Genomic DNA, 43,947 nt, shown 5'->3' with positions numbered 1-43,947 from the left:
ACGTAGGCCTCGGGCTGGTAGTAGTCGTAGTAGGAGACGAAGAACTCCACCGCGTTCTCGGGGAAGAAGTTCTTGAACTCCGCATAGAGCTGGGCCGCGAGCGTCTTGTTCGGCGCGAGGATCAGCGCCGGCCGCTGGGTCTCCTCGATCACCTTCGCCATGGTGAAGGTCTTGCCCGAGCCCGTGACGCCCAGCAGCACCTGGTCGTGCTCGCTCGCGTTGACGCCCGCCACGAGCTCCTTGATGGCGGTGGGCTGGTCGCCGGCCGGCTGGTAGTCGGAGACGAGCTTGAACTTCCGCCCGCCCTCGGACTTCTCCGGGCGCGCGGGCCTGTGGGGCTTCCACAGGAGCGGCATGGTGTTTTCGTCGTAGTCGAACGTCGCGGTCATGTCGGCGACGCCGCCGGCGGTGGCAGTGGGCATCCGCGGAAGATAGGATTCCGGCCGGTGTTATTCCAGCCGGCCTGCTGCCAACATGCCGTCAGCAATCCGCAGGAGGAAGCATGTCCGCCGAAGCCATCGCCGCCGCCGAGAAGGTCCTCGACGACTTCATGGCCGCCTTCAACGCCCGCGACGTGGAGGCGTGGGACCGGACGTTCAACTTCCCCTCGGTGCGGCTCGCCTCGGGCAGGCTGGTGATCCTCCAGCCGGGGGACCACAGGCCGGGCATGTTCGGTGAGGGCGCGCTCGCCGAATGGGACCACTCGGCCTGGGAGCGGCGCGAGGTGATCCACGCCGGCCCGGACAAGGTCCACTTCGACACCCGCTTCACCCGATACCGCAAGGATGGCTCGGTGATCGGCGGCTTCGACAGCGTCTATGTGGTCACCCTCGAGGACGGCCACTGGGGCGTGAAGATCCGCTCCAGCTACGCCCCCTGATCAGATCACCTGCAGGGGTCGTCGGCCGGATCGCCGACGCCGCCTGTCCTGAACGGGCGCCATCGGAGCGCCGGCCGTCCTTCCACGCATCGAGCCGCCACCGGTAGACATCCGCGTATTCCGGATCGCGGGCCTCATCGTGGAGGTTCAACAGCGTCTGGCGTATCGCCGCCATGACATTGCCTCCGCCGTACCGGACGACCTCTCCCGCTTCCTCGACGGTCTCATCCGGGAAATCCGCCTCGAACCCGGCATCGGTTCGCGGCAGGTCGGCAAGACCAAAAAGAGGACATAGCTCCGCGCCGGGCCGGAGCTAAGGACGTCAGGAGGGCGCGGCTAGGGCCGCGCCTTCAGCCAGTCGACGACGGTGCGGTTGACCTGCTCCCGAGCCTCCCACTGCACGAAGTGGCCGGCCTGGGGGAACATGGCCAGCGTGGTGTCCGCCTCCACGTGGTCCCAGGTTCCGGAGTGGCCGGCGGCGTTGAGGGCGGTGTCCTTCATGCCGTGGATGACCAGGGTGGGGGCCCTCACCTTAAGGGCCGTGGCCATGGCGGCCGGCGCGGCGGTCTGCGCGCCCGCGCCGCGCGGGTAGTTGGCCCGGTAATAGTTAAGCATGGCCGCGAAGTCGGAGCGCTTCAGCGCCTCGAGGTAGGGCCCGCGCTCGGCGGGGTCCTTCTGCCAGCCCGCGAGCCCCTCGGCCGTGAGGTTCTTCTCGAAGCCGGGCTGCTGGAAGTTGCGGGCGTACTGGCTGTTCTTCTGCTGCTCGGCGTTGGTGGCCATCTCGCGGGCGAAGCCGGCGGGGTGCGGAACGCTGAGGATGACCAGCCGCCGCACGAGGTCCGGTCGGTTCATGGCCACCTGCCAGGCGATCGCCGCGCCCCAGTCGTGGCCGACCACCACGGCGTCCTTCTGCCCCTCGGCGGCGACCACGGCGGCGACGTCGCCGATCAGGTTCGGCATGGCGTAGGCTTCGACGCCCGCCGGCTTGTCGGAGAGGTTGTAGCCCCGCAGGTCCAGCGCGGCGGTGCGGTAGCCGGCCTTGTTCAGCTCGGCCATCAGGGGCTTCCAGGTGCCCCAGTAGTCGGGGAAGCCGTGCAGGAGGATGACCAGCGGGCCCTTGCCGTCCACGGCGTAGTGGATCTTCACCGTCCCGTTCTGGGCGTATCGATCCTGCGGCGCGGCCTGCGCGGCCGTCGCGAGCGCCAGGGCGGCCAGCGCCGCCGTCACCATCCTGAGCATCGCCACCTCCCGTCCATCGTTTCGGCGGAGGCTAGCACGCCGGCCAGGGCAGGGAAGGCGGCGGGCTCAGACGTGGCCGCGCGCCCGGCGCGAGGATCGGGCCGGGCGCGGGTGATCGGTGGGGTCAGTTCTTGCCGTCGGTGGCCTTGCCGACCGCCGTGCCGGCCGCGCCGCCCACCGCAGCGCCGACCGGACCGCCGACCACGGCGCCGGCGACGGCCCCGGTCGCGGCCTTCTGTTCGGTGTTGTGGCCGCAGGCGGTGAGGGTGGTCAGAAGGCCGGCGGCGGCGAGCAGGCTGAGCGTCTTGCGCATGGGGTTCTCCGGTTCCCAGGATGTCGGCCAGCAAACGTAGGTTGCGCGGCTAAGGTTCCTGGGTGGAGCAAGTTGGCGCGGGTCTTGCGGCGAAGTTGATCGAGTGGATCAAAACGGGATTTAACCAAGCTCCGCCCTAAATCTCATGCTGCATTGCAAAATCGGCTTGCCAAGCGGCCGACTTGCATTCATAAACCCTTCACCATTTGCCGTCGCCTGCCCCAGACGTGACCCGGGCAGGCCTGCCGGCGGATCGCTGCCAGCATGAGCAGGGGCGACCGCGGCGACAATTGTCGGGGGGCGATGTCGCCCTCGCCGTGCAGGACACGAAATCCTTGAGTATTGGAACGCAGGCAGGCGCCGAATGGCGCGTGCTGTTGAGCGCCGCTTTGATCGGTTCGGGCGTGGGCCTGGCGCTGGGCGCCGGCTACATGGCCGGCGGGATGGCCGAGGCCGCCGCCGACCACGCGCGGGCCGAACGCATCGCCCAGGCCGCCTCCGGCGACCTCTCCGAAACCGTGCTGCAGCGCAACGCCGCCGGCATGGACCCCGGCGTGCTGGCCGTCGCCCGTAACCATGATCCCTTCGCGCTGGGCGGCGGCGACCGTCGCGCCGCGCAACTCGCGCAGGGCCTGGAGGCCAAGCAGGCCGACAGCCTGGCGCTGCGCGCCAACCTTACCGCCCTGGGCGCTCAGCCGCGCTCGGGCCAGGACGCCAGCCGCGAGCTCGACTGCCTGACCCAGGCCGTCTACTTCGAAGCCCGCGGTGAGACCCCGCGCGGCCAGGCCGCCGTGGCCCAGGTGGTGCTCAACCGCGTCAAGCACCCAGCCTTCCCCAAGACCGTCTGCGGCGTCGTCTTCCAGGGCTCGAACCGCCGCACGGGCTGCCAGTTCAGCTTCGCCTGCGACGGCTCCATGCGCAGCCGCAAGGAGCGCAGTGCGTGGGAGCGGGCCCGCAAGGTCGCCGCCCGCGCGCTGTCCGGCCGCGTGCTGGGCGACGTGGGCTCCGCCACTCACTTCCACACCACAGCGGTCTCGCCGGCCTGGGGGCCGCAGATGCGCCGCGTGGCCCAGGTGGGCATGCACGTCTTCTATCGGTTCAATCCCCGCGGCATGAAGCCGGCGGCGCCTGCCCCGAGCCTGTCGGACCACGTGATGCTGGCGGCCCACACGAGCCCGGCGGGCGCCGAGCTGCGCCTGGCCACGGCCGTGGCGGAGAAGGCGGCAGACGCCGCGGTGAACGCGGTCGCGCCCGCCGTCGAGGCGCCCGCGGTGGCCGACAAGGCCGCCGCACCCGCGCCGGCCGAGGTGAGCCGGGCGGCGGACACCGGAGCGACGGCGGCGGACGCCTCCGCCCGGGCCGCGTCCTGAACGGAGGCTAGAGCGCGGCGGGCAGCGGCCGGCGCGCCAGCACCGCCGCCACCGCGCGGCTCAGCTCCGGAAGCTGGTAGGGCTTGGTGAGGATGGGGAACTCGTCCCCCATGGCCTCGGCGGCCTGGCTGTAGCCGGTCGCCAGCAGGATCGGCAGGTCGGGCTGCTCCGAGCGCAGTTGGCGGGCCAGCGCCAGGCCGTCCATCTCGCCGGCCATGACGATGTCGCTGAACACCAGGTCCGGCCTCTCGCCGGCGGCCAGCACCCGGAGCGCGGCGTCCGCGCTGTTGACCACCCGCGTGCGGTTGCCGAGCTGCTCGAGCAGGCCGGCGACCACCTCGGCGACCTCGGGATTGTCCTCGACCACCAGGATGTTCGCGCCTTCCGGGGCGCTGGCCGGTTCGTCGGCGAGGCCGCTGCCGGGCGTGCCCCGGGTGCGCGGCAGGAACAGGGTGATCGTCGTCCCGACGCCCAGCTTGCTGTCGACGCTGACCCGGCCGCCGGACTGCTGGATGAAGCCGTAGACCTGGCTGAGCCCGAGGCCGGTGCCCTTGTTCACCTCCTTGGTGGTGAAGAACGGCTCGAACACGCGGGGCAGGATGTCGGTGGGGATGCCCACGCCGTTGTCGCGGACGGTGAGCGCCACGAAGTCGCCGGCGAGCTCGGTGTCGATCTCGCCGGCCTTCACGGTGCGGTTCTCGGCGGTGACCGTGAGCACGCCGCCCGACGGCATGGCGTCGCGAGCGTTCACCGCCAGGTTCAGCAGCGCCAGCTCGAGCTCGCTGGGGTCGGCTTCCACCGGCCAGAGGTCGCCCGGCAGGTCGAGCTTCAGGGCGACCGCCGACCCGAGGCTGGTGGAGAGCAGCTCGCGCAAACCGGACGCCCGCTCGGCGAGCGAGAGCGGGATCGGTTGCAGCCGCTGCCGCCGTGCGAAGGTCAGCAGGTGGCGGGTGAGGTCCTGGCCTCGCCGCGCCGCCGCCTCGATGGCGTCGACGGCCCGCACCGCCCGAGGATCGTCCCCGAGCCGTCGGCGCAGCAACTGCGCCTGGCCGCTCACCACCATCAGCAGGTTGTTGAAGTCGTGGGCCACCCCGCCGGTGAGCTGGCCCATGGCCTCCATCTTCTGGGCCTGGCCCAGGCGCTCGTGGGCGCGCTGCAGCTCGAGCTGGGCGTTGCGCCGTTCGGTGATGTCGCGGGTGATCTTGGCGAAGCCCATCAGCTCGCCCGTCTCGTCCTTGATGGCGTCGATGACGACGCTCGCCCAGAACAGGGTGCCATCCTTGCGCACCCGCCAACCCTCGGCCTCGTATCGGCCCTGGGACCGCGCCGTTTCCAACGCGCGGGTCGGCACCCCCGCCGCGCGGTCGGGCTCGGTGTAGAAGTGGGAGAAGTGCTGGCCGACGATCTCCTCGCGCCGGTAGCCCTTGATGTGCTCGGCGCCGGCATTCCAGTTCGTGATGATGCCGTTGGGATCGATCATGTAGAGGGCGTAGTCGACCACGCCGGCCACCAGCAGGCGGAACTCCCGCTCGCTCTGCGCCAGCGCCTCCTCGGCGGCCTTCCGGTCGGAGATGTCCCGGGTGATCTTCGCGAAGCCCAGGTGCCGGCCCTCGTCGTCGCGGATCGGGTCCACGACGACCGACGCCCAGAAGCGGGTGCCGTCCTTCCGCACGCGCCAGCCTTCTGCCTCGAACCGACCCTCGCGGAGCGCCGTCTCCAGCGCGCGGGCCGGCATGCCGGCGGCGCGGTCCTCGCGGGTGTAGAAGGTGGAGAAGTGACGCCCGACGATCTCACTGGCGGTGTAGCCCTTGATCCGCGCCGCGCCCGGGTTCCAGTTGGTCACGACGCCGTTCACGTCGAGCATGTAGATCGCGTAGTCGACGACCGCCTCGACGAGGTAGCGGAACCGGCGTTCGCTCTCCAGCAGGGCCTGCTGCGCCGCATGGCGTTCGGTCATGTCCCGGGTGATCTTGGCGTAGCCGATCAGCTCGCCGTCCTCGCCTCGGATCGCGTGCACCGTGGCCAGCGCCCAGAAGCGCGTGCCGTCGCGCCGGACACGCCAGGCTTCGCTCTCCACCCGGCCCACCTCGCGCGCCTGGGCGAGGATGCGCTCGGGCAGGCGGGCGCGGCGATCCTCGGGGGTGAAGAAGCAGCGGAAGTGCTGTCCCTCGATTTGCGCGCGCGTGTAGCCCTTGATCCGCTCGGCGGCCGGATTCCAGCTCACCACGCGCCCTTCCGGGTCGAGCATGTAGATGGCGTAGTCGCTGACCGAGTCGATCAGGAGCTGGAAGCGCCGCTCGTCTTGAGGGATGTCTGAACTCACCGAGCGCACTATCCGGACCTCGCCCGGTGGTTCAACCCCGCAGGCGCCACCGAACACAGATAGGTTCGCAAAGTCGTTCCCCCGACGCAGCGCTCGACTCTGCTAAACAGTTCTGGGGCGAATGGGTTCCCTCCAGACCGGGAGGCGGCCGCCGCCTCGCCGCAGCGGGCAGGGGAGAACGGGATGGCCAACCAGCAGCGGCAGCAACTCGCCCAGGAACTCCTCAACTGCTCGTACGAGGAGCTCACCGACATCCAGCGCAGCGTGATCGACCTGATCGCCACGGAGGCGCCCACGGGTGTCGACCGGCGGCTGATCATCGACGACCGCACGCCCGGCGAGCGGCTGGCCGACCGGGTGGCGGCGATCGGCGGCTCCTGGGGCTTCATCCTCGGTTTCGCGCTGGCCCTCGCGCTGTGGATGGGCTGGAACGTGCTCGGCAAGGGTGGCGGGCTGGCCTTCGATCCCTACCCCTTCATCTTCCTCAATTTGGTGCTGTCGACGCTCGCCGCGGTGCAGGCGCCGATCATCATGATGAGCCAGAACCGCGCCGCCGCCCGGGACCGCGAGGCGGCCGAGCACGACTATGTGGTGAACCTGCGAGCCGAGCTCGAGATCATGCACCTGCACGACAAGCTCGACCGGATCCGGCAGCGCGAGCTGCTGCAGATGATCCGGCGCCAGAACGAGGCGCTGCGCATCCTGCGGGCCGAGCTCAGCGAGGCGTTCAAGCCCGGGCCGCCCGACGCAGCGCCTGCGGCGGCTGGCCGTAAGCGCGCAGGAAAGCGCGCCGCATCCGCTCGGGGTCGCTGAAGCCGGCCGCCTCCGCCACCCGCTCGATCGGCTCGCGGCCGCCCTCGACGCGCATCCGCGCCGCCTCCAGGCGCAGCCGCTCGACCGCCTTGGCCGGGGTCATGCCGGTCTCCGCCCGGAAGGCGCGGGCGAAGTTTCGCGGGCTCATCGCCGCCTGCTCGGCCAGGCGTTCCACCGGCAGCGGCTCGCACAGATGGCCGCGGACCCAGTCCAGCAGTTCGGCGAAACGGCCGCTCACACCGCCGCTGTCCAGCAGGGCCGAGAACTGCGATTGGCCGCCGGGCCGGCGCTGGTGGACCACGAGCTGCTGCGCCGTACGCTTGGCGACCGCGGCGCCCAGGTCGTCCTCGATCAGGGCCAGGGCCAGGTCGATGCCGGCGGTGATGCCCCCCGAGGTCCACACCTCGCCGTCGCGAACGAAAATCCGGTCCGGGTCGAGCCGCACCTTCGGGTAGCGGCGGGCGAAGTCGTCGGAGCGGCTCCAGTGCGTGGTCGCCCGGCGGCCCTCCAGGAGGCCCGCCTCGGCCAGGAGATAGGCGCCGGAACAGACGCTGGTCATGCGGCGCACCTCGTCCGACCGCCGGCGAAGCCAAGTCACGATGTCGCTCAGCGACCGCAGGGAGCGGGTGCCGTCGCCGCCCGCCACCATCACCGTGTCGTAGTCGCGATCGTCGAGCGGGTCGGCCGCCAGGCTCACCCCCGACGAGCTCTCCACGTCGCCGCCGCTCGCGGAGACGACCCACAGCTCGTAAGCGCCCGGGCAGTAGCGCTCGGCGATCTCGAACGCGCCGATGGGGCCGGCCGCATCGAGCAACTGGAACCCCGGGTATATCACCACGGCGATGCGGCGGGTCATGGCAGGAACATAGGGATCAATGTCGTTTCAGCCTTGCGAGAAGCTTGGCAGGATTTAGCGGAAACAACAAGGAGAGCCAGATGAGCGCGTTCCACGTCGTCTTCCCGCTGTATCCGGGGGTCACCCACCTCGACTTCACCGGGCCTCACCAGGTGCTGAGCCGCCTGCCGCGCGCCAAGGTGCACGTGGCTTCCATGGGCGGAGCGGACATCGAGGCCGAGGGGCTGGTGTTCACTAGGCTCGAGGACCTGCGGTCCGTGCAGGACTGCGACCTGATCTGTGTGCCCGGCGGGCTCGGGACGACCGACGCCATGCTGGACGAGGCCTTCGTCGCAGAGATCCGGCGTCTGGCCGGTCGGGCGACCTACGTGACCTCGGTCTGCACCGGTTCGCTGCTCCTCGCGGCGGCGGGGCTGCTCGCCGGCCGCCGCGCGGCCACCCACTGGGCCTGGCGCGAACTCCTGAAGCCGTTCGGCGCGGTCGTCGACGAGGCGCGCGTCGTCCGCTGCGGGAACGTGATCACCGGCGGCGGGGTGACGGCGGGGATCGACCTGGCGCTCACGGTCGCCGCCGAGGTGGCCGGGCGCGAGGTGGCCGAGAGCATTCAGCTCGGCATCGAGTACGCGCCGGCTCCGCCGTTCGACAGCGGCCGGCCCGATACGGCGCCCGAGGCGGTGCTCGACCGGGTGCTGGAGCGGATGGGCCCGCTCGCCAAGGGTCGGATGGCCGCCGCCGAGCAGGCGGCCGCGCGGCTGCAGTCGGCCTAGCGGCGGGTCTGCGGGACGTAGGCGATCATCTGGATCTCGACCACGCCGGCCGGATTGAGCAGCCCCGTGGTGCCCACCGCCGTCCAGGCCGGATGCGGCGCGGCCATGAATTCGTCCTTCACGGCGCTCAGCGCGGCGAATTGCTCTTCCCGCGTGCCCTTGAAGCCAGGTCCGTCCCAGACGTGGAAGCTGTTGATCATCACCACGTCGGCGAAGCTCGCGCCCCCGGCCTCCAAGGCGCGCTTGAGGTGGGCGAAGGCGCGGCGGGCCTGGACCTTGAACGCCTCGGCGTCACGGGCCTCGTCGGCGGCCGGCCCGGCGATCACGCCCGACACATAGAGGAAGTCGCCGGCACGCCGCGCCGGGGCGTAGTGGTATTGGTCGTAGGCGCGCTGGGAGCCGGGCGTGGGGATCACCGCCGCGCCGCCGGGCGCGGGGATGATCCGGGGATAGGCCGGGGCCGCCGGCTGGGCGGCCGCCGGCGCTGCGAAGGCGAGCGCGGCGAGGGCGGTGGCGAGGCTGAGCTTCATGCCGCCGGTCTAAGGCCGACGCGGCGGCGCGGCACGTGAACTTTCGCACAGGAACGGCCAGGGTCAGGGACCCTGGCCGTCGTCGGGCGCGGTTAGTCTCGCAAGGCTCCTACGCCCGGCAGGCGCGCCTCAGGGCTTCGCCCGCTGGTCACTGTTCTCCTGGTGGTCACGCTTGGCGCCGGCGTCGTGGGCGTGGCGGCGGTCGCGTTCGCCGCCGCCGCCAGACTGGTGGCTGTAGGCGGTGTTGGTCGCCTCCCCGGGGGCGCGCGGGTCGCCCTTCTCGGGATGAGGTTTGCTGCGGTCCTCGTGGCTCGCGCCGGGACCGCCCCACCGTTCGGTGTTGGGGTGCTTGTCCGGCATGGGTCAGCGGTCCTGCTGGTAGCCCTGGTGGTGGGTGTTCTGGTTGACGTTGCCGTGCCGCCCCTGCTCGGAGAGGTTCACGTCGTCATCACCGGGCTGGCTGGACTGCAGGTCGGTGACCTCGTCACGGCGGCCCTGGGTGTCGCCGGCCACGTCGGGCTTGTCGCCGGGGTGCGAGCGCTGTTCCGGCGGGATCGGGGGAGCTTTCGAAGCCATGGGTTCGTCTCCTTCGGTTGGTGGAGTGAACCCGGCGGGCAGGGGAGGGTTCCGAACTCAGGCGGCGTCGAGGCCGATATCCAGCACGCTCACCGAGTGGGTCAGGGCGCCGACGCTGATCACGTCCACCCCGGTCTCGGCGATGGCGCGGACCGTCTGCAGGTTCACGCCGCCCGAAGCTTCGAGCACCACCCGGCCGTCCACCCGCCGCACCGCCTCGCGCAGGTCGTCCAGGCTGAAGTTGTCCAGCATCACCACGTCGGGCGCGTGCGGCAGGGCCTCGTCGAGCTGTGCCAGGGTGTCGACCTCCACCTCGACCTTCATGAGGTGGCCCGCGAAGGCCTTCGCGCGACGCACGGCCTCGCCCACCGAGCCGCAGGCGGCGACGTGGTTGTCCTTGATCAGGATCGCGTCATCCAGGCCGAAGCGGTGGTTGACGCCGCCGCCGCAGCGCACCGCGTACTTCTCCAGCGCCCGAAGCCCGGGCGTGGTCTTGCGGGTGTCGACGATGCGCGCCTTCGTCCCGGCCACGGCGTCCACATAGGCCCTCGTCAGGGTGGCGATGCCCGAGAGCCGGCCGAGCAGGTTGAGTCCGGTCCGCTCCGCCGAGAGCAGGGCGCGCGCGTTGGCCTCCACGCGCGCGAGCTCGGCGCCCGCAGCCACGGCGTCGCCGTCCGCCGCGAGGGCCTCGAAGGTGGCGCCGGGGTCCAGCTCGGCGACGGCGAGCCGGGCGCAGGCCAGGCCGGCCGCAACCCCCGGCTTGCGGGTCGCGAACACCGCGCTCAGCCGCGCCTCGGCCGGGATGCAGGCCTGGGCGGTGACGTCGCCGGCGCGGCCTAGGTCTTCCGCCAATGCGCCGCGGACCACCGGGGCGATGAGCAGGTCGGGCAGCGGCTCGATCATTCGGCGGCGTACTTCAGGGCCGGCTCCAGGTCGGCGAGGGTGAGGAAGGTGCGGCGGGGCTCCGCCTGCTGGGTGGCGTCGGCCCGCCAGTGGCCGCCGCGGCTCTCGGCGCGGGCGAGCGCGCAGGTGGCGACCAGCCGGGCGGCGACCAGGGCTGCGGCCTGGCCGTGCTCGTTCTCCAGCGCCGCGATCGTCGCGAGCAGGCGGGCGAGGCCGGCGGCGTCGCGGACCACGCCCGCGTCCCGGCTCATAGCCTTGCGGAGCGACTGCAGCGCCATATGGGGCAGGCGCGGCGGGGCCACAGCGGGCAGGGGGGCGGTCGCCGTGTCGGCCGCCTTGCCGGCCGCCCGGCCCGCCCGGGCGCCGAATACCGCCGCCTCCAGCAGGGAGTTGGAGGCTAGCCGGTTCGCCCCGTGGACGCCGGTGGACGCGCATTCGCCGGCGGCGAACAGGCCGGGCAGCGAGGTGCGGCCCTCCGCGTCGGTGACGATGCCGCCCATGTGGTAGTGGCAGGCCGGCGCGACCGGGATCGGCTCCTTTCGCGGGTCGACCCCGCCGCCCATGCAGGCGGCGAAGACGGCTGGAAATTCTTCGGGGAAGTGCGACCCCACCGCCTCGCGGGCGTCCAGGAAGGCGCCGCGGCCCGCCTCGCGCTCGGCGTGAATGGCGCGGGCCACCACGTCGCGCGGCGCGAGCTCGGCGTCCGGATGGTAGTGCGCCATGAACCGCTCGCCGGCGGCGTTGATCAGCACCGCGCCCTCGCCCCGCAGGGCCTCGGTGGCGAGCGGCGCCGGATCGCGGCCGATTTCGATTGCGGTCGGGTGGAACTGGACGAACTCCGGATCGGCGATCGCCGCCCCGGCCAGGGCCGCCAGGCCCAGGCCGTCGCCGGTGAGCTCGGCTGGCGTCGTGGTGACCGCGTAGAGGCCGCCGATCCCGCCCGTGGCCAGGACGGTTGCGCGGGCGGTGATCTCCGCGAGGGCGCCGTCCTGCTCGACCACGACGCCGCGCACACGGCCGTCGGCGTCCTGCAGCAGGCCGCGGAGCAGGGCCCCGGTGCGGACCTCCACGTGCCGGGCGGCGAGGACGGCGACGGTCACAGCCTCCATGATCGCGCGGCCGGCCTGGTCGCCCTTCACGCGGGCGACGCGCGCCCGCGAATGGGCCGCCTCGAGGCTCTGGGCGAAGTCGCCGTCGCCGGCGCGGTCGAAGGGCGCGCCCAGCGCCGCCAGCGCCCGCACGGCGGCGGGACCTTCCTCGGCCAGCAGCCGGGCCAGGTCCGGGTCGACCAGGCCGGCGCCGGCCGCCACCGTGTCGGCCGCGTGCAGCTCGGGCGTGTCGTCCGCAGCGAGCGCCGCGGCCATGCCGCCCTGCGCCCAGGCCGACGAGCAGCCCTGATTCAGCGGCGCGCCGCTCAGCAGCAGGACCTTGGCGGGCTCGGCGGCGAGGGCGGCGGTCAGGCCCGCCAGGCCTGCGCCGACCACGACCACGCCGTCGTGGCGGATGCGCTTCATCAGATCAGCTCCACGTCGACGTGGTGGCGAGCCTTAACGAGGTCGTAGCGGGCGGGGACGGCCGGGGGCGGCAGGTCCACCATCCGCTGGACGGCGAGGCGGGCCCGCTCGGCGACCGCCGGGTCCACGGTGACCTCGTAGCGGTCGTGCAGCAGGGCCTCGTAGATGTTCTGCAGGCTGATCCGCTTCATGTGCGGGCACAGGTTGCAGGGGCGCACGAACTCGGTGCTCACCGCGTCGGCGGCGACGTTGTCGGCCATGGAGCACTCGGTGATCAGCACCACGCGCTTCGGCTTCTTCGTCAGCACATAGTCGTTCATCGCCGCGGTGGAGCCGGCGAAGTCGGAGACCTCGAGGATCTCGGCCGGGCACTCTGGGTGGGCCAGGACCTCGGCGTCGGGATAGGCTTCGCGCAGGTCCAGGATGTCCTGGCGGTTGAACCGCACGTGGACCTCGCAGTGGCCCTTCCAGGCGATGATGCCGACCTTCGTCTGGCGCGCCACGTTGCGGGCCAGGAACTCGTCCGGGATCAGGATCACCTGGTCGACGCCCCACTGGCGCGCGGCCTCCTCGACCACCTGCACCGCGTTGGCGCTGGTGCAGCAGATGTCGGTCTCGGCCTTCACGTCGGCGGTGGTGTTCACGTAGGTGATCACCGGCAGACCGGGATAGCGTTGCTTGATGAGGCGCACGTCCGCGCCGGTGATCGAGCTCGCCAGCGAGCAGCCGGCCAGCGGATCCGGGATCAGCACCTTTTTCTCGGGGCTGAGCACCTTCGAGGTCTCGGCCATGAAGTGCACGCCGGCCTGGACGATGACCTTGGCCTCCGAACGCGCCGCTTCCTTGGCTAGCGCCAGGCTGTCGCCCACGAAGTCGCCGACGCCGTGGAAGATCTCCGGCGTCATGTAGTTGTGAGCCAGGATGACGGCGTCCTTCTCCCGCTTCAGCCGGTTGATCTCGGCGATCAGCGGCGCGTGGAGGCGCCATTCCATGGGGGTGACGTGGCCTTTGACCTTCTCCCAGGCGGGGAGCGTCTGGGCTTCGATCTCGGGGGTGAAGTCGAAGGTGAACCCGTCCGCGGCCATCTCGTCCTCCCTTATGCTCGATGTGAGCATATCTAGGGCCCAAAAACACGCCTCGGGCGGGGAGCCCTCGGCGTTAGTTATGCTCAATCCGAGCAAAACTGCATGAAATATAGCGCCGCCGAATCCCGGCGCAAGGCGCTTTCGCCGAACGGAGGTCAGATTCTTCGCGGCCAAGCTGGCGTGGCGGAGGGCGGGCCCCTAAGTACCCGGGCCGCCCGGATGGCCGACCTTTCGCCGAATTAAGGACCCATCTCCCTGCGTTGATGCGACAACCCCGTCGCCACGAACCGAGAGCTGATCCCCTGACCCGCGCCTTCCAGATCCTCAGCCGCGCCCTCCCGGCGGCGGCCGCTGCGGTTCTCGGGCTCGCCGCCTGCGCGCCGCAACCGGACCAGGCGTTGAGCCACGAGCAGCGGCGCTGGGCGGCCGCGGGCATGTCGCCCGAGGCCCTGAAGCTGCTCGCCAGCAGCATGGATCCGTCGGCACGCGCCATCGCCGTGCGCCACGACCCCTTCCTGCGCCAGGCGGATACCTGGAACCGGCCGGAGGGCTGGGAAAGCCTCGACATCGACCAGGCGCCGGACCTCGGCCTGCCGCAGACCGGCCAGACCGCGCAGGAGATCAACGAACTCCGCCCCTTCGCCGACCTGCCGATCCGCCCGATGAAGCCCTTCGTGCTCACGGCGGCGGGCAAGGACCGGGAGCGAGCGCTCGAGTGCCTGACGCAGGCCGTCTACTACGAGGCCGCGCGCGAGCCCGGCCTCGGCCAGGAGGCGGTCGCCCAGGTCGTGCTGAACCGGGTGCGCCATCCGGCCTACCCGAAGTCGATCTGCGCTGTGGTCTATCAGGGCGCCGCCCGCGCCACCGGCTGCCAGTTCACCTTCACCTGCGACGGGTCCCTGCGGTGGGCGCCCGAGCCGGCCCTGTGGAGCCGCGCCCGGCGCGTGGCCGAACGGGCGCTGAACGGTCACGTGGCCAAGCACGTGGGCTCTGCCACGCACTACCACGCGAGCTATGTGGCCCCGTACTGGGCGCCGACCCTGGTGAAGATGACCCAGGTGGGCGCGCACATCTTCTATCGCTGGACGGGCCCCTGGGGTGAGCCGCCGGCCTTCACCGGCCGCTACGCCGGTCACGAGGCCGACCTGACGCCGGCGGTCCTGAACGGCTTCGACGCTCGGACCCAGGGCCTGCTCTCGCCGGAAACGCAGGGCGTGCCGCCGTCTAGGACGGTGAAGCTGGACGTGGCCGGCGAGGTCAGGACCTACACCGTCGCCGACGCCACGGCGGCGGGCGGCGAGCGTACGCGGGTGAAGGGCACGCTCTACGCCGCGCGCCGCCAGCCCACGGCCGACGAGGTCCGGCAGATCAACGAGCGTCTCGCCGCGGTGGAGCGCGACCTGGAGGCGCCGAGGGCGGCCGACGTAGCCCAGGCCGCGAGGCCCGCCAGCGAGCCGGCCGCGCGCGCCACCGACTGATCAGCCGGCGAAGGCGTCCGGGTAGGCCACGGTCAGCGGACCGTCGAAGGCGCCAGTCTCCAGCGCGAGCGCCATGAAGGCGGGGGAGCCGGCGTAGGGTGCGCTCACGCCCGCCGCGGCTTCGGCGGAGAAGCCGAACCGCGGGTAGTAGGCCGGGTGACCGAGCACCAGCACCCCGTGCGCTCCGAAGTCCCTGGCGCTCTCGAGGCCGGCGCGGATCAGGGCGGAGCCCAGGCCGCCGTTCTGCCGATCCGGCCGCACCGCCACCGGCGCAAGGGCTGCGAAGAGTTCGTAGCGGTCGGCCCAGAGGCGGCTGAACAGGATGTGCCCGACGAGGTCCTGATCCTCCACGGACACCAGCTCGAACAGCACGTCGCCGTCCGCGCGCAGCCGCTCCACCAGCCGGGCCTCGTCGGCCTGGCCGAACGCGGCCTCGACCACCGCGGCGATGGCGGCGTGGTCTTCCGGACGGGCGTGGCGGATCATCGCCCCAGCCTATCCTGATCCGCGCCCTCAAAACTGAAGTCTGGACTTCATCGTCGCAATGGATAAACTGAAGCGCGGACTTCAGAATGGAGCGTCGGATGAGGGCACAGTTCACGACACCTTCGTCCTCGAGCGGCGCTACCCGGCGGCCCCGGTTCAGGTGTTTGCCGCCTTCTCCGATCCCGACCTCAAGCGGGTCTGGTACGCGGAAGGGGCGCACGAGCTGCTCGCCTTCGAGTCCGACCTTTGTGTCGGTGGTATCGAGCGGGTGCGCTATCGCCTCACCGACGGGCCCATGGCGGGCGAGGTGGTGGAAAGCGAGGGCCGGCACGAGGTGATCGTCTCCAACCGCCGGGTGGTGATCGCCGCCACCATGAGCCTCGGGGGGCGGCCGATCTCCACGGCCGTCGCGACATTCGAGCTGTTGCCGGACGGCGCGGGCACGCGGCTGGTGTTTACGCACCAGGCCGTCTTCTACGAAGGCGCAGACGGACCGCAGATGCGCCGCACCGGCTGGGAAACGCTGCTGGATCGGCTCGGCGGCATCTTCGTGCCCGCATGACCGCCGCTGCGGCACGCGTCTTCCATGCCCTCGGCGAGCCCACGCGCCGCGCGATCGTCGAGCGGCTCGCTCACGGCCCTCTGCCTGCGTCGCAACTGGCAGCGCCCCTCGGCGTCACCGTCACGGCGGTCGGCCAGCACCTGAAGGTGCTGGAGGCCAGCAGGCTGGTGCTGACCGAAAAGGTGGGGCGCACGCGCACCTGCCGGATCGATCCTGCGGGATTTGCGGTGCTGGACGACTGGATCGCCTCGCAGCGCTCGCTGTGGGAGCGCCGCCTGGACAGGCTGGGCGAGCTGCTCGCCGAGCAACAGGAACGGGGCTCCTAGTCCTCGGCCTGGAAGCTGCGCGGCTCCTCGGGGCGGCCCGTGTCCTGACGCTCGTTGCGGAACGCCTCCGTCGCCAGCTTTCGCCAGCCTTCGGCGATGCTCAGGTAGACCTCGCGCTCGGCCGGGCTGGCCGCCCGGGCCGCGAGGCGGGCGACGGCCTCCGCCTGCGCAAGGTATCGTTCACTGTCTCGCATCATCAGCACGCACTACGCGAAACCAACCTCGCCAATGACGAGCGGGTTGCGTGCTGACCTGTGGATCAGGCGAAAATTTGGCGCGGACGGCGAAAGCGCCTCACCAGACGCCGATCTTCTCCGCCTCGGCGTGGCTGATCGGCTTGTGGGCCCGCGCGTGGTCCTCCTCGGCGAGGAAGCGGACCGCCTCCAGGGCCGCCATGCAGCCCATCCCCGCGGCCGTGACCGCCTGGCGGTACACGTCGTCGGTGACGTCGCCGGCGGCGTAGACGCCCGCGATGGCCGTGGAGGCCGTGCCGGGCTTCACCTTCAGATAGCCGCTGGCGTCCATCTCGAGCTGCCCCTGGAAGAGCTGCGAGGCCGGCGCGTGGCCGATCGCGATGAACACGCCGTCGCACGGGAGGGTGCGGGTCTCGCCGGTCTTGACGTTCTTCAGACGCACGCCGGTGACGCCCATGGGATCGGCCTCGCCGACCACCTCGTCGATGGCGTTGTCCCACACCACCTCGATCTTTTCGTGGGCGAACAGCCGCTCCTGCAGGATGCGTTCGGCCCGGAGTTCGTCGCGCCGGTGGACCAGGGTCACCTTGGCCGCGAAGTTGGTGAGGAACAGGGCCTCCTCCACGGCGGTGTTGCCGCCGCCGACCACCACCACGTTCTTGCCGCGGTAGAAGAAGCCGTCGCAGGTGGCGCAGGCGGAGACCCCGAAGCCCTGGAATTTCTGCTCGCTCTCGATGCCGAGCCACTTGGCCTGGGCGCCGGTGGCGATGATCAGGGTCTCGGCAAGCCAGACCTGGCCGCTGTCGGTCTCCAGCCGAAACGGGCGCTTGGAGAGGTCGGCCTTCACGACGATGTCGTTGACGATCTCCGTCCCCACGTGCTCGGCCTGGGCCTGCATCTGCTCCATCAGCCAGGGGCCTTGGATGACGTCCTTGAAGCCCGGATAGTTCTCCACGTCGGTGGTGATGGTGAGCTGGCCGCCGGGCTGGATGCCCTGGATCAGCACGGGCTTCAGGAGCGCGCGGGCGGCGTAGATGGCCGCGGTGTAGCCGGCGGGGCCGGAGCCGACGATCAGGCAGCGGACGGAGCGGGGTTCGGACATGTCCCCTATGTAGTGGGGATTCCCGGCCCGTGCGACCCGGCAGGCGGGGCTGCGGCGCTTTGGGCGCTCAGGGTCCGCGGGCGGCAATCAGCTTCAGGAAGGCCTCTGCGGTGCGGCTGGCGCCCTGACCGTCGCAGATCTCCGCGCTGGCCTCGGCCAGCCGCCGGCGCAGGTCGGCATCCTTCAGCAGCCGCAGGATCGCCCGGTCGAACTGGGCGTCGAAGTCGTCCGCTCCGGCGTCGACCACCAGGGCCGCGCCTCGCGCCGCCATGGCCGCGGCCGCCGCCTTCTGGTTCTCGGCCAGCACCAGGATCACCGAGGGCAGGCCGAGCGTGCAGCGCTCCCAGGTGGCCGAGCCGGCGGCTCCGACGCCCACGTCCGCCTCGGCCGTGAGGCGCGCCATGTGCGGCGTGTCCACGTGGAGCGCGAGCCGCGTGTCGCGCCGCGCGATCTTGGCCAGGCCCGGCAGGCTGGGCGCGGCCGAGCCCACCACCACGTCGATGCCCGCCTCGCCCACCCGCAGGCGCAGCCGTTCGACGACGCGCGCGGTGATCCCGTCCACATCGGTCAGGCCCATGGACACCAGGAAGCGCTGCACCGGCTCGCCGCGCCAGGCGAGGGCGGTCTGGCGAAGGGCGGCGAACTCCGGCCGGACCGGGGCGTAGTTGGGTCCCAGCAACAGGCGGGCGTGCTCCGGGATCAGGCCGTCGTAGTCCTGCGCGCGGCGCTCGGGTCCGGAATCCAGGATCAGGTCCGCGCCCAGCGGCCGGTTGGCCAGGTCGTCCACCACCAGCACGGGCCGGCCTTGCCCCATGGCGCGGTGGTCACGCTCAGTCAGGCCGTAGTGATCGAAGACGATGGCGTCGAAGGCCTCGGCTCCGATCGCGGCGGCGAGGTCCCGGGGCTCGGTGGAGGCGGCGGCGAGCTGGCGGGCGTCCGGCGCAAAGGCCTCCAGCACCGCGCTGACCGCCGGCGGGCCCATGAAGGCGCAGCTCGCGCCCTGGGCGGCCAGGGCGCGCGACAGGGTCAGGCAGCGCATCACGTGGCCGCCGCCGACCTTCTGGCCGGCGTCCACCACGAACAGGATCCGGGGGCCGCTCATGCCTGCGGATCGCCCGCGATTGGGGCGTCAGCGGGGCGGTGGACGCTTGGACGAGTCATGGCCGCGCAAGAAACCTCGCCTCGCGCCCAAAAGCAAAGGGGCCGCTCCGAAGAGCGGCCCCGAAGGTCGTCAGCCGTGAGGCTTCGCGTCAGGCGATGTTGCCCAGGGCGATGTCGGTCAGCGCCCGGCCCACCAGCCGGACCGCGTCGTCCACCCCGTCGCCGGCGGCGTCGTAGAACACCACCACGTCGGAGCCGACCTGGGCGGCCACGTAGACCACGGTGCCGTCCAGCGCCGTGTTGGCCGCGGTAAGCGCGGCGGCATAATCGCTGTAGGTCGTGCCGAGCTCGGCGTAGTTCGCGCTCGTGCCCGCCGCTCCGCCGAACTCGATGAGGTCGGTATTGCCCCAGTCGGTGATCTGGTCGAGCTCGCCGATGACGGGCGTGCCGTCCACGTCGGAGTCGCCGGCCGCGAAGGTGAAGGTGTCCGTGCCGCCGCCGCCGGCCAGGACGTCGACGCCGCCGCCGCCGGTGATGGTCTCGTTGCCCGAGCCGCCGGTCACGGTGTCATCGCCGCCTTCGGCGTTGATGTGGTTGGCCCCGCCGCCGCCGGAGATCGCGTCGCCGCCGTCGCCGGAGGTGATGCTGTCGTCGCCGCCGCCGCCGAAGATGGTGTCGGCCCCGGTTCCGGACTCGATCGTGTTGTTGCCGCTGCCGGCGTCGATCCAGTTGGCGCCGTCGTCCGCGTCGATGTCGTCAGAGCCCGCGCCGGCCGTGATCGTGTCGGCGCCGCTGCCGGAGGTGATCACGTTGGCGCCTTCGCCGCCTTCCACGGAGTTCGCCCCTTCGCCGGCCACGATGGTGTCGTCGCCCGCGCCGCCGAAGATCGAGTCGGCGCCCGAGCCCATGGTGATGCTGTCGGAGCCGTTGTTGCCTTCCACCGCCGAGGTCACGTTCTGGCCGGTGATGGTGTCGTTGTCGTCGCCGCCCTGCACGATGGCGCGGCCGGTGAAGGTGATGGTGTCCGCGCCCGCGCCGCCGACCAGGATGTCGCCGCTGGACGAGGAGGCGTCGTGGCCGCCGCCGACCAGGCGGTCGTTGCCCGCGCTGCCGTTGAGGCTGTCGTTGCCCGCGCCGCCGGTGATCGAGTCGTTGCCGTCGCCGCCGAACACGGTGTTGCTGCCGTCGCCGACGTTGATGCTGTCGGCGCCCGAACCGGTGTTGATCACGTCGTTGCCGGTGCCGGAGGTGACGGTGTTGGCCCCGCCGCCGTCGGTCAGGGTGTTGTTGCCGTGGCCGAGGATGACCGTGTCGGCTCCGGCGCCCGTGGTGACGACGTCGTTGCCGCCGCCGCCGGTGATGCTGTTATCGCCCGCGCCCGCGGTGATGGTGGTGGACAGCGAGCCGGTCGTGATCGTGTCGTTCCCGTCGCCGGTGGAGATCGAGCCGCCGCTGGCGCCCGTCAGGGTGATCCGGCTCACGCCGGTCCCGCCGTCCAGGGTGACGACGGTGTTGGCGCCGGTGATGGTGTCGTCGCCCGAACCCGCGTTGACGATGTCCTCGCCGCTGCCGGTGTCGATGGAGTCGTTGCCAGACGCGCCGTCGAGCACATCGTTGCCGGCGCCGCCCTGCAGCGTGTCGGCCCCGTCGCCGCCCATCAGGCTGTCGGCGCCCGTGCCGGCGGTGATCGAGTCGTCGCCCGCGCCGCCGAACACCGAGTTCGCGCCGTCGCTGGCCGCGACGCTGTCGTTGCCGGCCCCTGCGTCGACGGTGTCCGCACCGCCCGCCAGGCTGATGTTGTCCGCGCCGTCGCCCGAGTTGACCGCCGAGGCCCCGTCGGCGTCGGTGATCACGTCGTCGCCGGTGCCGGTGATGAAGATGTCGCTGCCGGCGCCGCCCACCAGGGTGTTGTTGCCGTTGCCGCCGTTCAGCGAGTCGTTGCCGGCGGCGCCTTCCAGACGGTCAGCGCCGTCTTCGCCGCCCAGGGTGTCGTTGCCGGCCTCGCCACCCAGGGTGTCGTCGCCGAGGTTGCCGAGGACGTAGTCGTTGCCGTCGCCGGCCATGATGCTGTCGTCGCCCTGGCCGCCGAGCAGCAGGTCGTAGGCCGCGCCGCCGGTGATCGTGTCGTTGCCGCGGTTGCCCTGAGCGAAGTTGTCGCCGGCGCCGGCGAAGATCACGTCGTCGTCCTGGCCGCCGTAGATGACGTCGTTGCCGTCGCTGCCGCTCAGGCGGTCGGCGCCCTGGTTGCCCTGCAGCAGGTCCGCGTCGGAGCCGCCGGTCAGGGTGTCGGCGCCCTCGCCGCCGTAGATGCCGTTGCGGTTGGCCGTGGCCGCGAAGGTGTCGTCGTTGATCGTGCCCGCGTACAGGACCGAGCCGTCCGGGAAGATGACGTCGGTGACGGCGCCGCCCGAGCCGCGCAGCACGAGGTCGTCGAACGTCAGCGACTTGCTGGGCGCCACCAGCGTCACGCTGGCCGGGCCGTTGATGCTGAAGGGCGTGAAGACCACCGCGACTTCCGAGGCGGAGCCGGAGGTGAACACGATGCGATCGTTGGTGGTGAAGGCGCTGGCCTGCGCCTGGGTCATTTCATCCCAGAAGTACGTCGCCACGGTGAGGGGCCCCCGACTCGAATGCAAAATTGGAGCGACACCCTAGGCGAAGGGTGTTGCGATTTTCTTGCCAAGGTTGAAGGGCGTTAACCCATTGGGCAAGCCTCGCCTTTCGGGCGAGCGCTGCTATTCGCGCGCGTCAAAACGGCGCAACAGCTCCGCCGCCGCCCGGTCGGTCTCCGCGAGCGGCGCGTAGGCCCAGGTTTCCAGCGTCCCGTCGAAAGGCCGTGAGACGCCCCGCGCGGCTAGCGCGGCGTGGAACCGGCGGAACTTCGGATTGCCGCGGCCCGCCATGGGCAGCACGTGCACCGGCTTGCCGGTGGCGGCGGCGTCCGTCGCGAGGTTGGTGGAATCCTCGGTCACCAGGATCGCGTCCGCAAGCGCGAGGAAGCCGAAGTAGGGGTTCTCTCCGCGGTCGTCCCAGATCAGCCCGGGCAGGTCCGCGAGACTCGCCCGCATCGCCGCGCGCGCCGGCTCGGGCGTTCGCCTGGTGAAGCTGAGCAGCAGGGAGCCGCCGGCGGTCTCCACCGCCGTGCGGATCCGGCGGGCGAGTTGCGCGGCGTGCGCTTCCGGCAGGTCGAAGGCCTTGGAGCGCCCGCCGACGATCACCGCGACGCGCGGCCGGGGCAGGGGACCAAGCCGCGCGGCCCAGACATCGCCGGCCGCGGCGAGCGTCGTCGGCGTCAGCCGGTTCGGCGCGCCCAGGATCGCGAAGACGTTCGGCCCGGCGATCTCGTCGTGCTCCGGCGGGATCACCAGGTCGAACGCGCCCAGCGGCCCCCGAGGATCCTGGGTCTGGACGACAAAGGTCCGCTTGGCGGAGCGGCCGTGAACCCGCCGCGACAGGGGCAGGGTGGCCCGCCCGGCGGCGATCCAGATGTCGGGCCAGGGCGGAGCGATAGGGCTGTCGCTGCGAAGCGTCGGGGTGAGGGCGGGGTTCAGCGCCGTCGGCAGCCGGCCGATCCCCCATCGCCAGCCGATGCGCTTGACGTCGATCTCGGCGGGGCGCTGACGCGCGACCGCCTGCGCCAGGCCCACCGCCTGCGCCTCGATGCCGGCTCGGCCGTCGGAGACGGCCCAGATGGTCAGGGGTGGCCGGGGAGCCGTGCCCATGCGGAGTGGGTCAGACCCACTCCACCTTGAGGATCTCGTAGGCCTTCACGCCGCCGGGAGTGTTCACCTCCACGACGTCGCCCGTCTCCTTGCCGATCATCGCGCGCGCGATCGGAGAGGTGATGGAGACCTTGCCCCGCTTCACGTCGGCTTCGTGCTCGCCGACGATCTGGTAGCGGGCCTCTTCCTCGGTGTCCTCGTCGACCACGGAGACCGTGGCGCCGAACTTCACCTGGGTGCCCGAGAGCTTGGTGACGTCGATCACCTGGGCGCGGGCCATCTTGTCCTCGATCTCGGCGATCTGGCCTTCGATCCAGCCCTGGCGCTCCTTGGCGGCATGGTACTCGGCGTTCTCGGAGAGGTCGCCATGCGACCGCGCTTCAGCGATCGCGGCGATGACCGCCGGTCGCTCAATCGTCTTCAAACGCTTCAGCTCTTCGTCGAGGGCCTGATAGCCCTCGGCGGTCATCGGGACTTTTTCCATAGAGGTGATGACTCGGGTTCGCCCTAAGTGAGTGTCCGTCCTGGGTCCGGCCGCGGGCGCAGGCGTCCGGGGGGAAAGAAACTATGATTGTGCGGCGCAAAACTCAAGAGCAGCGGTATCGGCGTCTCAATTGATGGGATCGATCCCTAGGCGCTCTCGCTGATCACCGCCCCTTCCAACTCGCTGGGCTCGGGCGTCTCGAAGACGCCTTCCGCGAATTCGAACATCTCCGGCGTCACCTCGATGGCGAAGTTCTCGCCCCGCACGACGTTCCGCTCGGCGACGCGCGCACGGCGGACCTCGGGCGGCGCAGTGACGTAGTGGAACTGCAGCGGCAGCTCCGTGGCCTCGGCGATCTCCCGCACCCGGGCGCGGTCGGCGCGGCGCATCAAGCCGATGTCCAGGATCACCGAGGTCCCGGTCGCCAGCACGCCGGCCGCCACCGACCAGATCTGCGCCTCGCAGCGGCCGACGCGCTCCACCATCCACTCGTATTCGATCTTCTCGGGCATGTCGGGCGCGAACAGCCGGGCCATCCACTCGTCGAGGATGAAGGCCACGGCCTTCTCCCGCCGGGCGAAGGCGTGGGCGTAGGTCGTCTTGCCGGCGCCCGAGGGGCCGAAGATCACGTGCAGGGTGGCGGACATGCCGCCTCCTAGCGGACCGAGAGGCCCCCGTCGATGACCAGCTCGGCGCCGGTGACGTAGCGGCTCTCGTCGGAGGCCAGCCAGAGAACGCCACTGGCGATGTCGTCCGGCGCGCCCTTCACCCCGAGCGGGACCGCGAGCTGGGACATGGCGTCCAGGTCCGGCGGCGCGTTCACGCCGTGCTCGCCGCCGATCACCGTGTTCCAGATCGGGGTCTCGATGATGCCGGGATGGACCGAGTTCACCCGCACGCCGTCCTTCGCCGCCGCGCACTCCAGCGCCACGGCCTTGGTGAACAGCCGCACGCCGCCCTTGGTGGCGCAGTAGCCGGCCAGCATCGGCGCGCCCTTCAGGCCCGCGACCGACGACATGTTGACAATCGAGCCGCCGCCGCCCTGGCGCATGAGCGGAATCGCGTGCTTCACGCCCAGGAAGACGCCGTCGAGGTTGACGGCGGTCTGCCTGCGCCAGGTCTCCAGCGTCATCTCCAGCACCGACCCGCCAAGGCCGATGCCGGCATTGTTGACCAGCACGTCGAGCCGGCCGTGCCGGTCCCGCACCTCGGCAATGACCTCGATCCAGGCCTGCTCGTCGGTGACGTCATGGCGGAGGTAGTGGGCCTGGCCGCCGGCCTTGCCGATCGCCGCCACCGTCTCCTCGCCCTTGAGGTCCTGGACGTCGGTCACCACCACCGTGGCGCCTTCCTGCGCCAGCCGCTCGGCGCAACTGCGGCCGATGCCGCTCGCGCCGCCGGTCACCAACGCCACCTTGCCCTGCACGCGTCCCGCCATGGGTCCCTCCCGTCGTTTCGGCGAGGCTTACGCGCTTGGCGGCGACGGGGCCAGAGCGACGCTGCGGCAGCTTGTGTGCTAAGCGCGCGGCGGGAGGGCTCCGACATGGACGCGATCATCCGGGCCTGCGGGCCAGACGACGCCGCAGCCCTGGCCCTGGTGGGCCAGGCGACGTTTCTCGAGACCTACGCGAGCGCCCTGCCGGCGCAGGACATCCTGCACCACTGCCGCCACGAGCATTCGGAGGCGCGCTACGCCGGCTGGCTCGGCCGGCCCGGCTACGACTTCCGCCTGGCGGAGGCCACCGAGGGCCGCGCGCCGGTGGGCTACGTGATGAACGCGCCGCCCGACCTGCCGGTGGTTCTGCAGGCCGGCGACGTGGAGCTCAAGCGCATTTACCTGCTGCACCGTTTCCACGGCTCGGGCCTTGGTCCCAGGCTCATGGCCGCGGCTATCGAGGCGGCGCAGGCAGCGGGCGCGTCGCGCCTGCTGCTCGGCGCCAAGAACGACAATCGCCGCGCCCTGGCCTTCTATGCCCGGCAGGGCTTCGTGCAGATCGGCGAGCGCAAGTTCAGGGTGGGCGGCAACGACTACGACGATGTCGTCCTCGCGCGCCCCCTGTGAGTGGAGGCGGCCAGGCTACTGCAGGTAGCTGGGCGTGCCGCCGTTCATCAGGCCCCAGATCAGGAACACCGCCAGGATCGCGACGGCAATGAGCATCAGGACGGGGATCACCCCTTCCATCTTCTCGGCGATATGACGGTTCTTATGGTGGCGAACGTCGCCCTGGTGTTCAGTCGACATGCCGGTTTCCTCACAGTCTGTCGGGGCGGAGCCCCGGTTGGCCAGGCTGCGGCGAGCGCCGCGGGCGCCCGCTCCGGCTAGTCTTTCAGGGCCGCCGGAGCGCGCCCGTGCCGCCCGTCTCAGTCAGGCGATCTATGAAGTCTGCGCCCGCCGAGAACGGCGGTCAATGACCGTCGGGCGCTCAGGCCGCGACGCCGAACAGCGCTCCCACCCCAGCCGTCGCCCCGAGCGCCAGCGCGCCCCACACCGTGACCCGTAGCACCGGCTTCCAGAGCGAAGCGCCGCCGGCGCGCGCACCCACCGCCCCGAGCAGCGCCAGGAACAGGATCGAGGACGCCGCCACGGCCGCCACGATCTGGCGTTCCGGCGCCATGAGGGCCGCCGCCAGCGGCAGGGCCGCGCCGGCGGAGAAGGTGAGGGCGGAGGTGACGGCCGCCTGGATGGGCCGCGCGGCGGTGATCTCGGAGATCCCCAGCTCGTCGCGGGCGTGCGCGGCGAGTGCGTCCTTCGCCATCAGCTGGTCAGCCACCTGGAGGGCCAGACCCGTGTCCAGGCCTCTGGCGACGTAGATGTTGGCCAGCTCCTCGCGTTCGAAGGCGGGCTGGGTGGCGAGTTCGCTGCGCTCTCGGGCGAGGTCCGCGTTCTCGGTGTCCGCTTGCGAACTGACCGAGACGTACTCGCCGGCGGCCATGGAGAAGGCTCCGGCGACCAGTCCCGCGGCCCCGGCAAGGAGCACGTCGCCGCGGCCCGACGACGCCGCGGCGACGCCGACCACCAGGCTCGCCGTCGAGACGATCCCGTCGTTGGCGCCGAGGACGGCTGCCCGCAGCCACCCGACCCGCTGGATCAGGTGGCGTTCGAGATGACGTGGAGCCATGGCTTGGATCTCGCAGGGCTGGCGCTGGCGTCGTGCGCCAGCCTCGCCAATCCTGCGCGTCCTGGCGAGGCTCCGCCTTGATCGATCTCAGGCGTAGCTCTGCAGCGGCCGGACCTCGAGCGGGCCTTCCGCGGTGGCGACGATCGCCTGGGCCGCAGCCAGCGCGCCGGCCGCGGTGGTGAAGTAGGGGATCTTGCCCATCAGCGCCGTCCGGCGGATCTCGAACGAATCCACCAGCGACTGCTTGCCTTCGGTGGTGTTGAAGACGAGCTGCACGCCACCGTTTTTCATCGCGTCGACGATGTGCGGCCGCCCTTCCAGAACCTTCTTCACGTGCTCGACGGCCAGGCCCTGCTCGCGCAGGAACGACTCGGTGCCGGCGGTGGCCAGCACGCGGAAGCCGTGGGCCAGCAACAGCCGGGTCGGTTCCACGATCCAGGGCTTGTCGGAGTCCTTCACCGAGACGAAGACGCAGCCCGACTTCGGCAGGATCGTCCCGCCGCCAAGCTGGCTCTTGGCGAAGGCGCGGGCGAACGCCGGGCCCAGGCCCTCGCCGGGCCGCACCCAGTCGAGGCCCATGACCTCGCCCGTGGAGCGCATCTCGGGCCCGAGCACCGTGTCGACGCCGGCGAAGCGGGCGAACGGGAAGACCGCCTCCTTCACCGCGATGTGGTCGAGCTTGGCTTCCTTGAGGTCGAACTCCGCCAGCCGCTTGCCGGCCATCACCTTGGCGGCGATGGACGCCAGCGGGCGGCCGATCGTCTTGGCCACGAAGGGCACGGTGCGGCTGGCGCGCGGATTGACCTCGAGGACGTAGATCCGCGGGCTCTCCGAGTGCGGCTCCTCGATCGCGAACTGCACGTTCATCAGGCCCCGCACCTGCAGGGCGCGCGCCATGGCCTCGGTCTGCCGCTTCAGCTCGGCGATCGTCTCGGGCTTCAGGGAGAAGGGCGGAAGCGAGCAGGCGCTGTCGCCGGAGTGCACGCCGGCTTCCTCGATGTGCTCCATCACGCCCGCCACGAACACCTGGCCCGCGTCGTCGCACAGCGCGTCCACGTCCACTTCCGTGGCCCGGCTCAGATACTGGTCGATGAGCACCGGGCTGTCGCCGGACACCTGTACGGCGGTGCGGATGTAGCGGTCGAGCTGCTCGTCGTCCCGGACGATCTCCATGGCCCGGCCGCCCAGCACGTAGGACGGGCGGATGACCACCGGGTAGCCGACCTCGTGCGCGGCGGCGAAGGCTTCGTCGCGGCTGCGGGCGATGGCGTTCACCGGCTGGGCGATCTCGAGCTTGTGCAGGAGCTGCTGGAAGCGCTCGCGGTCCTCGGCCAGGTCGATGGCGTCGGGCGAGGTGCCGAGGATCGGGATGCCCGCGTCCTCCAGCGGCTTGGCCAGCTTCAGCGGCGTTTGGCCGCCGAACTGCACGATCACGCCCAGCAGCTCGCCGCGCGAGCGCTCGACGTCGATCAGCTCCAGCACGTCCTCGGCGGTCAGCGGCTCGAAGTAGAGCCGGTCGGAGGTGTCGTAGTCGGTCGAGACGGTCTCCGGGTTGCAGTTGACCATGATCGACTCCACGCCGATCTCGTCGAGCGCAAAGGCCGCGTGGCAGCAGCAGTAGTCGAACTCGATGCCCTGGCCGATCCGGTTCGGGCCGCCCCCGAGGATGATCGCCTTCTTCCGGTCGGACGGCTCGCTCTCACAGTCTGGGACCTGGCCCAGCGCGCCGGTCTCGTAGGTCGAGTACATGTAGGGGGTCTCGGCGCGGAACTCGCCGGCGCAGGTGTCGATGCGCTTGAACACCGGCCGCACGCCGAGCGTCCGGCGGGCCTCGCGCACCTCGGCCTCGGTACGGCCGGTCAGCTTGGCGAGGCGGGCGTCCGAGAAGCCCTTGGCCTTCAGCTGGCGGAAGCCGTGGGCGTCGGCGGGCAGGCCCGCGTCGCGCACCTTGGCCTCGTCGGCCACCAGCTCTTGGATCTGGCGCAGGAACCAGGGCTCGTAGGAGCAGGCGGTGTGAATCTCGTCGCAGGTCAGGCCCTCGCGGAAGGCCTGGGCGATCACCCGCAGCCGGTCCGGCGTCGGCGTGCCCAGCGCCCGCACCACGGCGGCGTGGCGCGTCTCCGCATCCTCGGCGCCCTCGATGGCCACCTCGTCGAGGCCGGTCAGGCCCGTCTCCAGGCCGCGCAGCGCCTTCTGCAGGCTCTCGGCGAAGGTGCGGCCGATGGCCATGACCTCGCCCACGGACTTCATCGAGGTGGTCAGATACGGCTCGGAGCCCGGGTACTTCTCGAAGGCGAAGCGGGGGATCTTGGTGACGACATAGTCGATGCTGGGCTCGAACGAGGCCGGGGTCGCGCCGGTGATGTCGTTCATCAGCTCGTCGAGGGTGTAGCCCACGGCCAGCCGGGCCGCGACCTTGGCGATCGGGAAGCCGGTGGCCTTGGACGCCAGCGCCGAGGAGCGGCTGACCCGCGGATTCATCTCGATGACCACCATTCGCCCGTCGGCCGGATTGACCGCGAACTGCACGTTGGAGCCGCCGGTCTCGACGCCGATCTCCCGCAGCACGTCGATCGAGGCCTTGCGCATCCGCTGGTATTCCTTGTCGGTCAGCGTCAGCGCGGGCGCGACGGTGATCGAGTCGCCGGTGTGCACGCCCATCGGGTCGATGTTCTCGATAGAGCAGACGATGATGCAATTGTCCGCGCGGTCGCGGACCACCTCCATCTCGTACTCCTTCCAGCCCAGCACGCTCTCCTCGATGAGGACTTCGGTGGTGGGCGAGAGGTCGAGGCCGCGTTCGACGATCTCGCGGAACTCCTCGACATTGTAGGCGATGCCGCCGCCGGTGCCCGCCAGGGTGAACGACGGGCGGATGATCGCCGGCAGGCCGACGAACTCCAGGCCGCTCATCGCCTCTTCCAGCGTGTGCGCCACCTGGGAGCGCGGGCTCTCCAGGCCGATCGCGTCCATGGCGTCGCGGAATTTCTGCCGGTCCTCGGCCTTGTCGATGACGTCGGCCCGCGCGCCGATCATCTCCACGCCGTACTTCTCGAGAACCCCCATGCGCTCGAGCGCCAGGGCGGTGTTGAGCGCCGTCTGGCCACCCATGGTCGGCAGCAGCGCGTCCGGCCGTTCCTTGGCGATGATCTTCTCGACCATCTCGGGCGTGATCGGCTCAATGTAGGTGGCGTCGGCGACGTCGGGATCGGTCATGATCGTCGCCGGGTTCGAGTTGACCAGCACGATCCGGTAGCCCTCGGCGCGGAGCGCCTTGCAGGCCTGGACGCCGGAATAGTCGAACTCGCACGCCTGGCCGATGACGATCGGGCCGGCGCCGATGATCAGGATCGAGGAGATGTCGGTGCGTTTGGGCATCTTTTCTCGCGCGCAAGGGCGGCCGCGCTGCTCAAGCGCGCCGACACCAGTCAGAACTGCAGGTTAAGCGGGCGATGTAGAGGGCGAGCCCCCGCCACGCAAGCGGTGAGACGGCCGCACTTGCAGCGAAGCGCCGCCGCGGCGAGAAAGGCGAACCAGGCACAAGCTCGGGGCCACCATGTACCGCGGTCGTTTCGGCATCATCGCGTCCGTCCGCCGCGCCCTCGCGCCAGAGCCGCCGGCCCCGCCGCCGCCGCCGCCGCTCGCGGCCGAGCCGCCGCCCGACCCCGCCCCGGAGCCCGACCCGCCGCCCCCAGATCACAGGCCCTTCGTCCTCGCGCTTTATCGACGGCTGATGCGCCGGGAACCGGACGCCGCCGAACTGGAGCACTGGGCCGCCGTGGTGGGCCACCTGGGGCACGAGGCGGTCCTCGAGCGGTTCTTCACGTCCGGGGAGTACGAGGCGCGGCACGGGGTCAACGACCGGTCCGAGTTCCAGCCTGGCCACTACTATTCGCCGGTGGTGGATCCGGACGCCCTTCGAGCCTCGGGGTTCCGGGTGCGGCGCGACGAAGCGGACGAGGCGAGCCTCGCAGGCATCGACCTGCGGCCGGAGGCGATGGTCGACCTGTGGCGGCGGAACCTCGAGGTGATCCGCGCCGCACCTTTCCCCGACAGGGAGGCGCCGCCCCGCCGCTACTACGCCGACAACGACGTCTACGCCTGGGGCGACGCGCTGATCCTGCTGGCCATGTTCAACGAGCTTCGGCCCAGGCGGGTGGTGGAGGTGGGATCGGGCTTCTCGTCGGCCTGCATGCTGGACATCTGCGACGACCTCCGCTTGCCCACCCGCTTCACCTTCGTGGAGCCCTATCCCGACCGGCTCTACGCCAGGCTCAGCCCCGCGGACCGTGCGCGGTGCGAGATCCTGCCCATTCCGGTGCAGCAGCTCCCGCCGCAGGTCTGCGACGCGCTCGAGGCCGACGACATCCTGTTCATCGACTCCACCCACGTCAGCAAGACGGGCAGCGACGTGAACCACGAGCTGTTCGAGATCCTGCCCCGGCTCAAGCCGGGAGTCGTGGTCCACTTCCACGACACGTTCTACCCGTTCGAGTACCCGGAAAGCTGGATCTTCGGCGCCCGGAGGTCGTGGAACGAGCTCTACATCCTGCGCGCCTTCCTGATGGACAACCCGCGCTACGAGGTTCTGTTCTTCAACGACTACTTCGCCGCCCGGCATCCCCGCGAGGCGGCGCTCGCGCCGCGGTTCCAGATCAATCCGGGCGGCGGGCTGTGGCTGCGCAAGGTCGGCTGACCGGCTCCGGCTGTTCAAAAAAAGTGCTGATTCGACGAAACTAATTTCGGCCTTGGCCATATTGGATGGGGAGGCGGAGCAGGTCCTTGCCCGCCCTCCAGTATGGAGAGCCAGCGTCCATGTCCCTGATCGAAAAAATCCCCACGATGAGCGACGAGGAGGTCGTGAACCTGCTCGCCAACGCCCGTCGGCTCCAGTCGCAAGGGGACGAGAAGCAACAGGCGGCCGCCGCCGAGCTGCTGCCCAGGCTCGAAGAGGAAGCCGAGCAGCGCCGCGTCGCCCGCCAGGAGCGGATCCAGGCCAAACGCGCCGCCTCCCGCCGGCCGAAACGGGCCGCGGCCTGATCCCGGACCGGGGCGCGCGGCGCGGGTGACGGCCGGCCTCGGCTGGTCCACCGTGCGGCCATGAAGCCGCTCCTGATCCCCGCCCTCGCGCTCGCCGTAACCGCTCCGGCGTACGCCCAGACCCCATCGTCCCGGCCGATATCGGCGCAGACGCGGACGCTCTCGGGCCAGCCGATCGCCCTGCCGCGAGGGCCGGTCCAGGTGACCTTCTCCGAGACCACGGTGCCGGCCGGCGCGGCCATCCCGCCCCACAAGCATCCCTATCCGCGATACGCCTATGTGGTGTCCGGGCGGCTGAAGGTGACGAATCTCGTCACCGGAACCTCGGCCGAGGTCGCCGCCGGAGACCTCGCGATCGACGCCATCGACCAATGGCACGAGGCGGTCGCGGTGGGGTCGGAGCCGGTGCGGATGATGGTGATCGATCAGGCGCCGCCGGGCGTGGCCAACAGCATCCCCAGACCCTAGCGGCGTTTTTTCGCCGGCCGGCGTTCTTCTTCCGGGCAGTGTGACCAGAAAGTTGCAGCTTCGCGTTGCAATTGAGGCAGAAATGTACCGTTCGCGTCCGTTGTCGCGAATGGTCCCGTTAGGACGTTGCGCTCGGCAGGTGCGGCTTCTCCATGGGGCGTGACGTAACGCTTGGGGCTGCCATGTTTTCCAAATCTCGGCTTCTTTGTTCTTCGCTCCTCACCAGCGCCGCCATGGCGGCTGCGCTCGGGGCCACGCCTGCGGCGGCGCAATCGGCGGACCCGTCCGTCGCCGTCGAGGAGGTGATCGTCACCGGCACCCGTCTGAGGCTGCAGGACTTCGAAGCGCCCAACCCGGTGACCACGCTGAGCGCGGAGACGATCCAGCGCTCGGGCGTCACGAACCTGACGGAATACCTCACCGACATCCCGGCCCTCACGGGCTCGCAGGACCTGGCTGACGGCGCGGACACCACCACTCCTTCGGCGGCCGGCCTCAACCTGCTGAACCTGCGCAATCTTGGCACCGAGCGGACGCTGGTCCTCGTGGACGGCCGGCGCCACGTGTCGAGCCAGCCCGGCACCGCCGGCGTGGACATCAACGCCATCCCGCTGGCCATGATCGAGCGGGTGGAGATCCTCACGGGCGGCGCCTCGGCCGTCTACGGCGCCGACGGCGTCTCCGGCGTGGTGAACTTCATCCTGCGCAAGAACTTCGAGGGCGTGGATTTCCGCGCCCAGACCGGCGTCTCCGACGCCGGCGGCGGCGAGCAGCACTTCGTGAGCGCCCTGGTCGGCGAGAAGTTCGCCGACGACCGCGGCAGCATCATGCTTGGCCTCGAATGGGCGAAGGAAGAGTCGCTCTTCATCAACGAGCGCAAGTACACCCGCGTCGGCCAGCGCCGGATCATCATCAGCAACCCCGACGATCCGGGCACCTTCGACCCCGACGCGGACGATCCGAATATCCCGGACAACATCCTGGTCGGGAACGTCCGCTACATCGACACTTCGCGGGCGGGTTCGATCTACACCAACTTCGGGACCGCTCCCTCGACCTCCGGCGTCAGCTTCCTGGGCAACGGGCAGCCGTTCGTGGACGGTGAGTATGCCGGCGGCTTCTTCATGATCGGCGGCTCGGGCACCCTGCTCGACGAGTACAACGACGACCTGCTGCCGGGCCTGGACCGCCTGACCGCCAGCCTACGCGCGGAGTACGAGCTCACCCCGAACCACCGCCTGTTCGGCGAGTTCAAGGCGAACAAGACCAATACCGGCTTCACCGCCCAGCCGAGCTACGACTACGGCCTCTTCATCGCCGAGGATAACCCGTTCATCCCGGCCAATGTGCTCGCCGACGCCCGCACGCCGGGCGGCCTCGCCACGGAGGAGGGCAGCTTCGGCGCCCCCGGCGTGCTGGTGGCGCGGGACAACTTCGACCTGGGCGTCCAGAGCTACGACATCGACCGTGAGGTGTACCGCGGCGTGATCGGCATCGAGGGCGAGCTGTCGCCCCGCGTCCACTACGAAGCCTCCTACGTCTATGGCCAGGCCAAGCAGGACCTGTTCGCCTACAACGTCCGTCTGAACGACCGCTACTACGCGGCTACGGATGTGGTCATCGACCCGGCGACCGGCCGGCCCACCTGCCGTTCCAACCTCGACCCCACGGCCGTGCCGCTGGGCGACCTGTTCGGGCAGTTCGGCTTCCCGGAAGAGGCGTTCGGCGCCACCTTCACGCCCGGCCCGAACTCCGGCTGCGTCCCGCTCAATATCTTCGGCGAAGGCGCCGCCAGCCAGGCGGCGATCGACTGGGTGAACGGCTCGGGCACGCAGCGCTCGAAGATCGAGCAGCACGTGGTCAACGCCTTCGTCAGCGGGGACACCGGCGACTTCTTCGAACTGCCGGCCGGCCCGATCTCCTTCGTGCTCGGCGCCGAGTACCGCAAGGAGAGCAGCGACTTCCGGCCCTCTGAGCTGGAAGTCCTCGGCGAAGGCCTGGAGTATCCGATCTCCGGCCTCGGCCGCGGCGTCCGCACCAAGGGCGACTTCGACGTGAAGGAGGCCTTCACCGAAGTGTCCGTGCCGCTGCTACGCGACCTGCCGTTCGCGCAGGAACTGACCGCCCGCGGCGCCTACCGCTACTCGGACTATTCCACCAGCGGCGGCACCAGCACCTGGAATGTGGGCGGCCAATGGCGGCCGGTGCAGGACCTGATGCTGCGGGCGACCAAGGCGCGCGCCGTGCGGGCGCCCAACATCGTCGATCTGTTCCAGGCGAACGTGCAGACGTTCGAGAGCTTCGCCGACCCCTGCTCGGTGGAGAACCTGGGCCTCGGCGAAAACCCGCAGCTGCGCCGGCAGAACTGCGCCGCGGCGCTGAACGCGCTCGGGGTCAACCCGAACAGCTTCATCAACAACAGCTCCGAGGCCGTGGGCGGCTTCATCTCCGGCAACCTGGATCTGGATCCGGAGAAGGCCGACACCTGGACGGTCGGCGGCGTGTTCAGCCCGCGCTTCCTGCCGGGACTGACGATCTCGCTCGACTACTACAACATCGAGATCAAGGACGCGATCCAGTCCTACGAAGCCCAGACGATCGTCAACAACTGCTACGACCTGCCCCAGCCGAACCAGTTCTGCGACCTGGTCACCCGTACCGGCGGCGGCTTCAACCCGGGCCGTATCGTGTCGTTCCAGCAGATCCCGGGCAACATCGCCAAGTACGAGACCGCCGGCTACGACTTCACGGCCCGCTACCGCCTCGATCCGGCCGACCTCGGGATCGATCGCGACATCGGGACCTTCCAGTTCAACCTGGTGGGCAACAAGCTCGAGAAGCTGGTCTTCATCGAAACCTCGGGCGCCGAGCCGGACGACGACCTGGGCGAGCGCGAGAAGCCGGAGTGGCAGGTCAACCTCGACGTCACCTGGGAATTCCGCAATCTCGAGGTGAACTACGGCCTGAACTACTTCGACGAGACGTTCCGCTATTCGCAGCGCACGCTCGACAACGAGCCGGACTACGTCGATCCGAAGTACTTCAAGTACGACGCCCGCCTGACCCACGACGTCCAGGTGCGCTACGAGTTCAACGACTCGTGGAGCGTTTACGGCGGCGTGAACAACATCGGCGACCAGAAGCCCGAGCCGGACGACTACATCTATCCGGTCAGCCCGCTGGGCCGGTTCTTCTACCTGGGCGTCCGCGCGAGCCTCGGCTCGCTCTGATCCGGGTGCAAGGCGCACGGGAGGGCGGCCTTCGGGCCGCCCTTTTCGTTTCCGGCCGCCCGTGCTGAATGGGCGCATGACCGAGCTCCGCCTGACCCGCCGCGGCCTGACGGCCCTGGGCTTCGCCCTCCTCGCCACGCCCGCCGCCGCCGCCGCCAGCGCGGCGGATGCGCGCTTCGCGAGACTCGCGGCGAGCTACATCGACCAGCTCGCGCGGCTCTCGCCGGTGGGCGCGACCGCCCTGGGCGACCACCGCTTCGACACCGAAATCGACGATGTCTCGGCCGCAGGCCGGGCCCGCCGCCGCGCCGCCGGCCAGGCGCTGCTTCGCCAGGCGGAGGCGCTGCCGGCGGCCCAGCTCTCCCGCGACAACCAGGTGGACCTGGCGCTGCTGAAGAACCAGCTCCGCTACGACCTCTGGACGGACGAGGTGCTGCAGCCCTGGGCCTGGGATCCGCTCACCTACAACAGCGTCGCCGGCGGGGCGCTCTACGGCCTGATGGCCCGCGAGTTCGCGCCCCGGCCGCAGCGCCTGCGCTCGGCGATCGCGCGCATGGAGAAGCTGCCCGGGCTGCTCGCCCAGGCTCGGGCGGAACTCGTCCCGGCTCGGGTGCCGCTGATCCACGCCCAGACCGTGGCGCGCCAGAACAAGGGCGTGCTGTCGATCGTCGACACCATGATCCTGAACGACCTCGCGGGATTGACGCCGGCCGAACAGGCGCGGCTCAAGGCCGCCGACGCGCAGCTCCGCAGCGCGGTCAACGCTCACCAGGAGTGGATCGAGAAGACTCTGGTCGCCCAGGCCAAGGGCGACTTCCGCCTCGGCGCCAAGCTCTACGATCAGAAGCTCCAGTTCGCTCTGATGTCGCCCATGTCGCGCGCGGAGATCCGGGCGGCCGGCGAGGCGGCGCTGAAGCAGTCACGGGCGGAGATGTACGCCCTGTCCCGGAAGATCCTGGCGGGGCGCTCGGGCGCGCCGGCCGCGCCGGAGACGCCCGATCCGGCCACCGAGCAGAAGGTGATCGAGGCGGCGCTGGAGCTTTCCTACGTCGACCACGCTGCGCGCAATGGCATCGTCGACATGGCCCGCGGCTCGATCGACCAGGCCACCCGGTTCGTGCGGGAGAAGGACCTCATCACCCTTCCCGACGCACCGGTGGACATCATCATCATGCCCGAGTTCCAGCAGGGCGTGGCGGTGGCCTACTGCGACAGCCCGGGGCCGCTGGAGCGCCACCTGAAGACCTTCTACGCCATCTCCCCGATCCCGAAGGACTGGAGCGAGCAGCAGGCGGAGAGCTTCCTGCGCGAATACAACCGCCGCATGGTGCACGACGTGAACATCCACGAGGCCATGCCGGGCCACTTCGTGCAGATCTGGCATTCCAACCGGCATCCCTCGACGCTGCGGGCGGTGCTGGGCTCGGGGCCCTTCGTCGAGGGCTGGGGCGTCTATGCGGAGGCGCTGATGGTGGAGCAGGGCTTCCTGGCCGACGACCCGCTGTTCCAGCTCACCCAGCTCAAGATGCGGGTGCGCACCATCACCAACGCGATCCTCGACCAGATGGTCCACGTGGACGGCGCGGGCGAGGCGGAGGTGATGCGCTTCCTGACCGTCACCGCCTTCCAGCAGGAGCGGGAGGCGGCCGGCAAGTGGACGCGCGCGCGGGTCAGCTCGGCCCAGCTTCCCAGCTACTTCGTGGGCGTCACCGAGCATGACGCGCTCATGACCGAAGCTCGTCGCCGCGCCGGCGCGGGCTTCGACCTGAAGCGCTACCACGACCAGGTGCTGTCCTACGGCTCACCGCCGGTGCGCTATGCCCGCGCCCTGATGTTCGACGAGCCGGTCGCGCAGGCCTGAAACGAACCGGGCGGCCCGAGGGCCGCCCGTGAAATCCGCTCTGTGCCTCGGCCTTACGCCTTTGCCGCGTCCATGTTCTGCGCGAAGCGCTCGAATAGGTAGAGGCTGTCCGTCGGGCCGGGGGAGGCTTCCGGGTGGTGCTGGACGCTGAACACCGGGCGGTCTTTCAGGGCGATGCCGGCGTTGGTGCCGTCGAACAGGCTGACGTGGGTCTCGACGACCGGCGCCGGCAGGCTGTCTCGATCCACGGTGAAGCCGTGGTTCATGGACACGATCTCCACCTTGCCGGTGGTGAGGTCCTTCACCGGGTGGTTCGCCCCGTGATGGCCTTGCTCCATCTTCACGGTCCTGGCCCCCAGGGCCAGCGACAGCATCTGGTGGCCGAGACAGATGCCGAACACGGGGGTGCCGCTGTCGATGATCTTCTGGATCTCGGGCACGGCGTATTCGCCGGTGGCGGCCGGGTCGCCCGGGCCGTTCGACAGCAGGACGCCGTCGGGCTTGCGGGCCAGGATGGCCTCGGCGCTGGTGTTGGCCGGCACGACGGTGGCCCGGGCGCCCACGGAGGTGAGGGCGCGCAGGATGTTCCGCTTCACCCCATAGTCGATGACCACGACCTCGTACTTCGGCGTCTCGGCCGGCTTGGCGTAGCCTTCGCCCCAGGCCCAAAGGCCCTCGTCATAGACGAACGGCTGCAGGCACGAGGCGTCCTTGGCGAGGTCGAGGCCGACGAGGCCGTTCCAGGCGCGCGCCTTGGCCACCAGGGCGTCGAGGTCGAACTCGCCCTTCGGGTTGTGGGCGATCACCCCGTGCGGCATGCCGTGCTCACGGATCTTGCGGGTGAGCGCACGGGTGTCGACGCCAGCCAGGCCCACGACGCCGCGGCGGGCCATCCAGGTCTCGAGGTCGGTGTCCGCGCGCCAGTTGGCGGGCCGCGTGGGGACGTCGCGGAAGATCGCGCCGCGCGCGGCAGTCTCGGCCGAGCCGGACATCTGCTCGATGTCCTGCACGTTCGTGCCGACGTTGCCCACGTGCGGGAAGGTGAAGGCGACGATCTGGGCCATGTAGGAGGGGTCCGTCAGGATCTCCTGGTAGCCCGTCATGGCGGTGTTGAAGCACACCTCGCCGACTGCTTCGCCCACGGCGCCGACGCCGATGCCTTGCAGGATCGTTCCGTCCGCCAGGGCCAGGACGCCGGTCGCGCCGGGCAGCAGGTCTCGGCTCATGGGCGTGGGCTCCTTGGACGGCTTTTCGGGAACACCGCGGGGCGGAGCCCGCGCAAACGGTCGCGTAGGTAGTGAGTCCCGCCCCCCGGGTCAATGCGGGTGACCAACGGGGCCGGCGGCGCTAAGCCTGGTCGTGAGCACCAAGGAGGCAGGAAGCATGACCGGCGGCCACATCGATCCCGACCGCGACGCCTGGGAGGTCTTCAAGGGCCTGCCGCGCGACCAGCCGATCCAGATGCTGAACCTGATCCGGCTGAAGCCCAGGGCGGAGTACCCGGCGGGCCACCCCGACCACGGCAAGGACCTCTCGGGCCTCGACGCCTACCGTGCCTATGGACGGACGACCGCTCCCATCTTCAAGCGCCTGGGCGGACGGCAGGTCTGGGCGGGCAAGCCGCAGGTGATGCTGACCGGACCGCAGTCCGAGGCCTGGGACCTCGCGTTCATCGCCGAGTACCCCAACGCCGACGCCTTCATCGCCATGGTCCGGGACCCCGAATACCGCGAACTCGTGCAGCACCGCACCGCCGCGGTGGCGGACTCGCGCCTGCTGCGGCTGTCGCCGGTGGAGCCCGGCGAGGGGTTCGGCGAGTAGGCTCGAAACGAGGGAAGCTCGTCCTTTCGCCGGCGGCCGGCCCGGCGCAACCTGCGGCCATGCTCGAGCTCCGTCCGAACTGCGAATGCTGCGACCGCGACCTGCCGCCGGAGAGCGCGGACGCGCGCATCTGCACCTTCGAATGCACCTTCTGCGCGGACTGCGCCGAGACGCGCCTCGCCGGCGCCTGCCCGAACTGCGGCGGAAACCTCGCGGCGCGTCCGATCCGTCCAGCCCAACTCCTGGCGAAGTATCCCGCCTCCGCCGCGCGGGTGCTGAAGCCGCACAAGGCCTGCGCGGCCTAGGCGCGGCCTCCCGGCTCGCTGTAAGAGCCGGCCCATGCGCATCACCACGGTCGGCCTCGATGCCGACGACACGCTCTGGCACAACGAGACCCTGTTCCGGCTGACCCAGGATCGCTTCCGCGCCTTGATGGCCGACGTCGCTCCGCCCGAGGTGCTGGACCAGCGGCTCGCCGAAATCGAGAAGCGGAACCTGCGGCTCTACGGCTACGGCGTAAAGGGCTTCACCCTCTCGATGATCGAGACGGTGATGGAGCTGACCGGCAACGAGCCGCCGGGCCGCGTCGTCGCCGACATCCTGGCCGCCGGCCGGGAGATGCTGAGCGAGCCGGTAGAGCCGCTGCCCGGCGTCGACGACGCCCTGGCCGAGCTCTCCGAGCAGTACCGCCTCGTGCTGATCACCAAGGGCGACCTGCTGCATCAGGAGCAGAAGCTCGCGGCCTCCGGGCTCGGCGACCTGTTCGCCGCGGTGGAGATCGTGTCGGAAAAGGACGCCGGCACCTACCAGCGCGTCTTCGCCCGCCATGGCACCGGCGCGGCCGAGGCGGTGATGTGCGGCAACTCCGTGCGCTCGGACATCCTGCCGGCGCTGGAGGCCGGGGCCTTTGCCGCCCACGTCCCCTATCCGCTGACCTGGGCGCACGAAATGGCCGACGCGCCGACCGACCACCCGAGGTTCGCCGAGCTCGAGACCATCCGCCATCTGCCGGGTTGGATCCGTTCGCTTCACGGCGGCTGATGTCACAGACCTGAGCGCTCCCCCGTCCTGGTGGCGAAGGACGAAGGAGGGGCGGGGATGTCCCGGCTGATCGCAGGCGGCCTCGCGGCCATCTTCATCGCCAATGGTCTGGCCATGCTGCTGGCCGGCCACTGGTGGTATGGCGCCGTTCCGGGGGCGCCGCAGACCGGACCCTACAACCCGCATTTTGTTCGGGACATCGGCGCGGCCTACCTCGTGGCGGCCGCCGGGCTGGCCTGGTTCGCCTGGCGCCCCCTCGAGGGCTGGCCCGCGGCGGCGATGGCGGCGGCCTTCCTGACGCTGCACGCCTGCGTGCACGTCTACGACGCCACGTGCGGCGTGACGCCGTGGCGGGACGTGGTCCGGGATCTGGCCGGCGTCTACCTGCCGGCCCTCCTCGCCCTCGGGCTCACTCTTGCGCGCGGGAAGGAGACCTCGCCATGCTGAAAACCGACGACGCGTCCGGGCAGGAGGCTTGGACATGACCGAAGCAGCTCTCGTCGACGCCTTCGAGGCGAACCGGCCCCGGCTGAGGCGGCTCGCGTACCGCATGCTGGGCTCGGTGGTAGAGGCCGAGGACGCCGTGCAGGACGCCTGGCTGCGGTGGACCCGCTCGGGCGAGGATGTGGCCGACCCCGCCGCCTGGCTGGTGCGCACCACCACCCGCCTGTGCATCGACCGGCTGCGGGCGGCCAAGGCCGAGCGCGCGGCCTACAAGGGCCCGTGGCTCCCCGAGCCGCTGATCGAGCCGCTCACCGAAGACCCCGTGGAGCGCGCCGAGGACGTGTCGGTGGCCTTTCTGCTGGCGCTCGAGCGGCTGTCCCCGCTGGAGCGGGCGGTCTTCCTGCTGCACGACGTCTTCGACGAGGACTACGCGGCCGTGGCCGAGACGCTGGGGCGCAGCGAGGCGGCCGTGCGGCAGCTCGCCAGTCGGGCGCGCGAACACGTCCGCGAGGCCAAGCCCCGCTTCTCCGTCGACCAGCAGAAGGCCATGCAGCTCGCCCAGGCCTTCGTCGCCGCGGCCGCGGGGCGGGACATGCAGGGGCTCGCCAGCCTGCTCGCCCAGGACGCGGTGATGGTCACCGACGGCGGTGGCAAGCGGAAGGCCGCGCTGCGGATCATGGTCGGGCGCGACGACATCATCCGCCTGCTGGAGGGGATCGCCTGGCGCACCGGCGGCCTGCGGGACGTGGAGCGGTTCGAACTCGCCAGGATCAACGGCCTGCCCGGGATGGTCCTGCACCTGTCGGACGGTCCGGAGACCCTCGCGTTCGAGCCGGACGAGGACGGGCTTGTCGCCGCCATCTACGCCGTGCGGAACCCCGAGAAGCTGGCGCATCTCGGCGGCGCAGGGCGCTGACGCCGCGACATCCCGACGGCAGGCCTGCTAAAAGCGGGCTGTGCGCTTCGACGAACGCTTCCTTGACGAGATCAAATCCCGCCTTCGTCCGTCCGACGTGATCGGCAAGACGGTGAAGCTGCGCAAGCAGGGGCGCGAGTACGTCGGCCTGTCGCCCTTCACCAAGGAGAAGACGCCGTCGTTCTACGTGAACGACGACAAGGGGCAATTCTTCGACTTCTCGTCGGGCAAGTCCGGGGACCTGATCACCTTCCTGCAGGAGACCGAGCGCCTCTCCTTCATGGAGGCGGTGGAGCGGCTGGCGGCGGAGGCCGGGGTGCCGCTGCCGGCGGTCGATCCGCAAGCCGCGGCCGTGGAGAAGAAGCGCCAGGGCCTCTCCGACTGGCTGGAGCTGGCGGCCCAGTGGTTCGAGGCGGAGCTGAGGCGGCCCTCCGGCCGCGACGCGCGCGCCTACCTCGAGAAGCGCGGCCTTCCGGAGAAGGAGTGGGCCAGGTTCCGGCTGGGCTTCTCGCCGTCGGGCCGCACGGCGCTCAAGGACTACCTGGTCACCAAGGGCGCGCGTCCCGCCGAGCTGGTGGAGGCCGGCCTGTTGATCGCGCCGGAGGACGGCGGCGCGCCCTACGACCGGTTCCGCGACAGGATCATCTTCCCGATCGCCGACCAGCGCGGCCGGGTCGTCTCGTTTGGCGGACGGGCGATGGATCCGCAGGCCCGCGCCAAGTACCTGAACGGGCCGGAGACCTCGGTCTTCCACAAGGGCCACAACCTCTACGGCCTGCACGAGGCGCGGAAGATCCTGGCCGCCGCGCCTTCCGGCGAGAGCCCGCCACTGGTGGTGGTGGAAGGCTACATGGACGTGATCGCCTGCCACCGGGGCGGCATCCCCGCCGTCGCGCCCATGGGCACCGCGCTCGGCGAGGACCAGATGGAGATCCTCTGGCGCCACCATCCCGAGCCCACCCTCTGCTTCGACGGCGACCGGGCCGGGCGGCAGGCGGCCGCGCGCTCCATGGACCGGGCGCTGCCGCTGCTGAAGCCGGGTAAGAGCTTCAAGTTCGCCATCGTCGAAGGCGGCAAGGACCCTGACGAGGTGCTGCGCGAGCAGGGGCCCCAGGCGCTGAAGGCGCAGCTATCCGAGACCACCGCCTTCGCCGACGCCCTCTTCATCCGCGAGCGGGACCTCGAGCCGCTGGACACGCCGGAACGCCGCGCGGGGTTCAAGGCCAGACTCCGCCAGGCCGCCGCGGCCATCGCCGACAAGGACCTGCAGCAGGCCTACCGCGACGCCCTGCTGGAGAAGTACGACGCCCTCTTCGCCAAACCGGCGCGGGAGGCGTCGTTCGAACGTCCGCGGGAGGGGCGGAAGCCGTGGCGCGGCGGGCGGGAGGCGGCGCCGCTCGCGCCCACACCCGAGGGCAAGGCTGCGGCGAAACGTCTCGCCGAGCGGATGGACCCGATCGCCGCGACGCTGGCCCACTACGCCGTCGGCGATCCGGCCGTCCTGGACGACCATCTGGAGGACGCATTCACCGCCGGCGGCTTCGGAAATCCGGCGCTGGCGAAATTGACAAGGGAAATCATCCGGCTCCGCCTCGAGTCGGACCATCTTGACTCGCACGTCATGCAACGCCATCTGGCGGCGTGCGGATTTAGCGCGCTGTTGACAGACATCGATCGGGCCGCTGCGACTTCGGGCGCGCCCATACTCAAGGATGATGTCTCCCTCGATGCGCGGAGATCCCAGTGGTCGCGTGGCTTCGCCGCCCTTGCACGGGCGGCGGCGCTGGACGACGCCATCGGCGCCGCGAAGGGAAACCTGCGCGGCCGGGCCGACATGGCGGCGCTCGAGCGTCTCAAAGGTGAACGTGACGCACTGAAGCGCGCGATCAGAACGGGAACGATTTGGACGGAAGACGGGTCGTAGAGTCGCACGCGGCTTAACGGACCGACCGCCGACACCAATTTTTCATCGGCCCGCGCCTTGCAGGAGGCGCGGCAGCCGATTTCGGAGATTTCGATGAGCACCAACACGGCCGAAGCGGAAACGCCTGAAACGACCGGCGGAGACGGCCCGCTGCTCGACCTGACGGACGCCGCGGTCAAGAAGTTCATCAAGCAGGCCAAGGCCCGCGGCTACGTCACGATGGACGAGCTGAACAAGGTGCTCCCCTCCGAGGAAGTCACCTCCGAGGCCATCGAGGACACGCTGGCCATGCTGTCCGAGATGGGCGTCAACGTCGTCGAGGCGGAAGAGGACGCCGAAGGCGGCGAAGTGGCGGTCCGCGAGGAATCCGCCGTGGTCGAGACGGCCAAGGAGCCGGCCTACGACCGCACCGACGACCCGGTCCGCATGTACCTGCGCGAGATGGGCTCGGTGGAGCTGCTGTCGCGCGAGGGCGAAATCGCCATCGCCAAGCGCATCGAGGCCGGCCGCGACACCATGATCCGCGGCCTCTGCGAGTCCGCGCTGACCTTCGAAGCCATCATGGTGTGGCGCGAGGAGCTGGGCTCGGGCCGCATCCTGCTGCGAGAGGTGATCGACCTCGAACAGACCTACGGCGGCCAGAACCAGACGGGCGACGCCCTTCCGGCCGAGGCCCAGGCCGACGGCGAGGAAGAGGAGGCCGACGAGGCCGCCGAAGCCGGCGCCCAGGAAGGCGAGGGCGACGACGACTTCGACGACGGCGCGGGCCCCACCATCAGCGCGATGGAGGCCGAGCTGCGCGAAGGCGTCATGGCCACTCTCGACGCCATCGCCGCCGAGTTCGAGAGCTTCCGCCTGCTGCAGGAGAAGCTGGTCAACGCCCGCCTGCGCGGGGAGGACCTGACCGACGCCGATCGCAAGACCTACCAGGCGGCGACGGCGACCATCGTCCAGCACCTCAAGACGCTGAAGCTGAACAACAACCGCATCGAGGCGCTCGTCGAGCAGCTCTATGCGATCAACAAGCGGCTGATGGGCCTGGAAGGCCGGCTGCTCCGCCTGGCCGACAGTTACGGCATCAGCCGCACCGAGTTCCTGAAGGCCTACTTCGGCCAGGAGATGCGTCCGGACTGGACCGACCAGGTGAAGAGCCTGGGCGTGCGCTGGACCAAGTTCGCCGAGAACGACGCGGGCCAGATCGGCGAGATCCGCCAGGAGATCGCGGCGCTGGCCATGGAAACTGGCGTGCCGATCGACGACTACCGCCGTATCGTCCAGACGGTCCAGAAGGGCGAGCGCGAGGCGCGCCAGGCGAAGAAGGAAATGGTCGAGGCCAACCTGCGCCTCGTGATCTCCATCGCCAAGAAGTACACGAACCGCGGCCTGCAGTTCCTTGATCTCATTCAGGAAGGCAACATCGGCCTGATGAAGGCGGTCGACAAGTTCGAGTACCGCCGCG

At 70.5% G+C, this 43,947-nt stretch carries 44 protein-coding genes; 20 read left to right on the top strand and 24 right to left on the bottom strand.

Annotation, left to right across the window (positions count from 1 at the left end):
• Window positions 1-422: DEAD/DEAH box helicase family protein (locus tag ACE3Q8_RS21210; protein WP_374472646.1), on the bottom strand; the 422-nt coding region annotated here is incomplete at its 3' end.
• Window positions 423-502: 80 nt separating this feature from the next.
• Between ACE3Q8_RS21210 and ACE3Q8_RS21205 the strand changes: the two genes are divergently transcribed.
• A complete protein-coding gene (locus tag ACE3Q8_RS21205; protein ID WP_374472644.1) occupies window positions 503-880 on the top strand; it encodes a hypothetical protein in 378 nt (125 codons plus the stop codon).
• A 336-nt stretch (window positions 881-1,216) separates the two neighbouring features.
• Here the strand turns inward: ACE3Q8_RS21205 and ACE3Q8_RS21200 are convergent, their stop codons facing one another.
• Window positions 1,217-2,119 (bottom strand): alpha/beta fold hydrolase, encoded by a 903-nt coding sequence (locus ACE3Q8_RS21200; protein ID WP_374472642.1) that lies wholly within the window; start codon window positions 2,117-2,119, stop codon window positions 1,217-1,219.
• Between the two features lie 124 nt (window positions 2,120-2,243).
• Window positions 2,244-2,432, bottom strand: a complete 189-nt coding sequence (locus ACE3Q8_RS21195; protein ID WP_374472640.1) for a hypothetical protein — start codon at window positions 2,430-2,432, stop codon at window positions 2,244-2,246.
• Window positions 2,433-2,803: 371 nt separating this feature from the next.
• On the opposite strand from ACE3Q8_RS21195, the gene ACE3Q8_RS21190 reads away from it, so the two are divergent.
• A complete protein-coding gene (locus tag ACE3Q8_RS21190; RefSeq protein WP_374472647.1) occupies window positions 2,804-3,802 on the top strand; it encodes a cell wall hydrolase in 999 nt (332 codons plus the stop codon).
• 7 nt (window positions 3,803-3,809) lie between these two features.
• Here the strand turns inward: ACE3Q8_RS21190 and ACE3Q8_RS21185 are convergent, their stop codons facing one another.
• Window positions 3,810-6,125 carry a PAS domain S-box protein gene (locus ACE3Q8_RS21185; protein ID WP_374472638.1) on the bottom strand — a complete coding sequence of 772 codons (2,316 nt, stop codon included), beginning with the start codon at window positions 6,123-6,125 and terminating at the stop codon, window positions 3,810-3,812.
• A 183-nt stretch (window positions 6,126-6,308) separates the two neighbouring features.
• Here ACE3Q8_RS21185 and ACE3Q8_RS21180 point away from each other — a divergent pair, with 183 nt between their 5' ends.
• The gene (locus tag ACE3Q8_RS21180) at window positions 6,309-6,938 is read left to right on the top strand and encodes a DUF1003 domain-containing protein (protein ID WP_374472636.1); all 630 of its coding nucleotides are present in this window, start codon (window positions 6,309-6,311) and stop codon (window positions 6,936-6,938) included.
• On the opposite strand, the gene ACE3Q8_RS21175 is transcribed toward ACE3Q8_RS21180, so the two are convergent.
• A complete protein-coding gene (locus ACE3Q8_RS21175) occupies window positions 6,853-7,794 on the bottom strand; it encodes a GlxA family transcriptional regulator (RefSeq protein ID WP_374472634.1) in 942 nt (313 codons plus the stop codon). The genes ACE3Q8_RS21180 and ACE3Q8_RS21175 overlap by 86 nt on opposite strands.
• Before the next feature lie 80 nt (window positions 7,795-7,874).
• On the opposite strand from ACE3Q8_RS21175, the gene ACE3Q8_RS21170 reads away from it, so the two are divergent.
• A complete protein-coding gene (locus tag ACE3Q8_RS21170) occupies window positions 7,875-8,561 on the top strand; it encodes a DJ-1/PfpI family protein (RefSeq protein WP_374472633.1) in 687 nt (228 codons plus the stop codon).
• Here ACE3Q8_RS21170 and ACE3Q8_RS21165 read toward each other — a convergent pair.
• From ACE3Q8_RS21165 to nadA, 6 genes are all read right to left on the bottom strand, one after another.
• Complete coding sequence (locus ACE3Q8_RS21165) at window positions 8,558-9,091, bottom strand: Rid family hydrolase (RefSeq protein ID WP_374472631.1); 534 nt, start codon at window positions 9,089-9,091, stop codon at window positions 8,558-8,560. The two genes, ACE3Q8_RS21170 and ACE3Q8_RS21165, sit on opposite strands and share 4 nt — an antisense overlap.
• 129 nt (window positions 9,092-9,220) lie before the next feature.
• Window positions 9,221-9,451: a hypothetical protein gene (locus ACE3Q8_RS21160; RefSeq protein ID WP_374472629.1), complete on the bottom strand. Its 231-nt coding sequence runs from the start codon at window positions 9,449-9,451 to the stop codon at window positions 9,221-9,223.
• Between the two features lie 3 nt (window positions 9,452-9,454).
• On the bottom strand, window positions 9,455-9,667 hold the full coding sequence (locus ACE3Q8_RS21155) for a hypothetical protein (protein WP_374472628.1): 213 nt from the start codon (window positions 9,665-9,667) through the stop codon (window positions 9,455-9,457).
• 57 nt (window positions 9,668-9,724) lie between these two features.
• Window positions 9,725-10,570, bottom strand: a complete 846-nt coding sequence (gene nadC / locus ACE3Q8_RS21150; RefSeq protein ID WP_374472627.1) for a carboxylating nicotinate-nucleotide diphosphorylase — start codon at window positions 10,568-10,570, stop codon at window positions 9,725-9,727.
• Window positions 10,567-12,084 carry an L-aspartate oxidase gene (locus tag ACE3Q8_RS21145; protein WP_374472626.1) on the bottom strand — a complete coding sequence of 506 codons (1,518 nt, stop codon included), beginning with the start codon at window positions 12,082-12,084 and terminating at the stop codon, window positions 10,567-10,569. The genes nadC and ACE3Q8_RS21145 overlap by 4 nt, the downstream gene beginning before the upstream one ends.
• Window positions 12,084-13,199, bottom strand: coding sequence for a quinolinate synthase NadA (nadA, locus tag ACE3Q8_RS21140; protein WP_374472624.1), 1,116 nt, complete (start codon window positions 13,197-13,199; stop codon window positions 12,084-12,086). The genes ACE3Q8_RS21145 and nadA overlap by 1 nt, the downstream gene beginning before the upstream one ends.
• A 368-nt stretch (window positions 13,200-13,567) precedes the next feature.
• Here nadA and ACE3Q8_RS21135 point away from each other — a divergent pair, with 368 nt between their 5' ends.
• On the top strand, window positions 13,568-14,647 hold the full coding sequence (locus ACE3Q8_RS21135) for a cell wall hydrolase (protein WP_374472622.1): 1,080 nt from the start codon (window positions 13,568-13,570) through the stop codon (window positions 14,645-14,647).
• On the opposite strand, the gene ACE3Q8_RS21130 is transcribed toward ACE3Q8_RS21135, so the two are convergent.
• Entirely contained in the window at window positions 14,648-15,133 is a 486-nt protein-coding gene (locus ACE3Q8_RS21130; protein WP_374472621.1) for a GNAT family N-acetyltransferase, read from the bottom strand.
• Between the two features lie 58 nt (window positions 15,134-15,191).
• Here ACE3Q8_RS21130 and ACE3Q8_RS21125 point away from each other — a divergent pair, with 58 nt between their 5' ends.
• Entirely contained in the window at window positions 15,192-15,695 is a 504-nt protein-coding gene (locus ACE3Q8_RS21125; RefSeq protein WP_374472619.1) for an SRPBCC domain-containing protein, read from the top strand.
• Window positions 15,692-16,021, top strand: coding sequence for an ArsR/SmtB family transcription factor (locus ACE3Q8_RS21120; RefSeq protein WP_374472618.1), 330 nt, complete (start codon window positions 15,692-15,694; stop codon window positions 16,019-16,021). Before ACE3Q8_RS21125 ends, ACE3Q8_RS21120 begins: the two co-directional genes overlap by 4 nt.
• Here ACE3Q8_RS21120 and ACE3Q8_RS21115 read toward each other — a convergent pair.
• The 8 genes from ACE3Q8_RS21115 to ACE3Q8_RS21080 form a co-directional block, all read right to left on the bottom strand.
• Entirely contained in the window at window positions 16,018-16,218 is a 201-nt protein-coding gene (locus ACE3Q8_RS21115; protein ID WP_374472617.1) for a hypothetical protein, read from the bottom strand. The genes ACE3Q8_RS21120 and ACE3Q8_RS21115 overlap by 4 nt on opposite strands.
• A gap of 97 nt (window positions 16,219-16,315) precedes the next feature.
• Window positions 16,316-17,317 (bottom strand): thioredoxin-disulfide reductase, encoded by a 1,002-nt coding sequence (gene trxB / locus ACE3Q8_RS21110; RefSeq protein ID WP_374472616.1) that lies wholly within the window; start codon window positions 17,315-17,317, stop codon window positions 16,316-16,318.
• A gap of 67 nt (window positions 17,318-17,384) precedes the next feature.
• The gene (gene pseG / locus ACE3Q8_RS21105) at window positions 17,385-18,419 is read right to left on the bottom strand and encodes a UDP-2,4-diacetamido-2,4,6-trideoxy-beta-L-altropyranose hydrolase (protein ID WP_374472614.1); all 1,035 of its coding nucleotides are present in this window, start codon (window positions 18,417-18,419) and stop codon (window positions 17,385-17,387) included.
• A 148-nt stretch (window positions 18,420-18,567) separates the two neighbouring features.
• Window positions 18,568-21,027, bottom strand: a complete 2,460-nt coding sequence (locus tag ACE3Q8_RS21100) for a beta strand repeat-containing protein (RefSeq protein ID WP_374472612.1) — start codon at window positions 21,025-21,027, stop codon at window positions 18,568-18,570.
• Window positions 21,028-21,153: 126 nt separating this feature from the next.
• Window positions 21,154-22,140 (bottom strand): mitochondrial fission ELM1 family protein, encoded by a 987-nt coding sequence (locus ACE3Q8_RS21095; RefSeq protein ID WP_374472610.1) that lies wholly within the window; start codon window positions 22,138-22,140, stop codon window positions 21,154-21,156.
• 10 nt (window positions 22,141-22,150) lie between these two features.
• Window positions 22,151-22,624 (bottom strand): transcription elongation factor GreA, encoded by a 474-nt coding sequence (greA, locus tag ACE3Q8_RS21090; protein ID WP_374472609.1) that lies wholly within the window; start codon window positions 22,622-22,624, stop codon window positions 22,151-22,153.
• 146 nt (window positions 22,625-22,770) lie between these two features.
• Window positions 22,771-23,271, bottom strand: a complete 501-nt coding sequence (locus ACE3Q8_RS21085; RefSeq protein WP_374472607.1) for an AAA family ATPase — start codon at window positions 23,269-23,271, stop codon at window positions 22,771-22,773.
• 8 nt (window positions 23,272-23,279) lie between these two features.
• Window positions 23,280-24,062 carry an SDR family NAD(P)-dependent oxidoreductase gene (locus ACE3Q8_RS21080; protein ID WP_374472605.1) on the bottom strand — a complete coding sequence of 261 codons (783 nt, stop codon included), beginning with the start codon at window positions 24,060-24,062 and terminating at the stop codon, window positions 23,280-23,282.
• Between the two features lie 105 nt (window positions 24,063-24,167).
• On the opposite strand from ACE3Q8_RS21080, the gene ACE3Q8_RS21075 reads away from it, so the two are divergent.
• On the top strand, window positions 24,168-24,686 hold the full coding sequence (locus ACE3Q8_RS21075; RefSeq protein WP_374472604.1) for an N-acetyltransferase family protein: 519 nt from the start codon (window positions 24,168-24,170) through the stop codon (window positions 24,684-24,686).
• Between the two features lie 15 nt (window positions 24,687-24,701).
• On the opposite strand, the gene ACE3Q8_RS21070 is transcribed toward ACE3Q8_RS21075, so the two are convergent.
• From ACE3Q8_RS21070 to carB, 3 genes are all read right to left on the bottom strand, one after another.
• Window positions 24,702-24,866: a hypothetical protein gene (locus tag ACE3Q8_RS21070; protein WP_374472603.1), complete on the bottom strand. Its 165-nt coding sequence runs from the start codon at window positions 24,864-24,866 to the stop codon at window positions 24,702-24,704.
• 181 nt (window positions 24,867-25,047) lie between these two features.
• Window positions 25,048-25,743: a VIT family protein gene (locus ACE3Q8_RS21065; RefSeq protein WP_374472601.1), complete on the bottom strand. Its 696-nt coding sequence runs from the start codon at window positions 25,741-25,743 to the stop codon at window positions 25,048-25,050.
• An 87-nt stretch (window positions 25,744-25,830) separates the two neighbouring features.
• Entirely contained in the window at window positions 25,831-29,121 is a 3,291-nt protein-coding gene (gene carB, locus ACE3Q8_RS21060) for a carbamoyl-phosphate synthase large subunit (RefSeq protein ID WP_374472599.1), read from the bottom strand.
• Between the two features lie 178 nt (window positions 29,122-29,299).
• On the opposite strand from carB, the gene ACE3Q8_RS21055 reads away from it, so the two are divergent.
• From ACE3Q8_RS21055 to ACE3Q8_RS21035, 5 genes are all read left to right on the top strand, one after another.
• Window positions 29,300-30,439, top strand: coding sequence for a class I SAM-dependent methyltransferase (locus tag ACE3Q8_RS21055; protein ID WP_374472597.1), 1,140 nt, complete (start codon window positions 29,300-29,302; stop codon window positions 30,437-30,439).
• A gap of 119 nt (window positions 30,440-30,558) precedes the next feature.
• Complete coding sequence (locus ACE3Q8_RS21050; protein WP_374472596.1) at window positions 30,559-30,783, top strand: hypothetical protein; 225 nt, start codon at window positions 30,559-30,561, stop codon at window positions 30,781-30,783.
• A gap of 60 nt (window positions 30,784-30,843) precedes the next feature.
• On the top strand, window positions 30,844-31,251 hold the full coding sequence (locus tag ACE3Q8_RS21045) for a cupin domain-containing protein (protein WP_374472594.1): 408 nt from the start codon (window positions 30,844-30,846) through the stop codon (window positions 31,249-31,251).
• 233 nt (window positions 31,252-31,484) lie between these two features.
• On the top strand, window positions 31,485-34,481 hold the full coding sequence (locus tag ACE3Q8_RS21040; RefSeq protein ID WP_374472592.1) for a TonB-dependent receptor plug domain-containing protein: 2,997 nt from the start codon (window positions 31,485-31,487) through the stop codon (window positions 34,479-34,481).
• Window positions 34,482-34,557: 76 nt separating this feature from the next.
• A complete protein-coding gene (locus tag ACE3Q8_RS21035; RefSeq protein ID WP_374472590.1) occupies window positions 34,558-36,342 on the top strand; it encodes a DUF885 domain-containing protein in 1,785 nt (594 codons plus the stop codon).
• A gap of 53 nt (window positions 36,343-36,395) precedes the next feature.
• On the opposite strand, the gene carA is transcribed toward ACE3Q8_RS21035, so the two are convergent.
• Window positions 36,396-37,568 (bottom strand): glutamine-hydrolyzing carbamoyl-phosphate synthase small subunit, encoded by a 1,173-nt coding sequence (carA, locus tag ACE3Q8_RS21030; RefSeq protein ID WP_374472588.1) that lies wholly within the window; start codon window positions 37,566-37,568, stop codon window positions 36,396-36,398.
• Window positions 37,569-37,725: 157 nt separating this feature from the next.
• Here carA and ACE3Q8_RS21025 point away from each other — a divergent pair, with 157 nt between their 5' ends.
• From ACE3Q8_RS21025 to ACE3Q8_RS20995, 7 genes are all read left to right on the top strand, one after another.
• A complete protein-coding gene (locus tag ACE3Q8_RS21025; protein ID WP_374472586.1) occupies window positions 37,726-38,163 on the top strand; it encodes a DUF1330 domain-containing protein in 438 nt (145 codons plus the stop codon).
• Window positions 38,164-38,222: 59 nt separating this feature from the next.
• Window positions 38,223-38,468 (top strand): DUF1272 domain-containing protein, encoded by a 246-nt coding sequence (locus ACE3Q8_RS21020; RefSeq protein ID WP_374472584.1) that lies wholly within the window; start codon window positions 38,223-38,225, stop codon window positions 38,466-38,468.
• 34 nt (window positions 38,469-38,502) lie between these two features.
• Window positions 38,503-39,204: an HAD family hydrolase gene (locus ACE3Q8_RS21015; protein WP_374472583.1), complete on the top strand. Its 702-nt coding sequence runs from the start codon at window positions 38,503-38,505 to the stop codon at window positions 39,202-39,204.
• A 57-nt stretch (window positions 39,205-39,261) separates the two neighbouring features.
• Complete coding sequence (locus ACE3Q8_RS21010; protein ID WP_374472581.1) at window positions 39,262-39,651, top strand: hypothetical protein; 390 nt, start codon at window positions 39,262-39,264, stop codon at window positions 39,649-39,651.
• A 34-nt stretch (window positions 39,652-39,685) separates the two neighbouring features.
• A complete protein-coding gene (gene sigJ / locus ACE3Q8_RS21005; protein WP_374472579.1) occupies window positions 39,686-40,564 on the top strand; it encodes an RNA polymerase sigma factor SigJ in 879 nt (292 codons plus the stop codon).
• A 40-nt stretch (window positions 40,565-40,604) separates the two neighbouring features.
• A complete protein-coding gene (gene dnaG / locus ACE3Q8_RS21000) occupies window positions 40,605-42,488 on the top strand; it encodes a DNA primase (protein ID WP_374472577.1) in 1,884 nt (627 codons plus the stop codon).
• Between the two features lie 93 nt (window positions 42,489-42,581).
• On the top strand, window positions 42,582-43,947 hold a 1,366-nt coding region (locus tag ACE3Q8_RS20995; RefSeq protein ID WP_374472575.1), incomplete at its 3' end, for a sigma-70 family RNA polymerase sigma factor.

Source organism: Phenylobacterium sp., from assembly GCF_041913825.1.
Taxonomy (GTDB): Bacteria; Pseudomonadota; Alphaproteobacteria; order Caulobacterales; family Caulobacteraceae; genus Phenylobacterium.
This window is presented reverse-complemented; position numbering and strand designations above follow the sequence as displayed.

Coding starts and splice junctions, on each gene's coding strand:
- ACE3Q8_RS21070 (WP_374472603.1), bottom strand. CDS start 24,866: ATGTCGACTGAACACCAGGGCGACGTTCGCCACCATAAGAACCGTCAT.
- ACE3Q8_RS21065 (WP_374472601.1), bottom strand. CDS start 25,743: ATGGCTCCACGTCATCTCGAACGCCACCTGATCCAGCGGGTCGGGTGG.
- ACE3Q8_RS21050 (WP_374472596.1), top strand. CDS start 30,559: ATGTCCCTGATCGAAAAAATCCCCACGATGAGCGACGAGGAGGTCGTG.
- ACE3Q8_RS21080 (WP_374472605.1), bottom strand. CDS start 24,062: ATGGCGGGACGCGTGCAGGGCAAGGTGGCGTTGGTGACCGGCGGCGCG.
- carB (WP_374472599.1), bottom strand. CDS start 29,121: ATGCCCAAACGCACCGACATCTCCTCGATCCTGATCATCGGCGCCGGC.
- ACE3Q8_RS21040 (WP_374472592.1), top strand. CDS start 31,485: ATGGCGGCTGCGCTCGGGGCCACGCCTGCGGCGGCGCAATCGGCGGAC.
- greA (WP_374472609.1), bottom strand. CDS start 22,624: ATGGAAAAAGTCCCGATGACCGCCGAGGGCTATCAGGCCCTCGACGAA.
- ACE3Q8_RS21115 (WP_374472617.1), bottom strand. CDS start 16,218: ATGATGCGAGACAGTGAACGATACCTTGCGCAGGCGGAGGCCGTCGCC.
- trxB (WP_374472616.1), bottom strand. CDS start 17,317: ATGTCCGAACCCCGCTCCGTCCGCTGCCTGATCGTCGGCTCCGGCCCC.
- ACE3Q8_RS21035 (WP_374472590.1), top strand. CDS start 34,558: ATGACCGAGCTCCGCCTGACCCGCCGCGGCCTGACGGCCCTGGGCTTC.
- ACE3Q8_RS21130 (WP_374472621.1), bottom strand. CDS start 15,133: ATGATCCGCCACGCCCGTCCGGAAGACCACGCCGCCATCGCCGCGGTG.
- ACE3Q8_RS21010 (WP_374472581.1), top strand. CDS start 39,262: ATGTCCCGGCTGATCGCAGGCGGCCTCGCGGCCATCTTCATCGCCAAT.
- ACE3Q8_RS21160 (WP_374472629.1), bottom strand. CDS start 9,451: ATGCCGGACAAGCACCCCAACACCGAACGGTGGGGCGGTCCCGGCGCG.
- ACE3Q8_RS21145 (WP_374472626.1), bottom strand. CDS start 12,084: ATGAAGCGCATCCGCCACGACGGCGTGGTCGTGGTCGGCGCAGGCCTG.
- ACE3Q8_RS21085 (WP_374472607.1), bottom strand. CDS start 23,271: ATGTCCGCCACCCTGCACGTGATCTTCGGCCCCTCGGGCGCCGGCAAG.
- carA (WP_374472588.1), bottom strand. CDS start 37,568: ATGAGCCGAGACCTGCTGCCCGGCGCGACCGGCGTCCTGGCCCTGGCG.
- ACE3Q8_RS21205 (WP_374472644.1), top strand. CDS start 503: ATGTCCGCCGAAGCCATCGCCGCCGCCGAGAAGGTCCTCGACGACTTC.
- ACE3Q8_RS21020 (WP_374472584.1), top strand. CDS start 38,223: ATGCTCGAGCTCCGTCCGAACTGCGAATGCTGCGACCGCGACCTGCCG.
- ACE3Q8_RS21180 (WP_374472636.1), top strand. CDS start 6,309: ATGGCCAACCAGCAGCGGCAGCAACTCGCCCAGGAACTCCTCAACTGC.
- ACE3Q8_RS21075 (WP_374472604.1), top strand. CDS start 24,168: ATGGACGCGATCATCCGGGCCTGCGGGCCAGACGACGCCGCAGCCCTG.
- ACE3Q8_RS21200 (WP_374472642.1), bottom strand. CDS start 2,119: ATGCTCAGGATGGTGACGGCGGCGCTGGCCGCCCTGGCGCTCGCGACG.
- nadC (WP_374472627.1), bottom strand. CDS start 10,570: ATGATCGAGCCGCTGCCCGACCTGCTCATCGCCCCGGTGGTCCGCGGC.
- ACE3Q8_RS21195 (WP_374472640.1), bottom strand. CDS start 2,432: ATGCGCAAGACGCTCAGCCTGCTCGCCGCCGCCGGCCTTCTGACCACC.
- nadA (WP_374472624.1), bottom strand. CDS start 13,199: ATGCTCACATCGAGCATAAGGGAGGACGAGATGGCCGCGGACGGGTTC.
- ACE3Q8_RS21175 (WP_374472634.1), bottom strand. CDS start 7,794: ATGACCCGCCGCATCGCCGTGGTGATATACCCGGGGTTCCAGTTGCTC.
- ACE3Q8_RS21125 (WP_374472619.1), top strand. CDS start 15,192: ATGGATAAACTGAAGCGCGGACTTCAGAATGGAGCGTCGGATGAGGGC.
- ACE3Q8_RS21170 (WP_374472633.1), top strand. CDS start 7,875: ATGAGCGCGTTCCACGTCGTCTTCCCGCTGTATCCGGGGGTCACCCAC.
- ACE3Q8_RS21155 (WP_374472628.1), bottom strand. CDS start 9,667: ATGGCTTCGAAAGCTCCCCCGATCCCGCCGGAACAGCGCTCGCACCCC.
- ACE3Q8_RS21120 (WP_374472618.1), top strand. CDS start 15,692: ATGACCGCCGCTGCGGCACGCGTCTTCCATGCCCTCGGCGAGCCCACG.
- ACE3Q8_RS21025 (WP_374472586.1), top strand. CDS start 37,726: ATGACCGGCGGCCACATCGATCCCGACCGCGACGCCTGGGAGGTCTTC.
- ACE3Q8_RS21165 (WP_374472631.1), bottom strand. CDS start 9,091: ATGAAGCTCAGCCTCGCCACCGCCCTCGCCGCGCTCGCCTTCGCAGCG.
- ACE3Q8_RS21095 (WP_374472610.1), bottom strand. CDS start 22,140: ATGGGCACGGCTCCCCGGCCACCCCTGACCATCTGGGCCGTCTCCGAC.
- ACE3Q8_RS21045 (WP_374472594.1), top strand. CDS start 30,844: ATGAAGCCGCTCCTGATCCCCGCCCTCGCGCTCGCCGTAACCGCTCCG.
- ACE3Q8_RS21015 (WP_374472583.1), top strand. CDS start 38,503: ATGCGCATCACCACGGTCGGCCTCGATGCCGACGACACGCTCTGGCAC.
- sigJ (WP_374472579.1), top strand. CDS start 39,686: ATGACCGAAGCAGCTCTCGTCGACGCCTTCGAGGCGAACCGGCCCCGG.
- ACE3Q8_RS21055 (WP_374472597.1), top strand. CDS start 29,300: ATGTACCGCGGTCGTTTCGGCATCATCGCGTCCGTCCGCCGCGCCCTC.
- pseG (WP_374472614.1), bottom strand. CDS start 18,419: ATGAGCGGCCCCCGGATCCTGTTCGTGGTGGACGCCGGCCAGAAGGTC.